At 42.5% G+C, this 54,876-nt stretch carries 44 protein-coding genes (1 of these 44 running past the window's edge); 15 read left to right on the top strand and 29 right to left on the bottom strand.

From position 1 onward, the window contains the following. The 3 genes from BKG94_RS05050 to pdxH all read left to right on the top strand — a co-directional run. On the top strand, nt 1–1,250 hold a 1,250-nt coding region (locus tag BKG94_RS05050; RefSeq protein ID WP_208604258.1), incomplete at its 5' end, for a YadA family autotransporter adhesin. A gap of 245 nt (nt 1,251–1,495) precedes the next feature. Continuing rightward, on the top strand, nt 1,496–3,136 hold the full coding sequence (locus BKG94_RS05045; protein WP_077434847.1) for an ABC transporter substrate-binding protein: 1,641 nt from the start codon (nt 1,496–1,498) through the stop codon (nt 3,134–3,136). 202 nt (nt 3,137–3,338) lie between these two features. Beyond that, nucleotides 3,339–3,971 (top strand): pyridoxamine 5'-phosphate oxidase, encoded by a 633-nt coding sequence (gene pdxH, locus BKG94_RS05040; protein ID WP_077434845.1) that lies wholly within the window; start codon nt 3,339–3,341, stop codon nt 3,969–3,971. Nucleotides 3,972–4,052: 81 nt separating this feature from the next. Here pdxH and phoA read toward each other — a convergent pair whose 3' ends face one another. Next, a complete protein-coding gene (phoA, locus tag BKG94_RS05035) occupies nt 4,053–5,450 on the bottom strand; it encodes an alkaline phosphatase (protein WP_077434843.1) in 1,398 nt (465 codons plus the stop codon). Between the two features lie 324 nt (nt 5,451–5,774). On the opposite strand from phoA, the gene BKG94_RS05030 reads away from it, so the two are divergent. Together BKG94_RS05030 and deoD are read left to right on the top strand one after the other, a co-directional pair. After that, complete coding sequence (locus BKG94_RS05030; RefSeq protein ID WP_077434841.1) at nt 5,775–7,022, top strand: NupC/NupG family nucleoside CNT transporter; 1,248 nt, start codon at nt 5,775–5,777, stop codon at nt 7,020–7,022. Nucleotides 7,023–7,116: 94 nt separating this feature from the next. Continuing rightward, nucleotides 7,117–7,836 carry a purine-nucleoside phosphorylase gene (deoD, locus tag BKG94_RS05025; RefSeq protein WP_077434839.1) on the top strand — a complete coding sequence of 240 codons (720 nt, stop codon included), beginning with the start codon at nt 7,117–7,119 and terminating at the stop codon, nt 7,834–7,836. Nucleotides 7,837–7,879: 43 nt separating this feature from the next. Here the strand turns inward: deoD and BKG94_RS05020 are convergent, their stop codons facing one another. The 7 genes from BKG94_RS05020 to truD all read right to left on the bottom strand — a co-directional run bounded on the left by BKG94_RS05020 (nt 7,880) and on the right by truD (nt 15,971). Further along, nucleotides 7,880–11,329 (bottom strand): acyl-[ACP]--phospholipid O-acyltransferase, encoded by a 3,450-nt coding sequence (locus BKG94_RS05020; protein ID WP_077434837.1) that lies wholly within the window; start codon nt 11,327–11,329, stop codon nt 7,880–7,882. Then, nucleotides 11,326–11,967 (bottom strand): MerR family transcriptional regulator, encoded by a 642-nt coding sequence (locus BKG94_RS05015; protein ID WP_077434835.1) that lies wholly within the window; start codon nt 11,965–11,967, stop codon nt 11,326–11,328. The genes BKG94_RS05020 and BKG94_RS05015 overlap by 4 nt, the downstream gene beginning before the upstream one ends. A 208-nt stretch (nt 11,968–12,175) precedes the next feature. Further along, nucleotides 12,176–13,384: a murein hydrolase activator NlpD gene (gene nlpD, locus BKG94_RS05010; RefSeq protein ID WP_077434833.1), complete on the bottom strand. Its 1,209-nt coding sequence runs from the start codon at nt 13,382–13,384 to the stop codon at nt 12,176–12,178. Between the two features lie 13 nt (nt 13,385–13,397). Further along, complete coding sequence (locus BKG94_RS05005; protein WP_077434831.1) at nt 13,398–13,583, bottom strand: hypothetical protein; 186 nt, start codon at nt 13,581–13,583, stop codon at nt 13,398–13,400. Between the two features lie 11 nt (nt 13,584–13,594). Then, nucleotides 13,595–14,170 (bottom strand): YqaA family protein, encoded by a 576-nt coding sequence (locus BKG94_RS05000; protein ID WP_077434829.1) that lies wholly within the window; start codon nt 14,168–14,170, stop codon nt 13,595–13,597. Between the two features lie 41 nt (nt 14,171–14,211). Beyond that, nucleotides 14,212–14,952, bottom strand: a complete 741-nt coding sequence (gene surE, locus BKG94_RS04995; RefSeq protein ID WP_077434827.1) for a 5'/3'-nucleotidase SurE — start codon at nt 14,950–14,952, stop codon at nt 14,212–14,214. Continuing rightward, the gene (gene truD, locus BKG94_RS04990; protein WP_077434825.1) at nt 14,952–15,971 is read right to left on the bottom strand and encodes a tRNA pseudouridine(13) synthase TruD; all 1,020 of its coding nucleotides are present in this window, start codon (nt 15,969–15,971) and stop codon (nt 14,952–14,954) included. Before truD ends, surE begins: the two co-directional genes overlap by 1 nt. A 103-nt stretch (nt 15,972–16,074) precedes the next feature. Here truD and rraB point away from each other — a divergent pair, with 103 nt between their 5' ends. The 4 genes from rraB to BKG94_RS04970 all read left to right on the top strand — a co-directional run bounded on the left by rraB (nt 16,075) and on the right by BKG94_RS04970 (nt 18,505). After that, nucleotides 16,075–16,497, top strand: a complete 423-nt coding sequence (gene rraB / locus BKG94_RS04985) for a ribonuclease E inhibitor RraB (RefSeq protein WP_077434823.1) — start codon at nt 16,075–16,077, stop codon at nt 16,495–16,497. A gap of 132 nt (nt 16,498–16,629) precedes the next feature. Beyond that, nucleotides 16,630–17,346, top strand: a complete 717-nt coding sequence (locus tag BKG94_RS04980; protein ID WP_077434821.1) for an SIMPL domain-containing protein — start codon at nt 16,630–16,632, stop codon at nt 17,344–17,346. A gap of 63 nt (nt 17,347–17,409) precedes the next feature. Next, entirely contained in the window at nt 17,410–18,033 is a 624-nt protein-coding gene (slyD, locus tag BKG94_RS04975; protein WP_077434819.1) for a peptidylprolyl isomerase, read from the top strand. A gap of 67 nt (nt 18,034–18,100) precedes the next feature. Next, entirely contained in the window at nt 18,101–18,505 is a 405-nt protein-coding gene (locus BKG94_RS04970) for a hypothetical protein (RefSeq protein ID WP_077434817.1), read from the top strand. A 56-nt stretch (nt 18,506–18,561) separates the two neighbouring features. Here the strand turns inward: BKG94_RS04970 and BKG94_RS04965 are convergent, their stop codons facing one another. Together BKG94_RS04965 and tal are read right to left on the bottom strand one after the other, a co-directional pair. Then, the gene (locus tag BKG94_RS04965) at nt 18,562–19,185 is read right to left on the bottom strand and encodes a YagU family protein (RefSeq protein WP_077434815.1); all 624 of its coding nucleotides are present in this window, start codon (nt 19,183–19,185) and stop codon (nt 18,562–18,564) included. A gap of 413 nt (nt 19,186–19,598) precedes the next feature. Beyond that, nucleotides 19,599–20,552 carry a transaldolase gene (tal, locus tag BKG94_RS04960; RefSeq protein WP_077434813.1) on the bottom strand — a complete coding sequence of 318 codons (954 nt, stop codon included), beginning with the start codon at nt 20,550–20,552 and terminating at the stop codon, nt 19,599–19,601. Nucleotides 20,553–20,806: 254 nt separating this feature from the next. Between tal and BKG94_RS04955 the strand changes: the two genes are divergently transcribed. From BKG94_RS04955 to oppF, 5 genes are all read left to right on the top strand, one after another. Beyond that, nucleotides 20,807–22,444: an ABC transporter substrate-binding protein gene (locus tag BKG94_RS04955; RefSeq protein ID WP_077434811.1), complete on the top strand. Its 1,638-nt coding sequence runs from the start codon at nt 20,807–20,809 to the stop codon at nt 22,442–22,444. Nucleotides 22,445–22,561: 117 nt separating this feature from the next. Beyond that, nucleotides 22,562–23,482, top strand: a complete 921-nt coding sequence (gene oppB, locus BKG94_RS04950; RefSeq protein ID WP_077434809.1) for an oligopeptide ABC transporter permease OppB — start codon at nt 22,562–22,564, stop codon at nt 23,480–23,482. 9 nt (nt 23,483–23,491) lie between these two features. After that, a complete protein-coding gene (gene oppC / locus BKG94_RS04945) occupies nt 23,492–24,415 on the top strand; it encodes an oligopeptide ABC transporter permease OppC (RefSeq protein WP_077434807.1) in 924 nt (307 codons plus the stop codon). Between the two features lie 9 nt (nt 24,416–24,424). Continuing rightward, nucleotides 24,425–25,426, top strand: a complete 1,002-nt coding sequence (gene oppD / locus BKG94_RS04940) for an ABC transporter ATP-binding protein (protein ID WP_077434805.1) — start codon at nt 24,425–24,427, stop codon at nt 25,424–25,426. Beyond that, nucleotides 25,423–26,415: a murein tripeptide/oligopeptide ABC transporter ATP binding protein OppF gene (gene oppF, locus BKG94_RS04935; protein WP_077434803.1), complete on the top strand. Its 993-nt coding sequence runs from the start codon at nt 25,423–25,425 to the stop codon at nt 26,413–26,415. Before oppD ends, oppF begins: the two co-directional genes overlap by 4 nt. Before the next feature lie 105 nt (nt 26,416–26,520). Here oppF and mscL read toward each other — a convergent pair whose 3' ends face one another. The 10 genes from mscL to gpt form a co-directional block, all read right to left on the bottom strand. Next, a complete protein-coding gene (gene mscL, locus BKG94_RS04930) occupies nt 26,521–26,910 on the bottom strand; it encodes a large-conductance mechanosensitive channel protein MscL (RefSeq protein WP_077434801.1) in 390 nt (129 codons plus the stop codon). A gap of 69 nt (nt 26,911–26,979) precedes the next feature. Next, the gene (gene trkA, locus BKG94_RS04925; RefSeq protein WP_077434799.1) at nt 26,980–28,356 is read right to left on the bottom strand and encodes a Trk system potassium transporter TrkA; all 1,377 of its coding nucleotides are present in this window, start codon (nt 28,354–28,356) and stop codon (nt 26,980–26,982) included. Nucleotides 28,357–28,359: 3 nt separating this feature from the next. Beyond that, nucleotides 28,360–29,160, bottom strand: coding sequence for a glycosyltransferase family 2 protein (locus BKG94_RS04920; RefSeq protein ID WP_077434797.1), 801 nt, complete (start codon nt 29,158–29,160; stop codon nt 28,360–28,362). Between the two features lie 17 nt (nt 29,161–29,177). Then, a complete protein-coding gene (gene rsmB, locus BKG94_RS04915; RefSeq protein ID WP_167377233.1) occupies nt 29,178–30,515 on the bottom strand; it encodes a 16S rRNA (cytosine(967)-C(5))-methyltransferase RsmB in 1,338 nt (445 codons plus the stop codon). Nucleotides 30,516–30,559: 44 nt separating this feature from the next. After that, the gene (fmt, locus tag BKG94_RS04910) at nt 30,560–31,516 is read right to left on the bottom strand and encodes a methionyl-tRNA formyltransferase (RefSeq protein ID WP_077434793.1); all 957 of its coding nucleotides are present in this window, start codon (nt 31,514–31,516) and stop codon (nt 30,560–30,562) included. A gap of 196 nt (nt 31,517–31,712) precedes the next feature. Beyond that, the gene (gene def, locus BKG94_RS04905) at nt 31,713–32,222 is read right to left on the bottom strand and encodes a peptide deformylase (RefSeq protein ID WP_077434791.1); all 510 of its coding nucleotides are present in this window, start codon (nt 32,220–32,222) and stop codon (nt 31,713–31,715) included. 91 nt (nt 32,223–32,313) lie between these two features. Then, a complete protein-coding gene (gene dnaE / locus BKG94_RS04900) occupies nt 32,314–35,790 on the bottom strand; it encodes a DNA polymerase III subunit alpha (RefSeq protein ID WP_077434789.1) in 3,477 nt (1,158 codons plus the stop codon). A gap of 126 nt (nt 35,791–35,916) precedes the next feature. Then, nucleotides 35,917–36,696 (bottom strand): ADP-ribosylglycohydrolase family protein, encoded by a 780-nt coding sequence (locus BKG94_RS04895; RefSeq protein WP_077434787.1) that lies wholly within the window; start codon nt 36,694–36,696, stop codon nt 35,917–35,919. Then, a complete protein-coding gene (locus tag BKG94_RS04890) occupies nt 36,690–37,490 on the bottom strand; it encodes an ADP-ribosylglycohydrolase family protein (protein ID WP_077434785.1) in 801 nt (266 codons plus the stop codon). Before BKG94_RS04890 ends, BKG94_RS04895 begins: the two co-directional genes overlap by 7 nt. Nucleotides 37,491–37,718: 228 nt before the next feature. After that, a complete protein-coding gene (gpt, locus tag BKG94_RS04885; RefSeq protein ID WP_018357239.1) occupies nt 37,719–38,186 on the bottom strand; it encodes a xanthine phosphoribosyltransferase in 468 nt (155 codons plus the stop codon). Nucleotides 38,187–38,286: 100 nt separating this feature from the next. On the opposite strand from gpt, the gene pepD reads away from it, so the two are divergent. Continuing rightward, the gene (gene pepD / locus BKG94_RS04880) at nt 38,287–39,741 is read left to right on the top strand and encodes a beta-Ala-His dipeptidase (RefSeq protein ID WP_077434783.1); all 1,455 of its coding nucleotides are present in this window, start codon (nt 38,287–38,289) and stop codon (nt 39,739–39,741) included. Between the two features lie 100 nt (nt 39,742–39,841). Here the strand turns inward: pepD and BKG94_RS04875 are convergent, their stop codons facing one another. From BKG94_RS04875 to lptD, 9 genes are all read right to left on the bottom strand, one after another. Then, nucleotides 39,842–41,293 carry an ATP-dependent nuclease gene (locus tag BKG94_RS04875; RefSeq protein ID WP_077434781.1) on the bottom strand — a complete coding sequence of 484 codons (1,452 nt, stop codon included), beginning with the start codon at nt 41,291–41,293 and terminating at the stop codon, nt 39,842–39,844. Nucleotides 41,294–41,477: 184 nt separating this feature from the next. Further along, nucleotides 41,478–42,416 (bottom strand): dicarboxylate transporter/tellurite-resistance protein TehA, encoded by a 939-nt coding sequence (gene tehA / locus BKG94_RS04870; RefSeq protein WP_077434779.1) that lies wholly within the window; start codon nt 42,414–42,416, stop codon nt 41,478–41,480. A gap of 176 nt (nt 42,417–42,592) precedes the next feature. After that, a complete protein-coding gene (gene rpoC, locus BKG94_RS04865) occupies nt 42,593–46,861 on the bottom strand; it encodes a DNA-directed RNA polymerase subunit beta' (protein WP_077434777.1) in 4,269 nt (1,422 codons plus the stop codon). Nucleotides 46,862–47,117: 256 nt separating this feature from the next. Beyond that, nucleotides 47,118–51,146 (bottom strand): DNA-directed RNA polymerase subunit beta, encoded by a 4,029-nt coding sequence (gene rpoB / locus BKG94_RS04860; protein WP_077434775.1) that lies wholly within the window; start codon nt 51,144–51,146, stop codon nt 47,118–47,120. A gap of 301 nt (nt 51,147–51,447) precedes the next feature. After that, nucleotides 51,448–51,819, bottom strand: coding sequence for a 50S ribosomal protein L7/L12 (gene rplL, locus BKG94_RS04855; protein WP_077414190.1), 372 nt, complete (start codon nt 51,817–51,819; stop codon nt 51,448–51,450). A gap of 54 nt (nt 51,820–51,873) precedes the next feature. Beyond that, nucleotides 51,874–52,365: a 50S ribosomal protein L10 gene (gene rplJ / locus BKG94_RS04850; protein ID WP_077414192.1), complete on the bottom strand. Its 492-nt coding sequence runs from the start codon at nt 52,363–52,365 to the stop codon at nt 51,874–51,876. A gap of 287 nt (nt 52,366–52,652) precedes the next feature. Further along, entirely contained in the window at nt 52,653–53,042 is a 390-nt protein-coding gene (locus tag BKG94_RS04845) for a RidA family protein (RefSeq protein ID WP_026215482.1), read from the bottom strand. 62 nt (nt 53,043–53,104) lie between these two features. Then, nucleotides 53,105–53,851, bottom strand: a complete 747-nt coding sequence (locus BKG94_RS04840) for an MlaA family lipoprotein (RefSeq protein ID WP_077434773.1) — start codon at nt 53,849–53,851, stop codon at nt 53,105–53,107. A 26-nt stretch (nt 53,852–53,877) separates the two neighbouring features. Continuing rightward, nucleotides 53,878–54,876: the 3' portion of an LPS assembly protein LptD gene (gene lptD, locus BKG94_RS04835; protein WP_077434771.1), read on the bottom strand. Its footprint extends 1,344 nt past the window's final position; only the last 999 of its 2,343 coding nucleotides appear in the window; the start codon falls outside the window, past its right edge — the gene reads right to left on this strand; it ends in the stop codon at nt 53,878–53,880.

The following is a 54,876-nucleotide window of genomic DNA, read 5'->3' as shown; positions in this document are numbered from 1 at the left end:
GCGATAGCCTCACCAAAGGCAATTCAACTGTGGAAGGCGACAGCCTCACCAAAGGGAATTCAACCGTTGAAGGCGATAGCCTCACCAAAGGGAATTCAACTGTCGAAGGCGATAGCCTCACCAAAGGTAACTCAACCGTTGAAGGTGATAGCCTCACCAAAGGGAATTCAACCGTTGAAGGTGATAGCCTCACCAAAGGGAATTCAACCGTTGAGGGCGACAGCCTCACAAAAGGGAACGCAACCGTTAATGGTGACAGCCTAGTGAAAGGTAATTCTACCGTTGAAGGCGACAGTATCGTTAAAGGTAATGCCACCTTTGAGAAAGACACCCTCACAAAAGGGAATGCAACCGTTAATGGTGACAGCCTAGTGAAAGGTAATTCTACCGTTGAAGGCAACAGTATCGTTAAAGGCAATGCGACTGTTAACGGTGACAGCCTAGTGAAAGGTAATTCTACCGTTGAAGGCGACAGTACCGTTAAAGGCAATGCGACCTTTGAGAAAGATACCCTCACCAAAGGTAATGCAACGATTGAGGGAACAACCACCACTCAAGATCTTGTTGTTAATGGTGATAGTCTCACGAAGGGTAACTCAACAGTTGAAGGCAATTTAACCGTTGAAAAAGATCTGAATGTTGGAGGGCATACTTCCTTACAAGATGTCACCATTCATCAGTCTTTAACCCTTGCAGATAATGCGAAAATTGATTTAGGTAATTCTGATATTGAAGGTAACTTTAATATTTATGGCGATACCGATAAAAAACCGCTCAGTCAGGCACTGGATCAATTACAAATGACCGGACCACTCGTTTATGTAGATCCTAAAACAAACAAAGATGTTCAACGCCAAACTGAGGTTGTAAGAGTCAATAGCGGTTCAGACAAACCTGTACGGGTAACGAATGTCGCGGATCCTAAAGATGCCAGCGATGCAGTAAATCTCGGTTATTTTGATAAGAAATTATCGCTCAATATGGGTGATGTACATAATCGTATCAATCGGGTTGATCGCCGCTTACGCAGTGGTATCGCTTCCGCTGTTGCAATGAGCTTACTACCGCAATCTTATCGTGCGGGTGAAAGTATTGTGAGTGTTGGTGGTGGTACTTACCGTGGTGCATCGGCAATCGCGGTGGGCTACTCCAGAGTGACTGACAACGGTCGCGTTATTATCAAAATCGGTGGTAGCGCAAACAACTCGGGCGATTATGCCGGTGGCGCAGCGGTTGGTTGGAAGTTCTAATTAACCGAAAAAAGTGCGGTCAAAATTGACAGTGTTTTTGGAACATTTGTCTTGGCTGCACTAAATTTGATATAAATAATGAGCGTACTTTGTACGCTCATTTTATAATCGGTAAACGATAATGCTGTTATTTTACGAAAAATTCGGTATTCACTGTTGCTAAACTTAATTATAAATTGTTATTTATGATCTGCTCATAGAGAACCATACCTTCTATCGATCTAATTTAAAATGAGGATACAACTATGAAATTAAAAACAAGCCTAACATTTGTGGCTGCTTCATTACTTTTAGCAGCTTGTGATCAATCCGGCTCATCTGACAAAAATGCTCAAGCCGCAAATGTTTCATCATCGAACAATACGTTTGTCTATTGTACGGCGAAAGCACCTTTGGGTTTTAGCCCGGCTCTCGTCATGGAAGGCACTTCTTATAATGCGAGTTCACAGCAAGTGTATAACCGATTAGTGGAGTTTAAAAAGGGTTCGACAGATATTGAACCGGCTTTAGCGGAAAGCTGGGATATTAGCGATGACGGTTTAACCTACACTTTCCATTTACGCAAAGGGGTAAAATTCCACACCACTAAAGAGTTTACGCCAAGCCGTGATTTCAACGCAGATGATGTGATCTTTTCATTCCAACGTCAGTTAGATCCTAATCACCCTTATCACAATGTTTCAAAAGGAACTTATCCTTATTTCAAAGCGATGAAATTTCCTAGCTTATTAAAAGCTGTGGAAAAATTGGATGATAATACCGTTCGCATTACGTTAAACAAGAAAGATGCCACCTTCTTGGCAAGCCTTGGTATGGATTTTATTTCTATTTATTCCGCCGAATATGCTGATGCGATGATGAAAGCCGGTAAACCGGAAACCATTGATAATCGTCCTGTGGGTACAGGCCCGTTTATCTTTGTGGACTATAAAATTGATCAGGCAGCACAATATGTGGCAAATGAAAATTATTGGAAAGGACGTACGCCGCTCGATCGTTTAGTCATCAGTATCGTGCCGGATGCGACTACCCGCTATGCAAAACTGCAAGCCGGGAGTTGTGATTTAATTTTATTCCCGAATGTGGCTGATTTGGCAAAAATGAAAACTGATCCGAAAGTTCAGCTTTTGGAACAAAAAGGGCTAAATGTGGCATATATCGCATTCAATACGGAGAAAGCGCCGTTTGATAATGTGAAAGTTCGCCAAGCATTGAATTATGCGGTGGATAAAAAAGCCATCATTGATGCAGTGTATCAAGGTGCCGGCACACAGGCGAAAAACCCGTTGCCGCCAACTATTTGGAGCTATAACGATGAGGTTCAAGATTATCCATACGATCCGGAAAAAGCAAAACAACTTTTAGCGGAAGCCGGTTATCCAAACGGTTTTGAAACCGATTTCTGGATTCAGCCTGTCGTGCGGGCTTCCAACCCGAATCCAAAACGTATGGCTGAACTTGTAATGGCAGATTGGGCGAAAGTTGGCGTGAAAGCCAATCCGGTAACCTATGAATGGGCGGATTACCAAAAACGGGCAAAAGCCGGCGAATTAACGGCAGGTATTTTCGGTTGGTCTGGCGACAATGGTGATCCTGATAACTTCTTATCACCGCTGTTAGCGAGCGCTAATGCGGGTAACTCAAATTATGCCCGTTTCAAAAACCCTGAATTCGATGCCTTATTGGACAAAGCTCTTGGCTTAACCAATAAAGAAGAGCGTGCAGCACTTTATAAACAAGCTCAAGTAATCGTTCATGAACAGGCACCTTGGATTCCTGTCGCTCACTCTGTCGGGTTTGCACCACTAAGCCCACGTGTTAAAGGCTATGTTCAAAGCCCATTCGGTTATGATGCCTTTTATGGTGTGAGTGTAGATGGTAAATAATTACTAACTGCCCTCTTTATCCTGCCCTTATGGTTTCCATAAGGGCTTTATTTCGTCCATATAATAATGGTCTGATCTATTTATAAAGTCTCTCCCCATACGAGAAAGCAACCTCTAATGAATCTTAATTGACGAATATTCTTGCAAGATCTATCCTAGTCTCAGTATTTTCACTGGTTTTTTCTTTATAAAAGGAGACAAAATGGATTTGCATAATATTCGAGAAGAATACCGTAAACGGGCGCTATCCCAACATGATTGTGACGAAAATCCGATTTCACAATTTGAATTATGGATGAACGAAGCAATCACGAGCCAGGTTAATGAACCCACCGCCATGAATGTTGCAACGGTGGATGAAAGCGGCAAACCAAGCAGCCGCATGGTGTTACTCAAAGAAGTCAACCAACAGGGTTTCGTCTTCTTCACCAATTACCACAGTAAAAAAGGGCGGGCTATTGAACACAATCCCTATGTTGCCCTCACTTTCTTTTGGCCGGAGCTGGAACGCCAAGTCCGTATTGAAGGTAAAGCCGTTAAAATTTCAGACAAACAATCCGATGAGTATTTTGCCAGCCGGCCTTACACAAGCCGTATCGGTGCTTGGGCAAGCAAACAAAGTGCGGTCATTTCCGGCTACAAATCTCTATTGGCAAAAGCTGCACTTATTGCGGCTAAATATCCGATTAACGTACCACGTCCTGCACACTGGGGCGGATATTTAATCACACCTGATTGTGTCGAATTTTGGCAAGGTCGCCCAAGCCGTTTACACGATCGCATTCAATATCGTCTCGAAAACAATAATTGGATTCGTGAACGTCTTTCACCTTAAAAACCAAAACTAATCATTAATAACTACAAAAAATAAAGGGAGCCATCCTAGCTCCCTTTATGTTACATTTTGAATGGTAAATTATTTACCCTGTAATGCCTGTTTAATGATAAAGAAAATATCCGTTTGATCAAGCAACCCTGAAAACTCATAGGCTTTTGGTCCGTAAGCAGCAATGCGTAATTGAGTTCCAGTGTGTTGTTGATCGTCAGCTTCTTTTCCGGTTCCGTAACTAATTGTCATGATTGAATCATCTTTTGCTTTAAGCGTTTGAGTTAAACCGGTCGGTTTCGCTTTATTCGGCACTAATTGGCTGGTATGGGCATGATCCGCAGTCACAATCACTAAAGTTTGTCCGTCTTTGCGGGCAAATTCTAAGGCTGATTGTACTGCTTCATCTAAATCAACAGTCTCACCGATTTGTCCACAAGGGTTAGATTTATGATTCTGTTTATCAATAGAAGCGCCTTCAACTTGTAAGAAAAAGCCATTCGGATTTTCTTTTAGCAACTCAATGGCTTTTTCTGTCATTTGAGCTAAATTTGGCATTGTTGTATCACGTTCCGGATTAGCTTGGCAGGTTATTGGGTTATCATGATTTCCCTCAAAAGTGGCTTTTCCGCCTAACCAACGAACCGGCATATTTCCACTGGAAAATAACCCTAGGATAGGAAACTTATTGTTTTTATCCAATTTATTTAATTCTTCAGCATTATTCACTAGGCTAAAGCCTTTATCAACGGCCTGTTGCCATAAAGTGCGATCTTTAAATTCTCCTACGTTAGGCTTTTCATCAAAGGTTTTACGCCCACCTCCAAAAACAACATCCGGAGGATTGGATAAAAATTGTTCGGTAATAGAACCCAGACCACCATTTTCCAGCGCACTTTCCGGGCAGCGTTCAGCCGTTGCAACCGGGCCGTAACATTTTCGGTGACTAATATGGGCTAAGAGTGCAGCCGGCGTTGCATCTTGAATTTCAGCAGTCGTGACATTGCCCGTACCTTTCCCCAATTTTTTGGCAATTTCTGCTAAATTGATTACGGGTTTTCCATAAACATCAACACCTATCGCACCGTTGTAGGTTTTAATACCTGATGTCCAAGCAGTTGCTGAAGCAGCAGAATCCGTCACTTGTTCGACAAGTTTTGTCTCTTTATCAAGGGCATAAGTTGTAATATGACCGGAAAAAGGCAATGCATCAATTCCTTTGAACGTACCAGCCGCACCTTCTGCATAATTTCGCGCAATGGTAATTTCAGAATCGCCCATTCCATCACCAATTAATAAAATCACATTTTTAACCTGATTTTTTTCCAATAATTCACTGAGTGTCGATTTTTTACTTTCCAGTAAACGTTTTGCTCCGCCCTGTTGGGTAATATCATTAGTCGCACTCGCCTCAGCATTCACCGCAAACATTAAAGCACTCAAAGATAAACCTAATAATGCTTGTTTTCCTATGGATTTCAATTTCATTTTTTTCTCCTGTCATATGAATTGAACGAGGGCATTCTAAAAAAGCATTATGACACTTTGATGACATGAAATTAGAATCCGTAACATTCCGACACGATGTTAATTTTTCACAAAGTAAAATAGAAAAGTGCGGTCATTTTTTACGAAGAATTTGGGTTCTTCCGAATACATATTCATGAACCTGAGGTACAAAAGTGTGGGCTCGATCACAGATTGACAATTTACTAGATAATTGCACAACTTTTTTCGGGAAAAATTAACACGTTCTACCAAAAAAACAGTAGAATAACGCAAATTTTTATCTTCAATAATTTCGAGGTGTATATGGACGTTTTAATGAGCATTGTTGGTATGGTGGTACTAATTGCCATCGCATTATTATTCTCAAATAATCGTCGCGCGATTAATTGGCGAACCGTATTAGGGGCGTTTGCGATCCAAATTGGATTTGCCGCCCTTATTTTATATGTGCCGGCAGGTCAAAAAGCATTAGGCGCAACGGCTGATGCTGTGGCCAACGTGATTGCCTACGGTAACGAAGGGATTAATTTCGTCTTTGGCGGATTGGCTGACCCAAGCAATGTAGGCTTTATTTTTGCGGTAAAAGTGTTGCCGATTATCGTGTTCTTCTCCGGTTTAATTTCCGTACTTTATTACTTAGGCATTATGCAAATCGTGATCAAAATCATTGGTGGTGCATTGCAAAAAGTATTAGGTACATCAAAAGCAGAATCTATGTCCGCTGCTGCCAATATTTTCGTTGGTCAGACAGAAGCGCCGTTGGTGGTGAAACCTTATATCAGCCGAATGACAGAATCTGAATTATTCGCCATTATGGTGGGTGGATTGGCGTCTATCGCCGGATCAGTGATGGCAGGCTACGCCGGTATGGGAGTTCCGCTCACTTACTTAATCGCCGCCTCATTTATGGCAGCTCCGGCCGGTTTATTATTCGCAAAAATTCTTTATCCGCAAACCCAACAGTTCACCGATTCCCAACCGGAAGCCGACGACAGTGAAAAGCCGTCTAATGTGCTGGAAGCTATGGCCGGTGGCGCAAGTGCCGGTATGCAATTAGCCTTAAACGTAGGGGCAATGTTGATTGCATTTGTGGCATTAATCGCTCTCATTAACGGTATTTTAGGCGGTGTTGGCGGCTGGTTCGGTTATGCGGATTTAACCCTGCAATCCATTTTTGGTTGGGTCTTTAAACCACTTGCATACTTAATCGGTGTATCTTGGGAAGAGTCAGGCATTGCCGGACAAATGATCGGAATGAAATTAGCCGTGAATGAATTCGTTGGCTACCTCGAATTCACAAAATATTTACAACCGGATACACCTGTTGTATTAACTGAAAAAACCAAAGCAATCATTACTTTCGCACTCTGTGGCTTTGCAAACTTTAGCTCCATCGCTATCCTAATTGGCGGCTTAGGCGGCATGGCACCAAATCGTCGTGGCGACATTGCCCGTTTAGGATTAAAAGCCGTTATCGGAGGAACATTAGCCAACTTAATGAGTGCAACCATTGCTGGTCTTTTCATCGGATTAAGTGGCGCAGTATTATAAAGTGCGGTCGTCAAATTCCGACAACATAATTTTGCACCACGGTTAATACGTGGTGCATTTCTTTCAAATATTAGTCAAAAAAGAGGTAAATATTATGACTCCACATATTAACGCACCTGAAGGCGCATTTGCTGATGCGGTATTAATGCCGGGTGATCCGCTTCGTGCGAAATATATCGCAGAAACATTTTTAGAGGATGTTAAAGAAGTGACCAATGTACGCAATATGCTTGGTTTCACCGGTACTTATAAAGGTCGTAAAATCTCCGTAATGGGACACGGTATGGGGATTCCGTCTTGCTCAATCTACGCGAAAGAGTTGATTACCGAATATGGCGTGAAAAAAATCATTCGTGTCGGTTCTTGTGGCGCAGTAAAAATGGATGTCAAATTGCGTGATGTGGTGATAGGCTTAGGCGCTTGTACGGATTCTAAAGTAAACCGTATTCGTTTTAAAGATAATGACTTTGCCGCCATCGCTGATTTCGGTTTAACCAGTGCTGCCGTTGCTGCCGCAAAAGAGAAAGGCATTGCGGTCAAAGTAGGTAACTTATTCTCAGCAGATTTATTCTACACACCGGATGTTGAAATGTTTGATGTGATGGAAAAATACGGCATTCTTGGCGTGGAAATGGAAGCGGCGGGAATCTATGGTGCCGCAGCAGAATATGGTGCACGGGCATTAACCATTTGTACCGTTTCCGACCACATCCGCACCCATGAACAAACCAGTGCTGAAGAACGTCAATTAACTTTCAACGAAATGATTGAAATTGCGTTAGAAAGTATTTTAATTGACGATAAAAACGCCTAGTTCAAGGTTAAAAAAGAGCGGTCAAATTGACCGCTCTTTTTCTTTATGCACTTAGTATTTCCTCCGCCAATTTCTTCGCGCCTTTGAAATCTACTTTTCCACTGCCGAGAAGCGGGATTTCATCGACTAAGAATACTTGGCTTGGGAGCATAATGGGTGGCACGTTGAGGGACTTAATACGACTGTTAATGTCTTCAAGACTGAGTGGCGATTTCACCAATAATACGACACTTTCGCCTTTTTTCTCATCATTCACCGCAATCGCAACAAATTGGTTTTCGTCATTCAACACTTGAGCGATATTTTCTTCCACACTGCCAAGGCTGATCATCTCGCCGCCGATTTTGGCGAAACGGGAATAACGATCCACAATAGTGATAAAACCGTGTTCATCAATATGCCCTTTGTCCCCTGTTTTGTAGTAACGCACGCCGTCAAGTTCGGCAATGACTTCATTGGTTTTTTCAGGATCGTCCAAGTAGCCTTTCATCACTTGTCCGCCGCCAATGAGAATCAAGCCGTCTTCGCCTGTCGGTAATTCTTGCAAGGTATTCGGATCGACGATTTTGATAAGCGTACCCGGCAATGGCATACCTACCGTTCCCGCTTTGTTGAAGGTAAATTCTTTTAGACTATCAGGATCTAAAATATTTGGCATATTGACGCTGGCAACCGGTGCAGTCTCTGTCGCGCCGTAGCCCTCGTAGAGGTCTAAACCGAATTTCAAACGAAAAGCTTCTTTCACGTCCGCTTTCAATTTCTCCGCTCCGGCGATCACCATTCGTACACTTTGTAGCATTAACGGATGTAATTTTTTATTACGGGCATATAAACGGAAGAATGTCGAAGTACCAAACATAATACTCACGTTATGACGCGCGCACATTTTGCCGACTTCAGCACCATCGGTCGGATCTGCCACACTCACCATTTTGATACCTTCACACAACGGCATTAGGGTCGTTACCGTTAAGCCGAAAGAATGGAAAATAGGCAAAGAATTTAAAATGACATCATCTTCTTGGAAGTTGAGCAATTCACTCACCTGTTTAATATTGGTGAGCAAATTTTTATGGCTTAATTCAATGCCTTTTGGCGTGCCTTCGCTGCCGCTGCTGAAGAGAATTGTTGCTGTATCATTCAAGCGAACATCGGCAAAATGCATTAATTTAATCCACCAACGTGGGGCGAAAAACGCCGTTAAAAGTGACCGCACTTTTTCGCTTTTCGTGATTTTTTTGCCTAGTTCCTCCGCAAAAATTGTTTTGCCCGCCAATACCTCATCAAAAGCAAAACCTTTTGTATTCAGTTTATTTAAAAACTTTTCAGCGGTAATGACTTTGTTAATATTCGCTTTAGCAAGGGCTTTTTCCATCACTTCCGGGCTGAGCGTATAGTTCAAATTCACCGGTACTTTTCCCATTACCATCAACGTCATATTCACAATGGCGCCAATCGCCGAGCTTGGCAGCAAAACACCAATATTTTTCTCATCACCCAAGGCTTGTTTGAGCTGTTTGCCAAACATCAATACGGCAGCAATAAATTTGAGGTTGTTCAACTTCATACCCTGTCCGTCCACTACGCATTCTTTAAACAAGTTGGATTTCGCACTGTTCAACCAATGGTGCGTGAGCGGTTTACGTTTGGCGATCACTTTTTCCCATACAGTGAAGGAAAGTTCGAGCACTTTTTGTTTCATTGCCGTGGCATCAATAAAACCGTGAATCGGTTTGCCAAACGCCACTAAAATCTCACGTTTACCTTGTTTTTTCGTGAGGCTTTTATAGAAATTATCCGCGCGGGAAAAACTACTGCCCCATAAACCACGCAAATAAAATGGCACGGTCGTCACGTTATCCAAATCTTTCAATACGTGTTCAAAGCCTTTTTTGAACTCATTGATCTGACCGTTATAGCTGATATGACCTTCCGGGAATAACGCCACCACTTCACCACGAGCCAAATATTCACGAATCCGTTCAATGGATTCTCGGCTTGAACCAGCACCAATCGGGATCACACGGAAAATACGTAAGAACCACGTCAAATACCATTTATTGTAAATTGGGCGGAACATCACAAATTTAATCGCCCGTGGGCTAGCCGCTTGTAATACGAGCCAGTCAATCCAACTAATGTGGTTACCGAGTAATAATGTGCCACCGCTTTGCGGAAAATTTTTTAATCCTTCCACGTGGAAACGGTAATTAGTTTTTAACAGAGGTAAGAGTAATAAGCGGACGAATAAATGGGGGAGTTGCCACATAGCATAGAGGCTGCCCAATAAACAGACCACGGAAACCGTTAGGAAAATACCGGTGGTGGAAAGGTTCAATTCGACAAATACAATGCTCAGTAGCAAAAAACCGACCATCAAGACGTTTTGGATAAAGTTGTTACCCGCCATAATTTTGCCACTGATTTTTTCAGGGGCGAAATATTGAATAGTCGCATTGAGCGGCACGATAAATAAGCCACCAAAGAAACCGAATCCGAAAGAACAGAGCATCAGCGAGAAATTGCTACTAACCAAGGTTAAGCCAAAGAGCGAGACAAAAATACCCAAGGCACCGACCGGTACAATGCCCAATTCGATATGCAAACGGGAAGCACGTCCTGCAAGGTAAGCCCCAACAATTAAACCTAAACCGCTGACCGCAAGAATCGCTTGAATAATCACCGCATTATCGGCATTAAACAAGGTTTTATAATGCGCCGGAAATGCTGCCACGATGACTTGTGATACGCCCCAGAAAAGGCTTAAACCAATCACACTAAGCCAAATGTTTTTGTCGCTACGCAAAGTGCGGAGGTTGTTTTTCAAATAACCGAAAGATAAATATTTACCTGCAGAGAATTTTTCATTTTCTTCTTTTTCTTGTGGAAAGAAAGGAATTTTGAAAGCGAAAAAAGCTTCAAGAGCGCTAAACAAGACTAATGCGATGCCAATCATCCAAACACTTTGTAACACGTCATTCGGATTATCAGAAGGCACATAATAACCTTCAAAGAAAATTGAGAAGGCAAAAGAGCTAAATAAAATCGCTACAATAGTTAAGGCTTGAATCACACCGTTGGCAAGCCCGATATTTTCCGTTCCGACAATAGATTTGATAAGGCTATATTTAGCCGGAGAATAGACCGCACTTTGTGCCGCTAAAATCAGTGTTAAGGCAAAAGCGAGATAAAATTCACCCATCACATAACTGAATAAAATCGCGCCTGAAATACCCACCGCTACCAAGCTGCTCCAACGGATCACTTTGGTGCGACAGAATTTATCGTTAATAAATGCCGAAGGCGAAAAAAGGAAAATAAAAGGCAATAAAATCATTGCGTTAATTAACGCTGTTAGTACGACTAAGGTATTACCTTCAAAACTTTTCAACAACACATTTTGAATCGTGATTTTATGGGCTAAATCCACGCTTGCATTCAAAAAAGCAATGGCCAAATAAGGCACAAAACCTGCATATTTTAAGAGTTTCATTTCACACTCTCCGTTTGATAAATTTTTAGCGTTTGCATATTTAACACATAAGGTTTCAGCACCAACAGTAAATCAAAAAGGTGTTTGAGTTTTTCGTCTTTTTGCTCACTATCTTTTAGTGCTGATAGGGTGAGCTTCACTTCTTGTGTTGCAAGCGTTTTCGCTGTTTGTAAATAGGTTTTCAGCATTTCACGTTCTGCCTCATTGCAACGGCAAACAATGGCTAAAATATCTCGCTCTTTGGCTGTAAAAATGCCCTCACGAGGATTCAGCAGCCCCTCATTGACCATTTTTTGTAATTCACTCTCAGAAATGGAAAATTCTTGGCAAAGCTCTGATGGTAAAAAGGTTTCATTTTCTGCGCCCATAATAATACCAATCAATGAAATCAAACTTTCGTAAGGATTTTGCCAGTCAAAATCAGGGTGAGAAAAAAGTTGTTTAATTTGGGAAATGCTCGCATTGAAATTGGTTTGCAGATATTTAATAAATTCCAACAACCCCACACAGCGATCATCATAGAGATGAAAATTCGGTTTATCTTTTAACGGCTCAGGCAACAGCCCCTCTTTCACATAATACAGTACCGTTGATTTCGGTGTTTGGCTGAGTTTCACCAAATCATTCATTTTTAACATAAGGTTTCCCCTCTTAATTAAATTTTAAGAGGATTTTATACTTTACACAGTCAAAAGTAAAGAGTATCACTTTACAGTTTATCCAAAATAGGGACACACTGCGTGTGTCCTACTATATATCGTTGAAATTTCTATTTTTGTGCATGTGCTAACCTTAAATAATGCGAATAAAAAAGAGCGGTCAATTTAACCGCTCTTTTTTTATATGTTATCGTCTTGGTAAGTAGCGAATCGGATCTACCGATTTACCTTTATAGCGAATTTCAAAGTGAAGTTTTACGCCATTGGTGCCGGAGCTCCCCATTTTAGCGATTTCTTGCCCCGCTTTGATTTCTTGCTGATCACTCACGAGGATTCTGTCATTGTGCGCATAGGCACTCAAGAAGTCATCGTTATGTTTGATAATGATGAGATTACCATAACCACGCAATGCATTACCCGCATACACTACACGTCCTGCCGCTGCAGCTTTAACCGATTGTCCGCGAGAGCCTGAAATATCAATTCCTTTATTTCCACCATCAGCGTTTGAGAAACCTTGGATAATATTTCCGCTCGCCGGCCATGTCCAAGCTACATTAGATGCAATAGGTGCTACAACATTAGCATTAACCGGTGTCGTATTGCCCGTTGCAACCGGAGCACTTGATACATTTGTAGATGTTGTAGAAGCCGTATAAGTCGGTGCAGCAGAAGGAATACCCGTACCTGATTTCACCGGCCCGATAATCGTACCGTCAGAACCAATTTGCGTACCATTTGCACCCGGTCTGTAAGTCACGGCAGGTTCAACCGGTTTCGCAGGTTCTGAGGTTGTATTTACCGGCACGGTTGTCGTTACTGTTTTAGTAACACATTTGCCGATTTTTAAGGTTTGACCAACACTTAGACTATAAGGCTCAGACATATTATTCATTGCCGCAAGCTCTTTCACATCCATACCAGCTAAGTAAGCGATTAAGAACATGGTATCGCCTTTATTGACTTTATAGGTCCCCCCTTTGTACGAGCCTTTTTGAATTTGGCTGTAATCGGGTGCGTTAGTACTTGGATTACGTGGTACATTCACAACTGATGAATTGGTACAGTCGGATACCGTCTTAGTGACCGTTTTTGTTTGAGGTTTTGCCGGTGCGACAGGTTGGGTCGGTTGTACCGGTTGATAGGTCGGTTGAAAATTCGGTTGTGGGGTTTGAGCGCCGACAGGCACGCTACCTGTGGTAGTCGTTCCCATATTATTCGGCATGGTATTTTGTTGAATTTCCGGCTGCCAAGTACCGCCACTATTATTATCTACCGGTTGCATGATGCCCGGTGAAAGTGTACCGCCGGCATTCTCAATCGGTGCTTGCATATTAGATGAACACGCACTCAAAATTGCAATGCTCAAGGGTAACAATAAAAACGATTTTTTCATTTATTTTTCCTTCTTATTTCATTGTATTCGGCATAGTTTGTTGTTCTATTTCCGGCATAAAACCGCCCTCTGCAATCGCCCCCGTTCCTTCAACAGGTTGCATAATGCCATTTGGTAAAGCATCAGGATCGCTCACTTTAGGTGAAGAACAGGCGACCAAAACTACCGACATAGACAACGCAAATAAATATTTATTCATAATATATCCTATTATTTCAAAATAAAGTAAGCCGCTACCGCAAGTACAACGACTGACCAACCAATAATCTCAATAGATTTACGCAATTTTGCTGCAAATTTTTCGCCACCCCATGCGGCTAATTTGGCAACTAACAAGAAACGTGCCGCACGAGAGATAAATGCCGTCAACACAAATGGTAAAAATGCCATTTGCATCACACCGGCACAAATCGTAAATACTTTATAAGGAATCGGACTGAACCCCGCCACAAAAACTACCAGTACGCCCCATTGCTCAAACCACTTTATCGCCGTCGCCCAATGATCACCATAGCCCCATTGTTGCACGATATCCTGCACCCAATCCGTTGCAAAATAACCAATGGCATAACCCACAATACCGCCGAGAGCAGAGGCGATCGCAGTATAAAGGGCAAATTTGACCGCACTTTTTGGCTTTGACATCGACATCGGGATCAACATCACATCCGGTGGAATAGGGAAAAAGATCGCTTCAATAAAACTCACAAAGGATAACCAAAACGCTGCAAAACGATGTTTCGACCACTCCATGGTTTTATCATACATGGCGCCAAAAATATTCATTCCATTCCCCCTCTAATTACCATTTAACCAAAAGACGTGCATTATTCACGTTCCAACCAATCTTGTAAAGCCTGAATTGAATGATGGGCTGTCATATCCGCTTGAATAGGGGTAATGGATACATAACCATTTTTTACCGCATGAAAATCCGTGCCTTCTTGCTCGTTTTCCGGCAAACCTGCCGGGCCAATCCAATAAATGGACTCACCGCGAGGATCTTCTTGTTTAATCACCTCTGCCGCAGATGAACGATAACCCAAATGACAAACTTTATAACCTTTGAGTTCTTCATAAGGCAAATCCGGCACATTAATATTAATAATTTCACGGGGATTTAATAACTGATTATGCAATTTAGGGATTAAATCTGCCACCACCCGTGCCGCTGTTTCATAATATTGACGACCATCCAAGGATACGGCAATGGAAGGCAATCCTAAATGACGCCCCTCAAGAGCTGCTGCCACTGTACCGGAATAAATCGTATCATCACCCATATTACACCCTGCATTAATGCCCGACACCACTAAATCAACTTGACCGGATAAAAAACCATTCAATGCCAAATGCACACAATCCGCCGGTGTGCCGTTAATACAATAATCACCGTTATCTAAATGACGAGGGCGTAAGGGTTCGACCAAAGTTAATGCACTGGATGCCGCACTTCGATTGCGATCCGGCGCAACAATCACGACATCCGCAAACTTGCGTAATTCTGCCGCTAAAATTTGGATACCTTCTGCGTGAAAACCATCATCATTACTTAATAAAATTCGCATTATGCTTCCTTATAATTTACTAATTCCCTAATCAGTGCCGTGGCATAGCTGCCTGCCGGTAAATAAAAAAAGAGTTTTAATCCTTCCTCAACAAACTGCCATTGGAAATCCTGTGCACGCATGAGCAACGGACGGCGTGCCGCTTTCATTTTCTCTTGTTTCATCAAAGGAGAAAACGCATTATGCTGTTCCACAATGGTATTTTCGATCTCTGAAGCCACCAGATTTTCTTCACCAATGAGCGGGGCGGTAAGCAAAATATCCTGCTGATTTAACCGCACTTGTAATGCTGCGAGATCTTCGGTTTCATCCGCTTTAAACCAACTGTGCGAGCCGTTTAATTGTACAATATCATTTGGCAAAACTTGTTGTGCAAGATCTTGTTCAATGCGTGCCGCCACTACCAAATTAAAAATTTCACTACGTGCGGCGGAAAGGTAAAAACTGCGTTTTTTGCGATCTTTGACCTTAATTTCCCCTTTTGCCCAACGTAGTGCCTGCGTGAGATTATGACCATCACGCCCAAAGCGTTGTTCCGTAAAATAATTAGGAAATCCCACATTTTCCACAAAATTTAAGCGAGCCTTTAACTCATCGGTTTCTTGAGTATCACGCAGCAAAATTTCAAAATGATTACCTTGTAAACTGCCGGTACGGATTTTGCGATGGTGACGTGTGACTGCTAAGATCTCTACCCCTTCTAATTCAAAACGGCTGAAATCCGGCGTATCCTGCCCCGGCATTTGCAAGCAGAACCATTGTTCGGTAATAGCTTGGCGATCCTTTAAACCGGCATAACCCATATTGCGTTCCGACACACCAGCAAATTTTGCCAATTTTTCGCCCACAAATAAGGTATTACAACCTGTTTTTCGCACTTTTAACGCAACAAATTCCCCCTCGCCCGACATTTCATAGCCAAGGTCTTCCTTCACCACAAAATCTGCACACTGTTGCTTTAAAAGTGCGGTGGATTTTGGCGGTGTTTTTAAACTGAGGTAAGGGAGTTGTTCAAGCATAGTAATGGGTTTGGGTTGAAAATAATCTGCGAAATTTTATGCGACTTTTGGGGATTTATCCACTAAAATAACCGCACTTTTCACGCCAACTAAGGAACTGATTATGACTGATTTTGCCGAACTTCAAGCGGAAACACGGGAAATTATCACCGATTTATTAAATGACGGCAGCGATCCTACCGCACTCTATATTATTGAACATCACGTTGCACACTATGACTTTGAGGCATTGGAAAAAATTGCGGTGGATGCCTTCAAAGCCGGCTATGAAGTCTCTGAGGCGGAAGAATTTGAAGATGATAATGGGAAAACCATTTTCTGTTTTGACATCATCAGCGAAGTAGAATTAAAAGCGGAAATTATTGATGCCCAACAAAAAGAAATTCTGCCTCTCATTGAAAAACATAAAGGCATTTATGACGGCTGGGGCACTTATTTTGAAGATCCGAACGCCGATGAAGACGAATACGGCAACGATGGTGAATTTTTTGATGACGATGAGGTCGAAGAGTCACGTTTACACTAATTATCTTATCTGACCGCATGAATAAAAGTGCGGTCACAAAAAACAACGTTTTTTGAGCGTTGGCTTCGCCAACGACGCCAAAGGCGTGAATAAATCACTTGAGTGATTTATGAATAATTTTTGGAGAAATTTATGAAATTAAAAGCACTCAGCCTTGCCTTGTTAGCTTTACCCTTGAGTAGCTCCGTCTTAGCAGAAAATTCTGTCGCCCAACAGACCAATTTTGTTTCTTTCAATACCGAAGCGGAAAAAAGCATTGAACGTGATTTATTGAATGTCCGTTTATTTTATCAAGTAGACGGCAAAAATTTAGCGGACTTAAATAAGACGATTGCAGAGCGTTTAAACAAAGCGGTGGGCATTGTTCAAAAACAAAGTGCGGTAGAAATTAAAGGCAATTCCCGCCAAACCTCCGTTCGTTACGACAATGAAGGTAAGAAAACAGGTTGGATTGCCCGTGCGGATCTTGTATTGGAAAGCAAAGATTTCCAAGCACTATCGGATGTACTCAACGCCCTTGATGGCGTGCTTGCCATTGAAGATGTGAATGCAATGATTTCACCGGAAAAATTAATGAGTGTAGAAACCGAATTAACACAGGCGGTAATTGAACAATTTAAAAATAAAGCCACATTAATTCAGAATTCGTTACAAATGAAAAATTACCGCATTCTTAATTTAGACATTTCATCAGTCAACGAACCTGTATCTATCCGTCCTTACGCCGCACCGAGAGCCGCCAAAGTTGCTATGTTATCTGCCGATGCTTCACCGGAGGCGTTTTTAGAGCGTGGAAAAGAGGCAGTGCGAGTGCGTGCCAATGCACGAATTGAATTGCTTAAGGATTAATTTTCTATACAATTATTCTGTCTTCTATACAATGACAACAGTTTTATACAATAAGGAAACCTCATGAATGTAGCAAAAAACGTGGTAGTAAGCATTGCTTACCAAGTCCGCACCCAAGACGGTGTATTAGTGGATGAAGCACCGGCCAATCAACCATTAGAATATTTACAAGGCCACAACAATTTAGTCATTGGTCTTGAAAAAGCCCTTGAAGGCAAAGCAGTAGGCGACAAATTTGAAGTTCGCGTTCAACCGGAAGAAGGCTATGGCGAATACAATGAAAATATGGTGCAACGTGTACCAAAAGATGTTTTCCAAGGTGTCGATGAATTAGTCGTCGGAATGCGTTTCTTAGCAGATACGGATATCGGTCCGGTTCCTGTGGTGATTACCGAAATTGACGGTGATGAAGTGGTGGTGGACGGTAACCATATGTTAGCCGGCCAAGAGTTACACTTCACCGTTGAAGTGGTCGCAACCCGTGAAGCGACCTTAGAAGAAATCGCCCATGGTCATGTACACGGTGCGCACGGACACCATCACCATGATAGTGATGAAGGGGGGCATGGCTGTGGTTGCGGCGGTCACCATCATCATGATCACGACCATGGACACGGTGGTTGCTGTGGCGGTGGTCACAAACACGATCATCACGGACATGGCGGTTGTGGTTGCGGCGGTCATTAATCTTTTGAGCAAAACACAAAGGGCAACGCAATGTTGCCCTTCTTTTTATATAAATTAAGGAAAAACAATGAAGAAAATCCTACTATTGACGCTTCTTTTTTGGCTGAGTGGCTGTGCGATGAATACCACCACGCCAGAACAAACTGAAGTGAAACCACAAATTGCAGAAGCACAACATTTTTCGGGAAAAATCACAGGGTATGAAACCGTAGACTATCCTTTTTTTGTGAAAAAAGGACAGAATTTGAATATCAGTATGGCGACATTTTTCCCCCACGCCTATTTTAATATTTGGTCGCCTCAAGGAAAAGAAGCCATTTTTAGAGGGAATATTCAGGGAGATCAATTTGAAGGTGTGGCACAAGAAACCGGAGAATATAAAGTTCAGGTTTATATGATGCGAGCCCAAGCCCGCAAAAATGAAACAGCCTCTTATAAATTAGAAATTATTGTAGGTCATGAACTACCGTAATACAGAGCGAGAAAGTAAAAAAAGGCAACATTCCGTTGCCTTTTCTTTTTTCAATCTTATTCAGTTGCGTCTTTCAAAAGCACTTCAGGATCTGGCTGACCGGTAATGCGATTGCGTAAATCACGACGAATAATTTCAATTGTCCAGAACCAGAAAATATGACCGACTAATTCGGAAATATGCTCATAGAGTGGCCATTCCGCAACAGGAGGCGTTAAACCTAATGCCGGGAAAGTGATGTAGTGTACACAGATATTTGCAATAATACCTGCGCCAATACCTTGCCAGAATTTGATTTTAGGAAAACGTTCAGCCACGATACAATAACCAATGGCGAATACCAATGAAAAAATCATGTGTGTTACGCCAATCCAGTTAAAGGCATGATCTGCAAAAGTGAACGCAGCTTCGGTTGGATCGATACCTAAATAATCACGCAAGAAAACGTGTGGAGGGTTTAAAAATGCACGTGAACAGACTGCCAATACTTGCTCTTGCGTTAACCCCGTGATGTCCACTTTACAAGCCGATGCGAAGAAATCAATCGGGCTACGTGGTGGGAACGGGTGTTCAGCTCCCCATTTTACAAACGCAGAGATGATACCTGCGATAATACCAACAAAAATCGCCACGCCATAACGGCGACGATTTGGCGGGGTTTGTGTGAAAATACCTGACATATTTTGCTCCGAAAATGTAAAAAAAAAAATTAATCACACTTTTTTAACATCAACAAAGTGTGCTATAAATCTTCACCATTTAAACTATCATAGGCTTATTTTTTTATAGTATTAAAAAATAACCTACTGATAATTGATGGTGAAATATGAGTACAAATTTTTCACCAATTTAGCTGAACAGTCAAGATTTAAAGTTATTTTCTACTCAAAAAAGAGTATTTAGGCTCTAAAAATTTCCCTCCTACCGTTTTTACCAGCTCCTTTACACCAAAACATAAGCCCCTCATCCCCCCATAAAATAAAAAAGAAGAGGACAGAAAATAACGATAAATAATCCCGGATCCCTGCTATAAAAATGCCCCCGTCACTTATCGGAGTAACGGGGGCAAAAATTAATATCAATTCAGCAGAAATTATAATTTTGTCGCAAGCATTGCTTCCAATTTTTCTTGGTCAATAGCGAATTTACGAATGCCTTCCGCTAATTTCTCTACCGCCATGGCATCGCTGTTATGTTGCCAATAGAACTCTGCTTCAGTTAGCGCTTGAGGTTTGGCTTTTACTTCGCCTTTGAAATCAAGTTTACGCACAAGTGCGGTTGAATTTTCTTGTAATTCTTTGAGAAGCGGAGGAGCAATGGTTAAACGATCACAACCGGCTAACTCAGTGATCTCACCCACATTACGGAAACTCGCCCCCATTACCACGGTATTGTAACCGTATTCTTTGTAGTAATTATAAATTTTGGTGACGGAAATCACACCCGGATCTTCAGCCGGTGCGTAGTCTTTTTTGTCACTATTGGCTTTGTACCAGTCTAAAATACGACCTACGAATGGCGAAATTAAATACACGCCTGCTTCCGCACAGGCACGAGCTTGCGCTTCTGAGAATAATAAGGTGAGGTTACAGTTAATGCCTTCTTTTTCAAGAATTTCTGCCGCACGGATACCCTGCCAAGTGGACGCAATTTTAATCAAAATACGATCATTGGAAATACCCGCCGCATTGTAAAGTGCGATCAGTTTACGAGCCTTTTCAACGGTAGCTTTCGTATTATAGGAAAGACGGGCATCGACTTCCGTGGAAATGCGTCCCGGGACGATTTTTAAAATTTCTAAACCAATGTTTACTGCTAATTTATCTTCTGCATCAATCAGTTGTTGTGCTTTATCATTGCTTTGTGCTTTGGCATAGCTTACGGCTTCATCAATCAATGGGGCATATTGTGGCAATGCCGAAGCACTTAAAATTAAGGAAGGGTTGGTTGTCGCATCTTGTGGTTGGTATTTTTTGATGGCTTCAATATCGCCGGTATCCGCAACCACAATGGTCATACTACGAAGTGAATCTAATTGAGTTGTCATTGTCTTCTCCTTGTTTTGATTGATGGGCGTTACGATAACATAAATTGAATTTGAAGTGATAGTGAGAAATCGTAATAGATCGAATAGCTTTTGCTAAAAAAAGAAGGGTTTCTTGCTTTTTATCAAAACTGTGATCAATATCACTCTTGTTGAGAAAGAAAGCCTTTACAAATTTAAACATTTGAGATAAACCAATGAACTTAATAAGTTTAATAATGATAATTTCAACATAATAGTTCAAAAAAGGAGTATCTATGCAACGCAAAGTACTGAGTAAATTTATTTTTTCTTCTCTCGCCCTCGCTCTTTCTGGCAGCCTTTATGCGGCACAAGTGCCAAGCGGAACGGAACTTGCACCGGTACAACATATCGTGATTAATAACGGTGCGGAACCACAAAGTTTCGATCCGCATAAAACTGAAGGCGTACCAGAATCACAAGTGGCTTATCAATTATTTGAAGGCCTAGTGAGCACCAATTCAGATGGTGAATTAGTGCCGGGTGTGGCAGAAAGTTGGGAAAGCTCGCCGGATTATAAAACCTGGACATTCCATCTTCGCAAAGACGCCAAATGGTCAAACGGTGATCCTATTACTGCACAAGATTTTGTCTATTCTTGGCGTCGCTTAGTCAACCCTAACACCGCGTCACCTTACGCCAGCTTCTTAGATTATATGCAAGTAGTGAATGCACAAGATATTATTGACGGTAAGAAAAAACCGGAAGAATTAGGCGTAGAAGCCAAAGACGATCACACTTTTGTAGTTTATTCCTCTAATCCCGTGCCTTATGCCGTCGGTTTAACCTCTCACCAATCTTTACTCCCTGTACCACAAAAGATCATTGAAAAATTTGGTGATGCTTGGGTAAAAAAAGAAAACATTGTAACCAATGGAGCTTATAAACTCAAAGATCATGTGATCAACGAAAAAATTGAATTTGAACGTAACCCACTTTATTGGAATGATAAAGAAACGGTAATAAATACGGCCACTTTCTTAGCCATTGAAAATCCGAGTACCGATGTTTCACGTTATCGTGCCGGTGATTTAGATATTACCAGCTATGCACTCCCACCCGAGCAATTCGCCAAGTTGAAAAAAGAATTGTCTGATCAAGTATTCACTGCCCGTACTTTGGCGACCTATACTTATGAAATCAACAATATGAAAGCGCCTTTCAATGATAAACGCGTACGCCAAGCCTTAAACTATGCCCTTGATCGTAATGTGATTACCGATAAAGTGATGGCGCAAGGTCAAACGCCGACTTATGTTTTCACGCCAACTTATATTGCGGAAGGGGAACTGATTCAGCAACCGGCTTATTCCCAAGAACCAATGGCAAAACGTAATGAAGAAGCCATTAAATTATTGGAAGAGGCAGGGTTTAGCAAATCCAATCCGTTAAAATTCACCATTCTTTACAACACCAATGAAAACCACAAAAAAGTGGCAATCGCTGCTGCCTCTATGTGGAAAGCCAATACAAAAGGCTTAATTGATGTAAAATTAGAAAACCAAGAATGGAAAACTTATATTGATAGCCGTCGAGCGGGTCGTTACGATGTGGCGCGTGCCGGTTGGAATGCGGATTACAACCAAGCCACCACTTTCGGTAACTATTTCTTGTCCACCTCCAGTAACAACACGGCAAAATATGCCAGTGCGGAATATGACAAGGCAATGGCGGAATCCTATCTCGCCACTGACGCAAAAGGGCGTGCGGAAGCCTATGCCAAAGCGGAAGCCATTTTAGCGCAAGATTTTGCTATCGTCCCGGTATTTAACTATGTTAATCCTCGCTTAGTGAAACCTTACGTGGGCGGTTATACCGCTAAAGATCCACAAGACCAAATTTTCTTGCGCAATCTTTATATCATTAAACATTAATAAAAAGTGCGGTTGGAAAAACATCTGTTTTTTAACCGCACTTTTATTTTTATAAAATCCTTGCCTTATAAACAAGGAAAGAAAATATCGCCGTGATATTTTGGGGTTGGAGTAATCATGTTCAAATTTATTCTTAAACGCGTGTTGGAAGCAATTCCCACCTTGTTTATTTTAATTACCTTTTCTTTTTTTCTGATGCGTTTGGCACCGGGTAGCCCTTTCACTTCCGAACGCGCCTACCCGCCAGAAGTGATGGCAAATATTGAAGCAAAATATCACCTCAATGAACCGCTGCACAAACAATATCTGTTGTATTTAGAAAATCTTTCCAAAGGTGATTTTGGCCCTTCCTTTAAATATAAAGATCAGTCCGTAAACGATTTAATCGGTGCCGCATTCCCAGTTTCGCTCAAACTGGGTAGCATTGCTTTTTTGTTTGCGCTCACTCTCGGTATTTCTGCCGGCACTCTTGCGGCATTAAAGCAAAATAGCCGATGGGATTACATTTTGATGAGTATGTCGATGACTGGTGTGATTATGCCGAGTTTTGTCTTCGCCCCACTCCTTGTGTTATTTTTTGCCATTTGGCTGGGTTGGTTGCCGGCAGGTGGTTGGAACGAAGGGGCTTTACCCTATTTAATTTTACCGGTTGCTTCACTCACCATTGGCTATGTAGCAGGCATTGCACGGATTATGCGAGGCTCAATGATTGAAGTGCTTCATTCCAATTTTATCCGCACCGCCAAAGCCAAAGGGCTTTCTACCCGCCGAATTATTTTAAAACACGCCCTTCGCCCGGCACTTTTGCCTGTCATCACCTATCTCGGCCCGGCCTTCGTGGGCATTATCACCGGATCTATGGTCATTGAAAGTGTATTCGGCTTACCTGGTATGGGGAAATTATTTGTAAATGGTGCATTAAATCGTGACTATTCTTTAGTGTTGAGTTTAACCATTCTGGTGGGCTCACTCACCATTTTATTTAATATGATTGTGGATATTTTATATGCCGTCATTGACCCGAAAATTCGTTATTAGGAGTGTGCAATGACCCAGCCGATTAATCAAAAAAACACCGAATTTGTCGAACAGCTTGCTGAACGAATAGATGAAATGCAACTTGAAGGGCGTAGCCTTTGGCAAGATGCAAAACGCCGTTTCTTCCGCAATAAAGCGGCTGTCGTCAGTTTAATTTTATTACTGCTGATTGTGTTGTTTATTACCTTTGCCCCTTTCTTTTTTCCCTTCACTTATGAAGATACGGATTGGAATATGATGAGTGCCGCCCCAACCACAGAGGGGCTACACTTCTTTGGCACAGATTCCTCCGGCCGTGATTTGCTCGTTCGGGTGGCGATTGGGGGTAGGATTTCCCTGATGGTCGGCATTGCCGGTGCATTCATTTCTGTGCTCATCGGCACAATTTATGGGGCAATTTCCGGCTATTTTGGCGGAAAAGTGGACATGGTGATGATGCGTTTTTTAGAAATTCTCAGCTCATTCCCTTTTATGTTTTTCGTGATCTTACTCGTCACCCTTTTCGGACAAAATATTTTGTTGATCTTCGTTGCCATTGGCGCGATTGCCTGGTTAGGTTTGGCTCGAATTGTACGGGGGCAAACCCTCAGCCTCAAAAACAAGGAATTTGTGGAAGCGGCTATCGTGTGCGGTGTACCACGTCGTCAAATCATTCTCAAACATATCATTCCCAATGTTTTAGGTTTAGTGGCGGTCTATGCCTCCCTAGAAGTACCGGGATTGATCCTATTTGAATCCTTTTTGAGTTTCTTAGGGCTAGGCACTCAAGAACCCATGAGCAGTTGGGGCGCTTTATTAAGTGATGGCGCAGCCCAAATGGAAGTAGCTCCTTGGCTTTTAATTTTTCCGGCTTTCTTCCTCTGTTTAACCCTATTTTGTTTTAACTTTATCGGTGATGGCTTACGTGATGCCCTCGACCCGAAAGATCGCTAGGAGAGGTTTATGGAAAAACAACAGCAAAATCAACCGCACTTATTAGAGGTGCAAAACCTCTACGTCAATTTCCATACCCCCGATGGCATTGTTACGGCGGTAAATGATCTTAATTTCACTTTGGATGCAGGACAAACATTAGGCATTGTGGGCGAATCCGGTTCCGGTAAATCCCAAACCGCTTTTGCTTTAATGGGCTTGCTTGCAGCCAATGGTAAGGTTTCCGGCTCCGCCATATTTAACGGCACGCAATTAGTCAATTTACCCACGGCACAACTGAATAAAATCCGAGCGGAACAAATCGCCATGATTTTCCAAGATCCCATGACATCATTAAATCCCTATATGAAAATTGGTGAGCAATTGATGGAAGTGTTGATGTTGCACAAAGGTTACGACAAACAAACGGCATTTAACGAATCGGTGAAAATGTTGGATGCGGTGAAAATGCCCGAGGCAAAAAAACGCATGGGAATGTACCCACACGAATTTTCCGGCGGTATGCGGCAACGTGTGATGATTGCGATGGCATTGCTTTGTCGGCCGAAATTGCTCATTGCCGATGAACCCACCACTGCCCTTGATGTGACGGTTCAAGCACAAATTATGACCTTATTGAACGAACTCAAACAGGAATTTAACACAGCGATTATTATGATCACCCACGATCTGGGTGTGGTGGCAGGTATTTGCGATCAAGTGCTGGTGATGTATGCCGGCCGCACTATGGAATATGGCACGGCAGAACAAATTTTCTATCATCCGACTCACCCTTATTCCCTTGGATTGATGGAGGCGATTCCTCGTCTGGACGGTAAAAATGACAACCTCGTCACCATACCGGGAAACCCGCCTAACCTGCTCCATTTACCGGCAGGCTGTCCGTTTTCACCTCGTTGTCATTATGCCGGTGAACAATGTAAAACCGCACCAAAATTGACCGCACTTTCTCAAGGACATTTGCGAAATTGTTGGATTCCGGCGGAACAATTTGGAGGAAGAACCTTATGATGAAAGCGAAAAATTTGTTACTCGAGGTCAAAAATCTGGGCGTATCCTTCAAAATCAAAAATGATAAAGCCCTCTTCTTTGCTAAACCGCAAACGTTAAAAGCGGTGAAAAATGTCTCTTTTCAGCTCTATGCCGGCGAGACTTTAGGCGTGGTGGGCGAATCGGGCTGTGGAAAATCCACCCTTGCCCGTGCCATTATTGGTTTAGTGGAGGCGAACGAAGGGGAAATTATTTGGTTGGGTAAAGATTTACGCAAGCAATCCCCTAAACAATGGCGTGAAACACGCAAAGATATTCAGATGATCTTCCAAGATCCCCTTGCCTCCCTCAATCCCCGAATGAATATCGGTGAAATTATTGCAGAGCCGCTCAAAATTTATCAACCTCACTTAAACGCAGAGCAAGTGAAAGAAAAGGTGCAGGCGATGATGTTAAAAGTGGGCTTATTGCCCAATTTGATTAACCGCTATCCCCACGAATTTTCCGGGGGACAATGCCAACGCATCGGTATTGCACGTGCGCTGATTATTGAGCCTAAGATGATTATTTGTGATGAGCCGGTTTCTGCGCTGGATGTGTCCATTCAAGCCCAAGTGGTGAACTTGTTGAAATCATTACAAGAAGAAATGGGATTATCGCTGATTTTTATTGCTCACGATCTTGCCGTAGTGAAACATATTTCCGACCGAGTGTTGGTGATGTATTTGGGCAATGCCATGGAATTAGGGAGCGATGATGAGGTGTATAACCATACCAAACATCCTTACACTAAAGCCCTGATGTCTGCCGTGCCGATTCCTGATCCTAAATTGGAACGAAATAAAAACATCCAGCTTTTAGAAGGGGATCTCCCTTCCCCTATCAATCCACCGTCCGGCTGTGTATTTCGTACCAGATGCCCTTTGGCAGATGAAAATTGCCGTTTACAAAAACCATCCTTTGATACCGACAACGGCACCCATTTTGTGGCGTGCTTGAAAACCCAGTGATAAAAGTGCGGTAGAAAAACGATCACTTTTTAATTGAATTTAACCCTAACATAGAAAATAAAAAAGTTGGCATAAGCCAACTTTTTTACTCTGTTCTAAAATGAATTACTTTTTCAACAAATCACGAATTTCAGTAAGTAATTTTTCTTCGTTTGAAGGTTCTGCAGGTGCGGCTTCAGCCGGTTTTTTCAATTTGTTGATGCCTTTCACCATCAAGAAAATTGCAAATGCAATAATCACGAAATCAAAGACATTTTGAATAAACATACCGTAGTTTAAGGTTACTGCCGGAATATCACCTTTTGCCGGTTCTAAAATAAATTTTAAATCTTTAAAATCCACCCCACCGGTTAAAATACCCAATACAGGCATCACCACATCACCAACAAGTGAACTTACAATTTTACCAAACGCACCACCGATGATAACACCGACAGCCATATCAACAACATTACCGCGCATTGCGAATTCGCGAAATTCCTTTACAAAACTCATAAATTTTTCCTTTTGCTTATAGTTAAAAACGGGGCGTATTATATGTTCTTTGCTTAAAAAGTAAACCCTTTAGATAAAGAATGAACTTGGTTGGAATAATTTTTCTATTTCAGAAACCGCTTTCTTATCGCCTAAATACACGATGATATGATCGCCGTCCTGAATCTCAACATTTTTATGTCCGATAATCACTTCATTATTACGTAAAATCGCGCCGATAATGCAACCGACAGGCAAGCGAATATTACGAATAGTTTTTCCTACAATATTGGAAGTATTCAAATCACCATGAGCCACAATTTCGATCGCTTCAGAAACACCGTGATGTAAGCTTGCTACATTTTTTACATCACCTTTACGCACATAACCCAACAAAGCGGAAATTGTCGCTTGTTGCGGAGAAACCGCAATATCAATAGTACCGCCCTGAATTAGGCTGATATATGCCATACGCTGAATCAACACCATAGCTTTTTTCGCCCCTAAACGTTTTGCCAATAGTGCCGACATAATATTGGCTTCATCATCGCTACTTAATGATAGAAATACATCGACATTCTCAATATGCTCTTCAAACAACAAATTTTGATCGGAAGCATCGCCGTGAAAAACTAGGGTTTTCGCTAATTTTTCCGCTAAGGCTTGCGCCCGTTCCGCATTACGCTCAATTAATTTTACCGTGCAATGTTCTTCCAATTGTTTTGCCACACCGGCGGCAATATTCCCTCCGCCAACAATCATTACCCGTTTATAAGGCTTTTCAAGGCGTTGTAATTCACTCATCACCGCTTTAATATGCTCTGTCGCACAAATAAAGGTAATTTCATCACCGGCTTCAATAATTGTCGAACCTTGAGGACGAATGGTTTTGTCACTACGTAAAATCGAGACAATACGAAATTCAATATGCGGCATATGCTCTTTGAAAGCCGACAAAGCATGCCCGACCAATGCCCCACCATAATAAGCTTTTACTACCACGACACTGATACGATTCTTGGCAAAGTGTGCCACTTGTAATGCACCGGGATAAGCGATGAGACGGGTAATTTCATCTGTAACCAAATTTTCCGGTGAAATTAAATGGTTGATCGGCACATTTTCATCATTGAACAGTTTTTCTTTTTCCCGTAAATATTCCGAATTACGAATACGCGCAATACGGGTTGGTGTGTTAAACAATGTGTACCCCATTTGGCACGCCACCATATTGATTTCATCCGATGAGGTCACTGCTACCATTAAATCCGCATCCGCGGCACCGGCATCACGCAATACTTTAGGCGAGGAGGGTGAACCTTGAACTACTCTTAAATCATGCTTGTCCTGTAAAGCCTGAAGCCGTGTTGATTCATTATCCACTAGGGTAATATCATTATCTTCACTCACCAGATTTTCCGCTAATGTCGTGCCGACTTGTCCGGCTCCAAGAATCATAATTTTCACGCATTAACTCCTTGTTAAGATGAGAGGACGAATACCAATTTGCGCTGAATTTAGACCGCACTTTAAGGCTTCCATTTGACGACAAATTTCATCGGTTACCGCATTTGCTTGAGCCATTTTTTCTTCTGTCACCCCTTCAGCGGCTTGTTGAAACAAAATCGCATCTAATAATCGCTCGGCGTGCATTCCCTCTCGGCAATAATGTAACACGCCAACCTCATCGAATAATGTTGCCACTTTGCCTATTCTTGTGGTGGCAATCCCTAAAGCACCGTCTTCACCGCCCAATTCACGGAATAGTGCATCTTGAGGAAAACCGCCACAGGCTAGGAAAAAAGCGCGGCGGAACACGACATTTCCCCCACAAGTCATTCGCATATGCTGCCAAGCAAAATCAAAATTGGGATGTTTCGCATAACGGCTTACTAGCCCTACGGGTTTTAACGCTAAACGTACCACGGAGGTGTCCGGTTGAAAATGAAAGGTTGCCGCTGCTACTTCCAATGCACCTGGTTCATAGGCATCGTCAGCATCTAAAAAAGCGATCAACTCATTTGTGGATTGTAACGCACCCCAATTTCGTGCTTTGGCCACCCCGCTATTGGTTGGCATTTTTTCCACAAAAATACGCTGAGGATAACTTGCCGCCCATTCCTGTGCCAGAGCTAGAGTATTATCCGTAGAGGCATCATCAATCAACCAAATTTGTCCCAAACAGGGTTGATTTAAAACCGATTCCACCGCTCGTGTTAAGGTTTTTTCTGCGTTATAGCAAGGAATGATTACATCAATGTTAGGAAACATGATTATCCTCTTTTAAATTAGGCACGTTTACGCAACTTGGCGTAATAGAAACCATCTCCGCCCTTTTCTTGCGGAATAAACTGAAAACCAACCGCACTTTTATCATCATTCACCGCCTCTTCAAAAGGGAGCGGTAATAATTCCGCATTTGAATGTTCTGATAAAAAACGGCGAATTTGCTCATCATTTTCTTCCGGTAATACAGAGCAGGTGGCATACAGTAAAATACCGTTCGGTTTCAATTTTGCCCAAAGGGCTTGCAAAATATTTTTTTGTAATGCGGTCAGTTGTGTAATATCCGTTTCTTGGCGTAGCCATTTTATATCGGGATGACGACGGATCACACCGGTGGCGGAACAGGGTGCATCTAATAAAATACGGTCAAATTGCACCGCACTTTTTCCGATTTCAGCCAACCATTCATCGGGTTGAGTGGCATCACCACAAACCACTGTCGCCTGCTGATTTAAACGTGCCAGATTTTCTTCCACGCGTTTCAAACGATGGGTTTCCACATCCAATGCAATCACATTCGCTTGTGGCGCGATTTCCAAAATATGGGTGGTTTTCCCCCCGGGTGCCGCACAGGCATCTAAAATCCATTCGCCATTTTGGGGTTCTAACAAAATAGCTGCCCATTGTGCGCTCAAATCCTGTACCGTTACCGCACCTTCCGAAAAATGAGGTAATTTTTGTACCGGCGTTGGTGAAGCCAAACGTAACGCCTGAGAATGAGAGCTGGTTTCTGCCAAAATGCCCGATTCCGCCAATAAAGTGCGGTAATTTTCTAGGCTATTTTTTTGTGCATTAACCCTCAGCCACATCGGCGGTTTTTGATTATTCGCATTAATGATGTCACGCCAATTCGGATAAGCCTTTTTCAACTTGTTGACAAACCATTCAGGATGTAAGGTTTGCCAATGTTTATCCACTTGCGCCAAAATGCTTTCTTGTTCACGCAAAAAACGGCGTAGCACGCCATTGACTAACCCACGGAAACTGTCTGATTTTAACGCTTTTGTGGCATTCACCACTTCATCCACGGCAGCGTGGGTCGGGATACGCATATAAAGTAATTGATACAGCCCGACCAACAATAAACAATGCACGATCCGAGTTTTGCCTTTGAGCGGTTTATCCACAAGGCGTTGGATAATCTGTTCCAAACGAGGCAGCACACGACACACGCCAAAACAAATTTCTTGGAGGAGCGGTAAATCTTGTGCTTTTAGGGTGGATTGCACATCGGGAATTAAGCTCGAAAGAGATTTTCCCTCATCAAGCACTTGTAGAATCACCTGTGCCGCCACCGCTCGGGAGGAAAGTGCGGTGGATTTTTTCGCTGTTTTTTTCATTGGTTTATTGTTCGCCGCTTTAGGCTGTGAAGGCTTGTTTTTCATTAGGCTAACACCTTACCTTCTGGAAACCAATCCGCTCGCCCATTGAGCAAATCTTGCACCGACATGGGCTTTTTACCTGCCGGTTGCAGTTGCAGAATATTTAGCACACCGTCAGCCGTGGCAATTTGAATGCCGGTTTTATCCGCTCGTAAAATCGTTCCCGCCGGTTTATTTTGATGGGGGAGCACTTCCGCTTGATGCACTTTTAAGGTTTGTAAATTCCCTTCTTTATCTTCCGTGCTGAAATAAGCCATCGGCCAAGGGTTAAAGGCTCGAATATTCCGTTCAAGTTGTGCGCTCGAAAGCGACCAATCCAATTTGGCTTCCTCTTTGGAAAGTTTGTCCGCGTAATTGCTTTGGCTATCCTCTTGTTTCTCGGCGATAAATTTTCCACTTTCCAGTTGATCAAGCACCTCAATGAGTGCCGGTGGTGCTAAGTCAGCCAATTTATCATAAAGACTGGCTGAGGTTTCTGTAGGCAAAATATCACAATAGACTTTGTGTAGCATATCACCGGTATCTAAGCCTTCATCCATTTGCATAATGGTGACGCCTGTTTGTCCATCTCCCGCCCAAATCGCACGCTGAATAGGGGCGGCACCACGCCAACGGGGCAAAATAGAACCATGCACGTTCAAACAGCCCAAACGTGGCGCTTCTAAAACCGCTTTGGGGAGAATTAAGCCATAAGCGACAACCACCATCACATCGGCATTCAACGCTTGTAATTCTGCTTGCGCCTCCACATTGCGTAAGGATTTAGGTTGATAAACAGGGATATTATGTTGTTCGGCAAGCTGTTTCACGGGGCTAGCCTGTAATTTTTTACCACGCCCCGCCGGTTTATCAGGCTGCGTATAAACCGCCATCACGTTATGTTGGGAATGGAGTAAAGCCTGTAAATGCTGTGCCGCAAAATCGGGCGTACCTGCGAAAATAATATTGAGTGGTTTCATCATGTTCTACGTTATGTTGAATAATGTTCCCGATAGTACGGGAGAGAAAATAAAATGCGGTCAAAATTAACCGCACTTTTCGTGATTATGTCTCTGTTGCACAAGGGTAGGGACACACTGCGTGTGTCCGTTATAAAATCAAATTTCAATATATTTCGTTGAAATCCCTGTTTGTACATTGACCACATAATATCGGTTATTGTTTTGCCATCTGTTTTTTATATTTGACTAATTTTTCTTTAATACGTTGACGTTTGAGCGGTGAAAGATAATCCACAAACAAAATGCCGTTAAGGTGATCAATTTCATGCTGAATACAAATGGCAAGTAAACCGTCTGCATTTAAGGTAAATTCTTTCCCATCACGATCCAGTGCCTTTACCGTCACTTTTTCTTTCCGAGGCACCAGCGCACGCACACCGGGAATCGACAAACAGCCTTCTTCAATACCGGTTTCGCCTTCTGATGCCAAAATTTCCGGATTAATTAATACCAGTTGATTTTGTTTATCGCCTTCAATATCAATGGTGATGATACGTTGTAAAATATCCACTTGCGGTGCGGCTAAACCAATACCCTCCTGTTGATACATGGTATCGAACATATCATCGACAATTTTGCGAATGTCATCGTTAACTTCAGTAACAGGCTCACAAACAACTTTTAAATGTTCGTCAGGATAAATTAATACATTAAGTGCGGTCATAATTTCTCTTATTTTTAAACTGTAATTTGTTGCATAATTGTAGCACAGGAAGGTTTTCCTGTCCTTAATTTGGGTGATTGGTAAAACGCTATTATCCAAACTCCAACTCAACCGCACTTTCGCCCAGCATATTGGCTAATTCCGTCAAAACTTCATCGGTAGGGGTAATCGACCACTGCACGCCAAGACGTAGCAGCGCTCTGCCTTTTGGACTTTGATAATACACATTAATCGGTAAGGTTCCGCCGCTCACCGGTTCAAGCATTTGTTTTAGTTGCTTAATAAACATTGGCGTGATTTGCTCATCCGACAAGCTAATGGCAAGGGATTTTGCATAACGGGAACGGGCTTCGTCCAAGGTCATCATATCACGTACCGTCATTTTCAGACCGCCGGAAAAATCATCGGTACTCACTTGTCCTGAAACTACGACTACCGTGTCTTTTTGCAGTTTTTCGCCAAACTGCTCAAGGCTTTCACCGAACAAGGTAATATCCAAACGTCCGGATCTGTCGTCCAATGTCGCCACGCCCAATCGATTACCTTTTTTTGTGATGGCAATGCGTGATGATACAATTAATCCGGCCGCAGTACTGATTTGACCACGGCGGTTTGGGGTCAGTTCTTTTAAACGGGTTGAACTGTAATGAGAAAGTTCTTTCAAATAACGGCTAACGGGGTGGCTACTTAAATAAAGCCCTAAGGTTTCCCGTTCGCCGTCTAAAATTTGTTTTTCCGTGTAAGGTGGGGTATTGGCATAGGCGTTTTCCACTTCTTCATAGGTTTCAGTCAACACACCAAACATATCCGATTGCCCCATGGCTTCGTCTTTAGCATGTTGATCGGAGGCTTTGAGGGCATCTTCCAAATTTTTAGACAGTGCCGCACGATGTGGCCCAAGTTTATCAAACGCACCGGACATAATCAGGCTTTCAAAGGTACGGCGATTGATTTTTTTCAAATCCACACGAGCGCAGAGATCAAATAAATCTTTAAAAAATCCCCCTTCATTACGTGCCGTAATTAATGCCTCAATCGGGCCTTCCCCCACGCCTTTGATCGCCCCGATACCGTACACAATTTCACCGTTTTCATTCACACTGAAATGATGTTTCCCCACGTTAATATCCGGTGGGGTAACTTTTAATCCCATACGCAAACATTCATCGTACAAGCCGACAATTTTATCCGTATTGTCCATTTCCGATGTCATCACCGCCGCCATAAATTCCGCTGGGAAATGGGTTTTCAACCAGAGGGTTTGATAAGAAACCAAGGCGTAGGCTGCCGAGTGGGATTTATTAAAGCCGTAACCGGCGAATTTTTCCACCAAGTCGAAAATCTTCATAGAAAGTTCGCCGTCAACGCCGTTTTTAATCGCTCCCGCCTCAAACACGGAACGTTGTTTTGCCATTTCTTCCGGTTTTTTCTTACCCATCGCACGGCGTAATAAATCTGCGCCACCGAGCGTATAACCGGCAAGCACCTGTGCAATTTGCATCACTTGCTCTTGATACAAAATGATGCCGTAGGTAGGTTCTAAAATCGGTTTCAGGCTTTCGTGCTGATAATTGGCGTCAGGATAAGAGACTTCTTCACGGCCGTGTTTACGGTCGATAAAGTTATCCACCATGCCTGATTGTAGAGGGCCGGGGCGGAACAATGCCACCAACGCGATAATATCTTCAAAACAGTCCGGTTGTAGGCGTTTAATCAAATCTTTCATACCACGGGATTCCAACTGGAACACCGCAGTGGTTTCAGCCCGTTTGAGCAATTCAAAAGATTCCGCATCATCCAATGGAATGGAGGCAATATCCACCATAGGTTTGCCTTCTCTCGCCATACGGGCATTCACCATATCCAACGCCCATTTGATGATGGTGAGGGTACGTAACCCCAAAAAGTCAAATTTGACTAAACCGGCATATTCCACATCATTTTTATCAAAATGGGTCACGGGATGAAGCCCCTCGCTGTCACAATAAAGGGGCGAGAAATCGGTAATCAGTGTGGGGGAAATCACCACGCCGCCGGCGTGTTTACCGGCATTTCGGGTGACCCCTTCTAACTTGCGCGCCATATCAATCAGCGCTTGCACTTCCTCATCACTGTCATAGGCAACCTGTAATTGCGGCTCGGCTTCAAAGGCTTTGGCGAGAGTCATACCCGGGTCGGGGGGAATCAATTTAGAAATGCGATCCACAAAACCATAAGGATGACCCAATACCCGCCCCACATCACGGATAACCGCTTTTGCCGCCATTGTACCGAAGGTAATAATTTGCGACACTGCACCACGTCCGTAGGTTTCCGCCACATGCTCGATCACCCGATCTCGTCCGTCCATACAGAAATCCACATCAAAATCGGGCATAGACACACGTTCAGGGTTGAGGAAACGCTCGAAAAGCAAATCGAATTCCAGTGGGTCGAGATCGGTAATTTTTAACGCATAGGCCACCAGTGATCCCGCACCTGAACCCCGTCCCGGCCCCACGGGAATGTCATTATCTTTCGACCATTGAATAAATTCCATCACGATCAAAAAATAACCGGGGAAGCCCATTTGGTTAATCACATCGAGTTCAACTTGCAAGCGCTCATCATATTCTGCACGTCTTTCTGACCGTACTTTTTCATCTGGAAACAAAAATGCTAAGCGTTCTTCTAAGCCCTCTTTCGATTTCATCACCAAATAGTCTTCCGTACTCAGTTCCCCCGTTGGGAATTGCGGTAAGAAATATTGCCCAAGACGCAATGTCACACTACAACGCTGTGCAATTAATAAGGTGTTTTCAAGGGCGGAAGGAATATCGGCGAATAAGGCGCACATTTCCTCTTCCGTGCGGAAATACTGTTGGGACGTGTAAAGTTTAGGGCGTTTCGGATCATCTAAGGTATAGCCATCGTGAATGGCAACCCGAATTTCATGGGCTTCCGCATCATCGGATTTTAAAAAGACCACATCATTAGTCGCCACAAGAGGGAGATTTTGTGCTTCGGCTAAGGCACAGGCGGCTTTAATATAGCGTTCTTCATCGGGCTTGCCGGTTCGTGTTAATGCTAAATAAAAATGATCAGGAAAAAATTCTTGATAAAAATTGACCGCACTTTGCGTTTCAGCGGCATTTTCTTTCAGCAATTTTTTCCCCACGTCGCCTTTAGTACCGCCGGATAAAATAATCACCCCTTCACGGTGTTCGACTAACCAATCTTGATCGATATAAGGCAGGTCGTCATAACCCCGTTGATAAGCCTTCGACAAGAGCAGTGTGATGTTTTTATAGCCCATATTATTTTTCGCCAACAAGGTCAGATCAAATAATTCATCGCCGCATAGCTCACTGCGCACCCGCACATCCGCCCCAATAATCGGTTTAATGCCGGCAGACAGCGCCTCACCATAAAACCGCACGACACCACAGAAATTAGTAAAATCCGTCAGTGCCATCGCCACCATATTATTCGCCGCACAGGTTTTCACCAAAGGTTTCACTTTGGCGATACCATCAATCATCGAAAAATCACTGTGTGTGCGAAGGTGAACGAAACGGGGTTGTGCCATTGAAAATCCTTGAAAGTGCGGTTGATTTGAATGAATTTTATGGGCGGGTATTATACGAAAATTTAGGGGGAAGGGAAAATAAGGGGCGTAGGAATAAATTTTTGCCCCTTTATTGTCAGAAGAATATCAGGCTCTACGTAATTTTTGGTGCTGCGCCAAAATCGCTAAAAATTCTTCCGGCAACTGCGATACCACTTGAGCCACAATATCAGCCGGAATTTCACCATAAAAAGCCTCCGAAATTGAGCCTGTAATCGCCGCAATGGTATCACTGTCTCCTCCAAGAGAAACGGCTAAACGGATAGCATTTTCAAAACTTTGGCTTTCTAAAAAGGCGACAATTGCTTGCGGAACAGATCCCTGACAGCTCACATCAAACTTATACTCAGGACGAATTTCATCGCAGGTTTGTGATAAGTTATACCCAAAACTCTCTTCAATATACGCTTTAATTTTTGTTTTATCTTTTGTAGTTCGAGCTAAAAAGATCGCGGTGGCTGTAGCCTGTGCCCCTTTAATACCTTCGGGATGATTGTGCGTGATTTCAGCCGAGCGTTTAGCATACTCAAGGGTTTCTTCGAGGCTACCAAAGAGCCACCCCACCGGCGATACCCGCATTGCCGAACCATTGCCCCAACTATTGTATGGCTCAGGTTCAATAGTCGGATTTAACCAACGGTAAAACATTCCGCCATAGCCTGCATTGTAATAACGAAATCCCCAGTAGCGCATAATTTCAACAAGATTTTCTTTTGCCCCCTGATTTAGCCAATCTGCCACCGCAACAGTGCAGACCGTATCATCAGTAAAACGGCATTTAGGAACAATCAATTTAAAATCTGTTGCACGGTAATTATTAAACTCAAAACGTGATCCGATAAAATCACCAACAATCGCACCTAACATAATGCTTCCTTAATGAATAATGCTGTACTACATTGTAGCTGAGCCAAAACGGGTAAAAATTCAAAGGGTAGTTTTTGGATAACCTGATTTGTAATTTCCACCGGAATCTCACCATAGAAAGCTTCAGCAATCGAGCCCGTTATCGCCGCAAGAGTATCACTATCGCCTCCAAGGGAGACGGCAAGGCGAATAGCGTGTTCAAAATTATCACTTTCTAAAAATGCGATTATCGCTTGAGGAACAGTGCCTTGGCAGCTTTCGTTAAACTTATATGTCGGACGGATTTCATCACAGGTTTGTGATAAATCGTAACCAAAAGTTTCTTCAATATAGCTTTTGATTTTTCCTTTATCTTTCGTCGTACGGGCTAAAAAAATCGCCGCAGCGGTGGCTTGTGCCCCTTTAATGCCTTCGGGGTGATTGTGCGTGATTTCAGCCGAGCGTTTGGCATACTCAAGGGTTTCTTCAAGAGTTTCAAATGCCCAGCCCACCGGTGAAACACGCATTGCCGAACCATTTCCCCAGCTGTTGTAAGGTTCTGGCGTAACTTTTGTATTGATCCATTTATCAAACATTCCGCCATAGCCTGCATTTGAATACCTCTGACACCAGTAGCGCATAATCTCAACAAGATTTTCTTTTGCCCCCTGATTGATCCAATCCGCCACGGCAACCGTGCAGACCGAATCATCAGTAAACTGAGACGCTGAAGTCATAAACTCAAAATCCGTTGCACGGTAATTTCTAAACTCAAAACGAGAACCCACAACATCACCAATAATTGCACCTAACATAATTACTCCTTATCAATAGATTGTGCTGTAATAAGCGAAACTAAGTATAATGCCCATGCAATAGATTGTCGTGACAGGTTGTGTCGCAGCAAAAAATAATTACGATGATATGGCAAAAAAGGAGAATGGACTTTGCTGTAAGGGGTAATATTGATGGGATTTTTCTAGCGATGCTCAATAAACAAAAAGTGCGGTGAATTTCACCGCACTTTTATAACATTAATGATCTTATTTTCTTGCGAGAGGTGGAACAAACATTAAACCTAAATCCCAAGGTTGTTCAATCCAAGTATTTTGTGGGATGTCGATCACATAATCATCTACTAATTCTGCGCCTGCCGGTTTGGCGAAAACGGTAACAAATTTTGCATTAGGATACATTTCACGAATTGCACGAGCAGTGTTGCCGGTATCCACCAAATCATCCACCACAATAAAGCCTTCCCCACCGTTTGGCACTTCTGCGGCGTGTAACACTTGCAGTTCACCTTGATTTTTATGATCGTGATAGCTAGCGATACAAACGGTTTCTACATGGCGAATATTTAGTTCACGCGATAGCACAGCGGCCGGAAATAAACCGCCACGGCTCACCGCAATAATACCTTTCCATTGGGAAGCGGGAAGTAAACGTTCTGATAATTTGCGGGCGTGCATTTGGAACATATCCCAAGTCACAACATATTTTTCGCTCATAATTACACCTTAGTATCAATAAATAAAAATTGCGTAAGGATAACCTGAAACAAGGTTTTATGCTATTATTTCGTGAAATTTTTCGTAAAAAGGAGCGAATATGTCTGAAATTACCACCCTACAACCACAATTATTATGGAAATGGTTTGATCAAATTTGTGCCATCCCCCATCCCTCTCATCATGAGGATGAATTGGCAAATTTCATTGTGAACTGGGCGAAAGAAAAACAATTTTTTGTGGAACGTGATGAAGCCGGCAATGTACTGATTCGTAAACCGGCAACCGCCGGAATGGAGAACCGCGCACCAGTGGCATTGCAAGCCCACTTGGATATGGTGCCGCAAGCCAATGAGGGCAATCCACACGATTTCACCCAAGATCCGATTCGCCCTTATATTGACGGAGACTGGGTGAAAGCCCAAGGCACCACATTGGGTGCTGACAACGGAATTGGTTTAGCCTCTGCCCTTGCGGTGTTGGAAAGCGATGATGTGGCGCATCCGCCTCTTGAAGTGTTGCTCACCATGACGGAAGAAACCGGTATGGACGGTGCATTAAATCTTCGCCGTAACTGGTTGCAATCAGACATTCTCATTAATACGGATACGGAAGAAATCGGCGAAATTTACATTGGTTGCGCCGGTGGCATTAATGCCAATTTAGAACTACCGATAGAACGAGAAAACAATGCGTTCGAGCATTGCGTTCAACTCGCTTTAAAAGGCCTGCGTGGCGGTCATTCCGGTTGTGATATTCACACAGGCAGAGCCAACGCCATTAAAGTGTTAGCCCGTGTATTAGCAAAACTTGTGCAAAACCAACCGCACTTTGCTTTAGCAGAAATTCGTGGCGGTTCTATTCGTAATGCGATTCCTCGTGAAGCGGCAGCGGTGCTGGCATTCAATGGCGATCTAAATACCCTTGAAAGTGCGGTCAAAAATCTTGAAGTTTTACTCAAAGAAGAATTGTCGATTGCCGAACCGAATTTAACCCTTTTTATTGAACCAACAGACAAAGCCGAAACCGTATTCACCGAACAAAGCACACAAACCGTGATTCACTTGCTCAATGCCTTGCCAAACGGCGTGATCCGCAACAGTGATGTGATTAAAAATGTGGTGGAAAGCTCGCTTAGTATCGGCGTGTTAAAAACCGAAGGCGGCAAAGTAAAAGGCACGATTTTAGTGCGTTCATTGATTGAAAGCGGTAAGGCTTATGTGACGGAATTATTGAGCTCCGTTGCCACTTTAGCCGGTGCGAAAACCGAATTCTCCGCCCCTTACCCGGGCTGGAAACCGGTGAACGACTCCGCCATTCTCAACCTAACGAAAAAACATTATACCGAGGTATTAGGCAAAGACCCCGAAATCAAAGTGATCCACGCCGGTCTTGAATGTGGTCTACTCAAAGAGCATTATCCGCATATTGATATAGTGTCTTTAGGTCCAACTATTCGCAATGCCCATTCACCGGATGAGAAAGTGCAGATTTCAGCGGTACAGACTTATTGGGAGGTGTTGGTGAGAGTGTTGGGAGGGGATATATCGAATTAAAACCTAAATATCTAAGTAAAGAGTGGTAGGTTTTTAAAAATTTTTAGAAACCTACCTTGCTTTTATTTCTAGAAAATTTGAAAACAATAACGATATCCACCTATTTTGGAGGGACCTCTAAAAGAATATTTAATCCCTTTGTATATCTATCCCAAATATCGCTAACACGACTGAAATCACCTACTATATAATGTAAAGGGTAATCAGTAGGCAAGTACTGGTGAGTATCAGAAACTCCGCAAATCTCCGATAATCTCTGATAGGTTTCTGAGTCGGGGTCTCCTGATTTAAGAATCGTAGAATGAATAAATTTCTCAGGTGGCATAATTCCCCCCCCAGTAGATGATTCATACTGCATAAAATGACTTAATATCTCTTCTTTTTTTTCTTCTATCCCACACTCAGTCCCAGAATATTTTTTATTTATTTGTTCTAATTTTTCTTCTTTAGTTATATATTTATCACCATCAAGTACAAAAAATGATTTATCAAACAACTCTTTTGATGATAAATACAAACCACATGCTATAGTAAATGCATTATCTACTGCACCAAATCTAGTAATATCATATTCTCTCACTAATTTATTTCTTCTGAGAAACTCTTTCACAATCTCTTCTGATACAATATCTTCTACATATATGACCCCACTCTTTGGGTATTCACCTGTAAGTTGTGCTATACATTTATTAGTTGTACCATCAAAACATTCCGTTTTACCCTGTGGTGAATTAAAAATATGTTTCACATCTATTTGCGATTTAATTTCAATATTATTTAATACATCATCTCTATGAGATGTGAATATTATCTGTAAATTTTTGTCCTTAGATATTTTTATCATTATATCTAACATTTTTAAAAGTGCAGATGTATGTAATGTCAAATCTAACTCATCAATCAATACTAGGGAACCTTCCCCAGCTGTATGTAACAATGTTACTAATTCAATAATCTTACTTTCTCCAGCCCCCATAAAAAGGCTTGGATAATACATATCGCCAACTTTTGCTAGCTTATATTTTTTATCATTACAGTCAGATAACTCATCATATACTCTATTCATCACAAAATTAATATCTTTTACAATCTTGCCCTTTAAAGTATCCGTACTGTCTTTACTTATTGTAATTCTACTTTTTTTCTTCTCTCTCTCTATTTTTGGAACACATATGTCAATTCCCACAAAATAAACTTCTCTTCTTGGTCTATCTTCATATCGAGTCCATCTACTTTTCTTTTTTTCATAAGTTCTGTTTTTTACTGAATCATATGTAATTTCAAGCTTACTACCATCCCAAGCACCAAAATTGGTTGGAATAAAAAAGTCAGAAAATCGATACTCTTCACCTTTGTTCGGTCTTCTAGGGTCATCTTTTTTCTTTTGATATACACAAGCCAAAGCGTGTAATACAGTGGACTTACCACATCCATTAGGACCAAATATAGCTGTAATATTCTTTTCCCTATTAAATGATAATTCTAGATTATGAATATTTTTAAGCTTTGTAATACTCATTTTATCTAAAAAATTATTACACTTATCATTCATATTTTACCCTCTTAGAAATTTATTTAGATACTACTCCCTTTCAGGGCTTTTTTTTAACCTATTTTCCAAAATCAACCTTCCATTTTGGAACTTAATAATACCGCAAGATTTTGTGTTGCATCATCAGCGATAAATTCAAATTCCGCTTTGCCACATAGCTTACAAAAGAGGAGAAGACATTCTTTTACTTTACCCCCCCCTTCACCAACTTCCACAACGTCATCAATACAAGCAATACTATCATAAGGTTAGAGAAAATAAAGGCAAACATTGCGATGCCGGATAGTATCTGATTATGATAAAAAACAACGGCGCTATTTGCCATGGAGGCTAAGCCGAATGAGAAAGCCCATAAACCGATGTTTAAGCCTTTCTCAATAATCCAAGGGAAAATTCTCAATAGAAAGAACATTTGCAAAAAACCATAGCCGCATAGGATTTTGGCGAAAGTATCGACTTCGCCTTGATTGACGGCGAGATAAGCGGAAGCGCAGACAAATGCCGGGGCGAGAATAATCCCCATGGTGGCACGAAAAGGCGGTTCTAAGGAAGAAATGCGTAAATGTTGGAGCAATACCGGTTCAAACATCATCCACGCGAGGAAACCGGCACCGAAAAATAAATAGCCAAGATCATGATAGCCTAATAAAGCGAGTGAACTTGCACTGGTGAAATTTGCGGCGACAGAGGGTAAATAAAAGGGTGGGCGTGTTGATTTTTGCTCAAAAACACCGCCTTTCCAGAGTTCACTCATTCTAAAAGAAGAAAATAGTAACTGCCCGATGGCTCCGAGCCAAATCATCACTTCCGCTATCATAGGATTCCAACGATAGGCAATATCGCCGACTAACATAGTTGTGATAGGAATCAATGCAAGAAAAGAAAAGCGAACAGGGCAGCGATATTCTTCCTTCACTTCGTGGAAATAATAACGCAATTTATACCCATACATAGCAATAAAGGCTAACCAAACGATCATTGCCGTAATGCCGATCACATCACTAGTCGTTTGCGCCCAAGGGAAGAAATCCGCCAAATGCCACCATGCCAAAGAGAGTGCCGATAATCCTAGAGGGATACCAAAATAGCCGGTGGGCAGAGGAAAAGGTTTTGTTGTAGTCATTTAATTATCCTTATAAAAAATCTTTGCGTAAGTCTAACAATAAATGGTAGGACTTTCCCAAAAATTTCAAACTCTTGAAAAAATGACCGCACTTTGAATTCTCATCGCCAAGTCATTGCTCCTATAATGGTCAACAAAAAAGCCCCTTTCGGGGCTTTTTTATCTATATTGCAAAATTACTCTTCCATTTCGGAATTTAATAATGCCGCTAGGCTTTGCGTTGCATCATCTGCGATAAATTCAAATTCCGCTTCGATATCCGCATCGGTTGCAAAAGTAGAAATTGGTTCTTCAATTGCTTCCACCGCTAATTCCGCTGCTTTTTGGCGGTTTTTAATGCGATTTTGGTGATACGCAAAACCTGTACCCGCCGGGATTAAACGACCCACGATCACGTTTTCTTTCAAGCCACGTAATTCGTCACGTTTACCTGCCACAGCCGCTTCGGTAAGCACACGTGTGGTTTCTTGGAACGATGCAGCTGAAATGAAGGATTCCGTTGCAAGAGAGGCTTTGGTAATACCTAATAATTCGCGCTCAAACTCAACCAACGGTTTGCCTTCTGCTTCACGTTTACGGTTGACGATTTTCACACGAGCCACTTCCACTTGTTCCCCTTCAAGGAATTCAGAGTCGTAAGCCTTAGTAATCACCGCTTTACGCAACATTTGGCGAACGATGACTTCAATGTGCTTATCATTGATTTTTACCCCTTGTAAGCGGTAAACATCTTGCACTTCATTGACAATATATTCGGTCACCGCACGTACGCCACGTAAACGTAAAATATCATGTGGTGTTTCCGCACCATCAGAAATCACGTCACCACGTTGTACCATTTCACCTTCAAATACGTTGAGCTGACGCCATTTTGGAATCATTTCTTCGTACACTTCGCCCTCTGCCGGTGTAATTAGCAAGCGGCGTTTACCTTTGGTTTCTTTACCGAAGGAAACGATACCTGAAATTTCTGCCAAGATCGCCGGCTCTTTTGGTTTGCGGGCTTCAAATAAGTCTGCAACCCGTGGAAGACCACCGGTAATATCTTTGGTTCCCACCGATTCTTGCGGAATACGCGCCAATGGTTCACCGACTTTCACCGCTGCGCCATCGTCTAAGCTCACGATAGCTTTACCTGGTAGGAAGTATTGTGCAATAACATCGGTTTCCGGTAAGAATACGTCATTACCGTTTGCATCAACTAATTTGATGGTTGGACGTAAATCTTTACCTGCGGTTGCACGTTCACCCACATCTTGTACCACAATAGAGGATAAACCGGTCAATTCATCGGTTTGACGTGTTACGGTTAAACCGTCCACGATATCTACGAATTTCACGAAACCTGCCACTTCAGACACAACCGGCATGGTATGCGGATCCCAGTTCGCCACGGTTTCACCCGCAGTGACTTCTTGACCATCACCTTTACTTAATACCGCACCGTAAGGCACTTTATAGTGTTCTTTAGTACGACCAAATGCATCAGTAATAGTCAATTCTGTATTACGGGAGGTTAAAACTAATTTACCTTCGTCATTAGTTACAAATTTCGCATTGGCTAAATGTAATGTACCGGTATTTTTCGCCTGTACGCTTGACTCTTTTGCTGCCGCAGATGCCGCACCACCGATATGGAACGTACGCATGGTTAACTGTGTTCCCGGCTCACCGATAGATTGCGCAGCAATAACACCTACCGCTTCCCCTTGATTGATTAAGTGACCACGTGCTAAGTCACGACCGTAACATTTCGCACACACACCATAATCAGTATCACAGGTTACGACAGAGCGTACTTTCACACTATCCACCGAATTTGCGTCTAGCACATCACAGAGTTTTTCATCTAATAATGTATTACGTGCAATTAAGACTTCGTCCGTACCCGGTTTATAAATGTCTTCTGCCGCTACACGACCTAACACTAACTCACGAAGTGGAACTTTTTCATCGCCCCCCTCAATTAATGGGGTCATCACTAAGCCTTCATGCGTGCCACAATCGTCTTCAATGATCACTAAGTCTTGTGCCACATCAACTAAACGGCGGGTCAAATAACCGGAGTTCGCTGTTTTCAACGCAGTATCCGCCAAACCTTTACGTGCACCGTGGGTTGAAATAAAGTACTGAAGTACGTTCAACCCTTCACGGAAGTTTGCAGTAATTGGCGTTTCAATGATCGAACCATCCGGACGAGCCATCAAACCACGCATACCGGCTAGCTGACGAATCTGTGCTGCAGAACCACGCGCACCGGAATCCGCCATCATAAAGATACTGTTAAAGGAGGCTTGTTTTTCAAGTTTACCTTCACGATTGAGCACTTCTTCCGTAGAAAGATTTTCCATCATTGCTTTTGCAACACGCTCGTTCGCCGCAGCCCAAATATCGATCACTTTATTGTAACGCTCACCTGCCGTCACAAGACCGGATTGGAATTGCTCTTGGATTTCCGCCACTTCGTCTTCCGCTGCAGAAATAATTTCGTATTTCTTCTCCGGAATAACCATATCATCAATACCCACTGATGAACCGGAACGGGCAGCATAAGCAAAACCGGTGTACATAATTTGGTCAGCAAACATCACCGCTTCTTTTAAACCTAAACGGCGATATGCTTCATTAATTAATTTAGAAATCGCTTTTTTGCCTAATGTTTGATTAAACAATGCGTATGGCATACCTTTTGGTGCGATCATCCATAAAATTGCACGGCCAATCGTCGTATCGGTGAGCGTAATTTTCGTTTCAAACTCATTCGCATCATTTTTCACGTATTCGGTAATACGCACTTTTACACGAGAATGTAATTCTGCCTGACCGGTACGATAAGCCTTTTCAGCCTCGCGCGGATCTTGCAATAACATGCCTTCGCCTTTACCGTTTACTTTTTCACGGGTCATATAGTAAAGACCCAACACCACGTCTTGTGATGGCACGATAATCGGCTCACCGTTCGCCGGTGAAAGCACGTTGTTGGTTGACATCATCAACGCACGGGCTTCTAACTGTGCTTCGAGGGTTAATGGCACGTGAACCGCCATTTGGTCACCGTCGAAGTCCGCGTTAAACGCCGCACAAACGAGTGGGTGTAATTGAATCGCTTTACCTTCAATTAAGATTGGCTCAAATGCTTGAATACCTAGACGGTGAAGGGTTGGTGCACGGTTCAATAGAATCGGGTGTTCACGAATCACTTCCGCAAGAATATCCCAAACAATGGCATCTTCACGCTCAACCATTTTCTTCGCCGCTTTGATCGTTGTCGCATAACCACGGCTTTCTAATTTCGCATAGATAAACGGACGGAATAATTCCAATGCCATTTTCTTCGGTAAACCGCATTGATGTAGGTGCAGGTATGGCCCTACGGTAATAACGGAACGACCGGAGTAGTCAACACGTTTACCTAATAAGTTTTGACGGAAACGACCTTGTTTACCTTTAATCATATCCGCTAAAGATTTTAACGGACGACGATTAGAACCGGTAATCGCACGACCACGGCGACCGTTATCTAATAAGGCATCGACCGATTCTTGTAACATCCGTTTTTCGTTGCGCACGATAATATCCGGCGCAATCAAATCCAATAAACGTTTTAAACGATTGTTACGGTTGATTACACGACGGTATAAATCGTTCAAATCAGAGGTAGCAAAACGACCACCATCAAGTGGTACTAACGGACGTAAATCCGGTGGAAGTACCGGTAATACGGTCATTACCATCCATTCCGGTTTATTACCGGATTGCACAAAGGCTTCTAACAATTTTAAGCGTTTAGTGATTTTCTTACGTTTGGTTTCAGAATTGGTTTCTTGTAATTCCTCACGTAATTTTTCACATTCCACTTCAAGATCCATACCTTTTAACAGATCTTGGATCGCTTCCGCACCCATTTTGGCTTCAAATTCATCTTGCCAACGATCTTCTGCCTCAAGGTATTGTTCTTCCGTTAATAATTGACCGCGTTCTAAATCCGTCATACCCGGTTCGGTCACAATGTACATTTCAAAATAAAGTACACGCTCAATATCACGTAACGGCATATCTAACAATAAACCGATACGGGACGGGAGGGATTTTAAGAACCAAATGTGTGCCACCGGTGAGGCTAATTCAATGTGCCCCATACGTTCACGACGCACTTTGGTTTGCGTCACTTCAACGCCACATTTTTCACAAATCACACCACGGTGTTTTAAACGTTTATATTTACCACATAAACATTCGTAATCTTTTACCGGCCCGAAGATACGCGCACAGAAAAGACCATCACGTTCAGGTTTGAACGTACGGTAGTTAATGGTTTCAGGTTTTTTCACTTCACCAAATGACCAAGAACGGATCATATCCGGTGAGGCTAACCCAATTTTAATCACATCAAAATCTTCACTGGTTTTTGACTGTGCTTTTAAAAACTTAACTAAGTCTTTCACAAATGTTCTCCTGTCGGAGTTAAAGGTTTAAAGTGCGGTTAAAAATTAGCGAGAATTTTGACCGCACTTCGGCGATTTCAAGTTTTATGCTGTTGTAAATCTTGCCTTCCCCTGCTTTGCGGGGGAAGGTGCCCGAAGGGCGGAAGGGGGCTAAAATTCTCCCCCCTCAGCCTTCGGCAGCTCCCCCCGTAAACGGGTGGAGCCAAGGGATAACATCATTTAAATATATTCATCAATGCTCATTGAGCACCATTGATTACTCTTCGTCTAATTCAATATTTAGACCAAGTGAGCGGATTTCTTTCATAATCACGTTGAAAGATTCCGGTGTACCTGGATCCATTTGTTGGTTGCCGCTGACGATGTTTTTATACATCTTCGTACGACCGTTCACATCATCGGATTTCACAGTGAGCATTTCTTGTAACGTATAAGCCGCACCATAAGCTTCAAGTGCCCATACCTCCATCTCACCGAAACGTTGACCACCGAATTGTGCTTTACCACCCAATGGTTGTTGCGTAACGAGACTATAAGAACCCGTTGAACGAGCATGCATTTTGTCGTCAACCAAGTGGTTCAATTTGAGCATGTACATGTAACCTACGGTGACCGGACGCTCAAATTTCTCACCGGTACGTCCATCGTATAAGGTGATCTGACCGGAAGTCGGTAAACCGCCGAGTTTTAATAACTCTTTGATTTCCGTTTCATCCGCACCATCAAACACAGGGGTAGCAACCGGTAAACCTTTACGTAAGTTATCTGCTAAACGTAGCACTTCTTCATCAGTGAAGGTGCTTAAATCCACTTTTTGTGAACCTTGTCCTAAATCATAGGCTTTTTGCATATAACTGCGTAATTTTTCCACTTCTTGTTTTTGTTTAAGCATCGCATTGATTTGATCACCAATACCTTTTGCCGCTAAACCTAAGTGGGTTTCAAGGATCTGACCGATATTCATACGGGATGGAACGCCCAGTGGGTTTAATACGATTTCAACCGGTTGGCCGTTTTCATCGTACGGCATATCTTCAACAGGATTAATTTTTGAGATAACCCCTTTGTTACCGTGACGACCCGCCATTTTATCACCCGGTTGGATCTGGCGTTTCACCGCAAGATAAACTTTCACCACTTTCAATACGCCTGGTGCAAGATCATCACCTTTGATGATTTTCTTACGTTTCACTTCAAGTTTGAGTTCAAACTCTTTACGAAGCTCTTCGTATTGCTCTGCGAGTTGCTCTAATTGGTTTTGTTTCTCTTCATCGGCAATGGTTTGTTCTAACCATTTAGTACGATCTAATTTATCTAATTGCGCTTCATCCACGCCACCTGAAATAAGAAGATTGCGAACACGGGCGAATAAACCAGCCTCTAAAATTTCCAATTCATCGGAAAGGTCTTTCTTCGCTTCTTTTAATTGCATTTCTTCAATTTCTAGCGCACGTTTATCTTTTTCCACACCATCACGGGTGAAGACTTGTACGTCGATAACCGTACCGCTTACGCTGTTTGGTACGCGTAATGAAGAATCTTTCACATCAGAGGCTTTTTCACCGAAAATTGCACGTAACAATTTTTCTTCCGGTGTTAATTGGGTTTCACCTTTCGGTGTCACTTTACCGACTAAGATGTCGCCACCTTTTACTTCCGCACCCACATAAACGATACCGGATTCATCTAATTTGCTCAGTGCCGATTCGCCCACATTTGGAATATCTGCGGTGATTTCTTCTGCGCCTAATTTGGTATCACGAGCCACACAAGAAAGTTCTTGGATATGAATGGTGGTAAAGCGATCTTGTTGAACCACACGCTCAGACACTAACATGGAGTCTTCGAAGTTATAACCATTCCATGGCATGAATGCCACACGAATATTTTGACCTAATGCCAACTCCCCTAAATCGGTTGAAGGACCGTCAGCCAAAACCTCACCACGATTAATCGGATCGCCCAAATTCACACAAGGAATTTGGTTGATACAGGTATTTTGGTTAGAACGGGTGTATTTGATTAAGTTATAAATATCAATCCCCGCCTCACCTGCAACGGTTTCATCTTCATTCACTTTAATTACGATACGCGAAGCATCTACATATTGAACGATACCACCACGTTTCGCCACCACAGCCACACCGGAGTCAAGGGCAATCGGTTTTTCCATGCCCGTTCCCACCAACGGCTTATCAGCACGTAATGTTGGAACTGCCTGACGTTGCATGTTTGCTCCCATCAAGGCACGGTTCGCATCATCATGCTCAAGGAATGGGATCAATGCCGCCGCCACAGACACCACTTGTTGAGTGGATACGTCCATATAATGGATATCTTCAGGTTTATATAAACCGGACTCACCACGCTCACCACGCGCCGTAACAAAGGCATCGGTAAAGCGATTGTTCTCGTCTAGGTTTGAGTTTGCCTGTGCGATGATATAATTTGCTTCATCAATAGCGGATAAATATTCGATTTCTTCCGTCACTTGACCGTCAATAACTTTACGATACGGGGTTTCTAAGAAACCGTAATCATTAGTACGGGCAAAGGCGGAAAGAGAGTTGATTAAACCAATGTTCGGACCTTCAGGCGTTTCAATTGGACATAAACGACCATAGTGGGTGTTATGTACGTCACGCACTTCAAATCCTGCACGCTCACGGGTTAAACCGCCCGGACCTAATGCAGAAATACGACGCTTATGGGTCACTTCCGATAATGGGTTGTTTTGATCCATAAATTGCGAAAGTTGTGAAGAACCAAAGAATTCTTTCACTGCCGCAGAAATAGGTTTCGGATTAATTAAATCCTGTGGTGTGATCGCATCTAAATCACCTAAAGATAAGCGCTCTTTGACCGCTCTTTCTACACGCACTAAACCAATGCGGAATTGGTTTTCCGCCATTTCACCCACAGAACGGATACGACGGTTACCTAAGTGGTCAATATCATCCACTTCACCACGGCCGTTACGGATATCAATAAGTTTACGCATGACCGCAATGATATCTTCATGACTTAAAATACCACTGCCCACGCCTTCAGGAATACCTAAAGAGCGGTTGAATTTCATACGACCTACTGCAGATAAATCATAACGTTCTGCAGAGAAAAATAAGTTATGGAATAAGGCTTCTGAAGATTCCGGTGTTGGCGGCTCGCCCGGACGCATCATACGATAGATTTCGTAAAGCGCACTGGTTTTATCGTAAGTCGGATCAACACGTAAAGTTTCAGAAATATAAGGGCCGTAATCTAAGTCATTGGTAAATAAGGTTTCAACAACGTTGTAGCCCGCTTGTGCTAACTTGGCTAAAATTTCTAAAGAAATTTCACCGTTCGCCGGACAAATAATTTCCCCGGATTCCAAATCCACATAATCTTTTACCGCAACTTTACCCACGATATATTCGGTCGGCACCACAACTTGTGTCACGTTATCTTTTTCTAATGCTTTAATGTGACGTGCAGTAATACGACGACCACGTTCTACATAAACTTTGCCGTTTACTTCAATATCAAAAGAAGCGGTTTCACCACGTAAACGCTCCGGCACGAGGGTCATTAATAATTTATTGTCGGCGATTTCAAAGGTCACTTTATCGAAGAATAAATTTAAGATTTCTTCGGTGGTGTAGCCTAATGCACGAAGAATAATGGTTGCCGGTAATTTACGACGACGGTCAATACGTGCATAAAGGTTATCTTTCGGATCAAACTCAAAATCCAACCAAGAGCCGCGGTAAGGAATGATACGTGCGTTGTATAGCACTTTACCTGATGAATGGGTTTTACCTTTATCAGAATCAAAGAATACACCCGGGCTACGGTGCAATTGTGAAACGATAACACGTTCAGTACCGTTGATCACAAAGGTACCGTTGTCAGTCATTAATGGGATTTCACCCATATACACTTCATTTTCTTTAATATCTTTGACTGCACGTGAAGAAGACTCTTTATCGTAGCTCACAAGACGCAATTTAACACGCAAACCAGCCGCATAAGTTGACCCACGAATTTGGCACTCACGCACATCAAATTCCGGTTCTTCTAAACGGTAATCAACATATTGTAATTCGGTATAGCCATTGTTGCTAACAATCGGAAAGACTGAACGGAAAGCAGCTTCTAAGCCTTGCTGACCATCAGGATCTTTTTGAATAAATTTATCAAACGAATCTAATTGGATAGTTAATAAATAAGGTACATTTAAAACTTGCGGACGTTTGCCGAAGTCTTTACGAATTCGTTTTTTCTCAGAATAGGAGAGACCCATTGGTTGGTTTTCCTCTATCAATTTTAGTGAGACTGAGCTGACACAAGAAAAAGTGCGGTCAATTTTGGCCTCGTTTTAACTTATATCAAGGTATGGACACCGTTTTCAGGAACCGCACTCTGAACCTTACTTCTGTAGTGGGTTACTCAAATTAAAACGTCTATTATTAACTTGAGTGGAAGCAGATAAAATTAAACGGAAAATGATTATCTGTTTTTGTGCCTATTTTGATAGCACAAAATGGCTGATGGTAAACCACCAGCCATTAAGCCTGAGAAACAGGGCATTAGTGAATCAAAAATTATTTGATTTCTACTTTTGCACCAGCTTCTTCTAATTCTTTCTTAAGCGCTTCAGCTTCTTCTTTAGAGATGCCTTCTTTTAACGCTGCAGGTGCAGATTCAACTAAGTCTTTCGCTTCTTTCAAGCCTAAACCAGTTGCACCACGTACTGCTTTGATTACTGCTACTTTGTTTGCACCAGCTTCAGCAAGTACTACATCAAATTCAGTTTTCTCTTCTGCCGCTGCTGCTGCGCCACCTGCTGGTGCTGCTGCTACTGCTGCCGCTGCTGAAACGCCGAATTTTTCTTCCATCGCTGCGATTAATTCAACGATTTCAGTTACAGTTTTAGAAGCAATCGCTTCAATAATTTGTTCGTTAGTTAATGACATAACAATCAATCCCTAAAATAAATAAAGTTAGATGAAGTAAGAAACGCTTGGTAATTAAGCCGCTTCTTGTAATTTGTCGCGTAATGCCGCAAAAGTGCGAGCAAGTTTGCCTGCCGCAGCTTCTTTCATTGTGCCCATTAAACGTGCAATTGCTTCTTCGTAAGTTGGTAATGTTGCTAAGAATTCAACATCTTGGATCTTACCTTCAAAGGCTGCACCTTTAATTTCAAACTTATCGTTTGCTTTAGCAAACTCTTTGAACAAACGAGCCGCTGCGCCCGGGTGTTCGTTAGAGAAGGCGATAAGTGTTGGACCTACAAACGTATCTTTCAAGCATTCGTAATCTGTGCCTTCAACCGCACGGCGTAATAAAGTATTACGAACCACACGCATTGTTACACCAGCTTCACGAGCTGACTTACGTAATTCAGTCATTTTATCAACAGTCACACCGCGAGAATCTGCGATCACTGCTGAAAGTGCACCTTTGGCTGCTTCATTTACTTCAGCAACAATTGCTTGTTTGTCTTGAAGATTTAATGCCATTGGCTTTTAGCTCCTGAATACACTCCGATTTCTCGGAATTAATTTACCTAATCTAAGATTAGGACGACTTCGGTGCCCAGAAGCAAGAAAAATTCTTATTCTGTACACCATCTACGTAGGATGATTAAGATTGCTCCCCTACGGTCTTGGACGGGGCTTGAATAGGTCAAGCACCAACCAGAAATGCGGTTATAGCCTAAAGCCATAACAAAGGTGCAAGATTATAAAGTGAATCCTTTTTCTTGTAAAGCCATTTGGCGAAAAAAGATCCAAAACAACACCTGATATTATTTTCTTACCGCAATGGCTTCAATTTCCAACCCGACATCTTTCGGTAAACGTGCAACTTCTACACAAGAACGGGCAGGAAAAGTCGGATGATTGTTCTCTTTAAAGAAACGCTCATACTCCGCATTCACCACAGCAAAATCATTTAAATCTTTCACAAATACGGTAGTTTTCACAATATCCGCTACGCTTAAGCCGGCTTGTTCCACAATCGCTTTGACGTTTTCTAAAGATTGACGGGCTTGTGCCACTATATCGGTCGGCACTTCCCCTGTTGCCGGATTTACCGGAATTTGACCTGAGGTCAACACCAAATTCCCTAAATCTACCGCCTGAACATAAGGACCAATTGCAGCAGGCGCTTTTTCGGTATGAATAATTTTTGTCATCGTTAGTTCTCCTTTCTTACTTTTCATCGAGAAAAATGCGGTAAAACCAACCGCACTTTTTATTAATCAATTTCTTTCAATACATCATCAGAAAGCTCTTTCTGTGAACCTTCTTTTACTTTTCCGTCATTCACTTTAAATTCCAAATTTTGGAAATAGGCTTCACGGAATGTCACATAAGGATCTTGTGCTTGATTTAACAATTCGGCGTTATCCAAATTCTTGGCACGGGTATCCAGCACTTGAACACCATATTTAACCAGTGAAAACGGACCATCCACTGCCCACTCCCAAAACGGATACATATAGGCGGCATCCACCACAGCCCCGGTTAGTTGGCGAGGGGTTGTCGCATTATACAAAGGCAGAACCATATAAGCACCGGCATCCACACCATAACTGCCTAATGTTTCACCAAATCCACGTTGTTCGTAAACCTGCAGTTCTTTGCTTGCACTGGCAAAATCAAATAAACCGCCTAAACCAAACACCGTATTAATCCAGAAACGATTGAAATGTACAAAAGCCTTTTTCGGCTCCCCCTCAATCATACGGTTCACAAAACTTACCGGCTCATCTAAGTTATTCGCCACGTTAGTCAGCCCTTTGGTGACCGGTGTCGGCACATAATCACGCCAACCTTTCGCTGCGGGTTCTAACACATAGCGATCCACCACGTTGTAGTTAAAATCCCACATCGTGCGGTTAAAGCCCTCCATTGGGTCGTTACGTTCACCATCGGGTTTCGTTGCACAACCGCTCAATACCATCGCACCCAAAAGTGCGGTTAAAATTGCTTGTTTTTTCATTCGCTATCCTATTTTCGATAGTTCACTTATAAGCTATACGCTTTAATATACGGCAACTTACCTTTTTCCAACATATCTTGAATACCGCTTTGGTGATCATTTGTCCCTAAGCCACGTAATTCAAAGGTTACGCCGATACTATTATCATACAACACTTCATCTTGTTTTTGATTTTGGCGATTGGTCACATAACGTCTGGCACCGACACCAATCGCCCAACAGCAGCTGTTATATTGCACGCCAAGGTATTGTTCTACCGGTTTTTTCAGAGCTAAGTCTTGATAATATTTTCCGACTACCGCCCAATTATCCGTCACTTCCCAAGCCGCAACCAAACCTACTTGTTTAATATCTTGCTTATAAGCATTAGCAGAGCGCCCTAAGTTTTGGTCGATATAAGCTTGGCTCGCATAGCGATAATTGAATTGAATTAAATTATTTCTTTCCGGATTATATTCAATGCTGGTATTGGCGAGTGAAGTTTTCTTCAACTGAGTATCATATTGATAGCTACCGTGCCAGTTCCAATTATCATTGATTTTCCAGTTTGATTCCAACGCCCAAGAGGAAGAAGAACGCTGTGTACTATTTGCCGGATTACTGTCAATTTTAGAATCCGTTAAGTAATAGGTTTGTCCGGCAGAGAAATTAAAACGTTCCCTTGAATGTCTATCATAAAAGCGAGTTGTTCCCCCCAAAGTGATTTGGTTAGCGGAAGCAATACGGTCTAACCCGCTATAACGGCGATCACGGAACAAAGAGTAATAATCTTGCTGAACTAACGAAGAATCATAGCCATACCCCAAATAATCATTGGTACGGCTTGAACCGATATTGCTTTGATTACGATACGGGCGATACAAATACTGTGCGCGAGGCTCAAAGGTTTGCGTATAATCTTTTAAGAATGTGGTATCCCGTGCTAAAACGGTTTGTAAATCCACTTTAATTTGTGGAATAACCCGATTTACCCGGCTGTCAACCTCTTCTGCCCCAACGCCTTTGCCTTTTTTCTGTTGGTAATG

This window comes from Rodentibacter ratti, assembly GCF_002000485.1.
Taxonomy (GTDB): Bacteria; Pseudomonadota; Gammaproteobacteria; order Enterobacterales; family Pasteurellaceae; genus Rodentibacter; species Rodentibacter ratti.
The sequence above is the reverse complement of the archived record's forward strand: the minus strand, read 5'-3'. Positions and strand labels throughout refer to the sequence as shown.

What these genes read in the sequence shown, in the direction of transcription:
- rplL (WP_077414190.1), bottom strand. Translation starts at nt 51,819, where the DNA reads ATGTCATTAACTAACGAACAAATTATTGAAGCGATTGCTTCTAAAACT.
- oppD (WP_077434805.1), top strand. Translation starts at nt 24,425, where the DNA reads ATGGAAAAACAACAGCAAAATCAACCGCACTTATTAGAGGTGCAAAAC.
- rraB (WP_077434823.1), top strand. Translation starts at nt 16,075, where the DNA reads ATGACTGATTTTGCCGAACTTCAAGCGGAAACACGGGAAATTATCACC.
- BKG94_RS05020 (WP_077434837.1), bottom strand. Translation starts at nt 11,329, where the DNA reads ATGAAACTCTTAAAATATGCAGGTTTTGTGCCTTATTTGGCCATTGCT.
- oppF (WP_077434803.1), top strand. Translation starts at nt 25,423, where the DNA reads ATGATGAAAGCGAAAAATTTGTTACTCGAGGTCAAAAATCTGGGCGTA.
- truD (WP_077434825.1), bottom strand. Translation starts at nt 15,971, where the DNA reads ATGCTTGAACAACTCCCTTACCTCAGTTTAAAAACACCGCCAAAATCC.
- rsmB (WP_167377233.1), bottom strand. Translation starts at nt 30,515, where the DNA reads ATGAAAAAAACAGCGAAAAAATCCACCGCACTTTCCTCCCGAGCGGTG.
- gpt (WP_018357239.1), bottom strand. Translation starts at nt 38,186, where the DNA reads ATGAGCGAAAAATATGTTGTGACTTGGGATATGTTCCAAATGCACGCC.
- surE (WP_077434827.1), bottom strand. Translation starts at nt 14,952, where the DNA reads ATGCGAATTTTATTAAGTAATGATGATGGTTTTCACGCAGAAGGTATC.
- tehA (WP_077434779.1), bottom strand. Translation starts at nt 42,416, where the DNA reads ATGACTACAACAAAACCTTTTCCTCTGCCCACCGGCTATTTTGGTATC.
- BKG94_RS04965 (WP_077434815.1), bottom strand. Translation starts at nt 19,185, where the DNA reads ATGTCAGGTATTTTCACACAAACCCCGCCAAATCGTCGCCGTTATGGC.
- slyD (WP_077434819.1), top strand. Translation starts at nt 17,410, where the DNA reads ATGAATGTAGCAAAAAACGTGGTAGTAAGCATTGCTTACCAAGTCCGC.
- BKG94_RS04845 (WP_026215482.1), bottom strand. Translation starts at nt 53,042, where the DNA reads ATGACAAAAATTATTCATACCGAAAAAGCGCCTGCTGCAATTGGTCCT.
- mscL (WP_077434801.1), bottom strand. Translation starts at nt 26,910, where the DNA reads ATGAGTTTTGTAAAGGAATTTCGCGAATTCGCAATGCGCGGTAATGTT.
- oppB (WP_077434809.1), top strand. Translation starts at nt 22,562, where the DNA reads ATGTTCAAATTTATTCTTAAACGCGTGTTGGAAGCAATTCCCACCTTG.
- rplJ (WP_077414192.1), bottom strand. Translation starts at nt 52,365, where the DNA reads ATGGCATTAAATCTTCAAGACAAACAAGCAATTGTTGCTGAAGTAAAT.
- BKG94_RS05045 (WP_077434847.1), top strand. Translation starts at nt 1,496, where the DNA reads ATGAAATTAAAAACAAGCCTAACATTTGTGGCTGCTTCATTACTTTTA.
- BKG94_RS04875 (WP_077434781.1), bottom strand. Translation starts at nt 41,293, where the DNA reads ATGAATGATAAGTGTAATAATTTTTTAGATAAAATGAGTATTACAAAG.
- BKG94_RS04895 (WP_077434787.1), bottom strand. Translation starts at nt 36,696, where the DNA reads ATGTTAGGTGCGATTGTTGGTGATTTTATCGGATCACGTTTTGAGTTT.
- dnaE (WP_077434789.1), bottom strand. Translation starts at nt 35,790, where the DNA reads ATGGCACAACCCCGTTTCGTTCACCTTCGCACACACAGTGATTTTTCG.
- BKG94_RS04980 (WP_077434821.1), top strand. Translation starts at nt 16,630, where the DNA reads ATGAAATTAAAAGCACTCAGCCTTGCCTTGTTAGCTTTACCCTTGAGT.
- BKG94_RS04890 (WP_077434785.1), bottom strand. Translation starts at nt 37,490, where the DNA reads ATGTTAGGTGCAATTATTGGTGATGTTGTGGGTTCTCGTTTTGAGTTT.
- BKG94_RS04970 (WP_077434817.1), top strand. Translation starts at nt 18,101, where the DNA reads ATGAAGAAAATCCTACTATTGACGCTTCTTTTTTGGCTGAGTGGCTGT.
- BKG94_RS04840 (WP_077434773.1), bottom strand. Translation starts at nt 53,851, where the DNA reads ATGAAAAAACAAGCAATTTTAACCGCACTTTTGGGTGCGATGGTATTG.
- phoA (WP_077434843.1), bottom strand. Translation starts at nt 5,450, where the DNA reads ATGAAATTGAAATCCATAGGAAAACAAGCATTATTAGGTTTATCTTTG.
- rpoB (WP_077434775.1), bottom strand. Translation starts at nt 51,146, where the DNA reads ATGGGTCTCTCCTATTCTGAGAAAAAACGAATTCGTAAAGACTTCGGC.
- BKG94_RS04920 (WP_077434797.1), bottom strand. Translation starts at nt 29,160, where the DNA reads ATGTTTCCTAACATTGATGTAATCATTCCTTGCTATAACGCAGAAAAA.
- BKG94_RS05030 (WP_077434841.1), top strand. Translation starts at nt 5,775, where the DNA reads ATGGACGTTTTAATGAGCATTGTTGGTATGGTGGTACTAATTGCCATC.
- pepD (WP_077434783.1), top strand. Translation starts at nt 38,287, where the DNA reads ATGTCTGAAATTACCACCCTACAACCACAATTATTATGGAAATGGTTT.
- BKG94_RS05005 (WP_077434831.1), bottom strand. Translation starts at nt 13,583, where the DNA reads ATGAATAAATATTTATTTGCGTTGTCTATGTCGGTAGTTTTGGTCGCC.
- BKG94_RS05000 (WP_077434829.1), bottom strand. Translation starts at nt 14,170, where the DNA reads ATGAATATTTTTGGCGCCATGTATGATAAAACCATGGAGTGGTCGAAA.
- pdxH (WP_077434845.1), top strand. Translation starts at nt 3,339, where the DNA reads ATGGATTTGCATAATATTCGAGAAGAATACCGTAAACGGGCGCTATCC.
- deoD (WP_077434839.1), top strand. Translation starts at nt 7,117, where the DNA reads ATGACTCCACATATTAACGCACCTGAAGGCGCATTTGCTGATGCGGTA.
- oppC (WP_077434807.1), top strand. Translation starts at nt 23,492, where the DNA reads ATGACCCAGCCGATTAATCAAAAAAACACCGAATTTGTCGAACAGCTT.
- tal (WP_077434813.1), bottom strand. Translation starts at nt 20,552, where the DNA reads ATGACAACTCAATTAGATTCACTTCGTAGTATGACCATTGTGGTTGCG.
- def (WP_077434791.1), bottom strand. Translation starts at nt 32,222, where the DNA reads ATGACCGCACTTAATGTATTAATTTATCCTGACGAACATTTAAAAGTT.
- BKG94_RS05015 (WP_077434835.1), bottom strand. Translation starts at nt 11,967, where the DNA reads ATGTTAAAAATGAATGATTTGGTGAAACTCAGCCAAACACCGAAATCA.
- nlpD (WP_077434833.1), bottom strand. Translation starts at nt 13,384, where the DNA reads ATGAAAAAATCGTTTTTATTGTTACCCTTGAGCATTGCAATTTTGAGT.
- BKG94_RS04955 (WP_077434811.1), top strand. Translation starts at nt 20,807, where the DNA reads ATGCAACGCAAAGTACTGAGTAAATTTATTTTTTCTTCTCTCGCCCTC.
- fmt (WP_077434793.1), bottom strand. Translation starts at nt 31,516, where the DNA reads ATGAAACCACTCAATATTATTTTCGCAGGTACGCCCGATTTTGCGGCA.